The organism is Kitasatospora sp. NPDC001660 (genome assembly GCF_053596725.1).
On the sequence record NZ_JBSFGU010000018.1, the window covers coordinates 57,672 to 113,926 of the forward strand.

54 protein-coding genes, 1 pseudogene and 1 riboswitch (2 of these 56 cut by a window edge) are annotated in these 56,255 nt (G+C 73.1%); of the genes and pseudogenes, 16 read left to right on the forward strand and 39 right to left on the reverse strand.

Going from position 1 to position 56,255, the window contains the following annotated elements:
* On the forward strand, nt 1-127 hold the 3' portion of the coding sequence (locus ACWCXH_RS20750; protein WP_449802899.1) for a serine hydrolase domain-containing protein. The gene continues 1,019 nt to the left of window position 1, outside the view; the window shows 127 of its 1,146 coding nt (coding positions 1,020-1,146); the start codon falls outside the window, past its left edge; its stop codon occupies nt 125-127.
* The gene (locus ACWCXH_RS20755; RefSeq protein WP_449802900.1) at nt 124-672 is read left to right on the forward strand and encodes a hypothetical protein; all 549 of its coding nucleotides are present in this window, start codon (nt 124-126) and stop codon (nt 670-672) included. Before ACWCXH_RS20750 ends, ACWCXH_RS20755 begins: the two co-directional genes overlap by 4 nt.
* Before the next feature lie 142 nt (nt 673-814).
* Here ACWCXH_RS20755 and ACWCXH_RS20760 read toward each other — a convergent pair whose 3' ends face one another.
* Nucleotides 815-2,197 (reverse strand): alpha/beta fold hydrolase, encoded by a 1,383-nt coding sequence (locus ACWCXH_RS20760; protein WP_449802901.1) that lies wholly within the window; start codon nt 2,195-2,197, stop codon nt 815-817.
* A 209-nt stretch (nt 2,198-2,406) separates the two neighbouring features.
* Between ACWCXH_RS20760 and ACWCXH_RS20765 the strand changes: the two genes are divergently transcribed.
* Complete coding sequence (locus tag ACWCXH_RS20765; RefSeq protein ID WP_449802902.1) at nt 2,407-3,396, forward strand: ArsR/SmtB family transcription factor; 990 nt, start codon at nt 2,407-2,409, stop codon at nt 3,394-3,396.
* A gap of 87 nt (nt 3,397-3,483) precedes the next feature.
* Here the strand turns inward: ACWCXH_RS20765 and ACWCXH_RS20770 are convergent, their stop codons facing one another.
* Nucleotides 3,484-4,293: an alpha/beta fold hydrolase gene (locus ACWCXH_RS20770; RefSeq protein ID WP_449802903.1), complete on the reverse strand. Its 810-nt coding sequence runs from the start codon at nt 4,291-4,293 to the stop codon at nt 3,484-3,486.
* Between the two features lie 251 nt (nt 4,294-4,544).
* On the opposite strand from ACWCXH_RS20770, the gene ACWCXH_RS20775 reads away from it, so the two are divergent.
* Nucleotides 4,545-5,291, forward strand: a complete 747-nt coding sequence (locus ACWCXH_RS20775) for a hypothetical protein (RefSeq protein WP_449802904.1) — start codon at nt 4,545-4,547, stop codon at nt 5,289-5,291.
* 57 nt (nt 5,292-5,348) lie between these two features.
* On the opposite strand, the gene ACWCXH_RS20780 is transcribed toward ACWCXH_RS20775, so the two are convergent.
* The gene (locus ACWCXH_RS20780) at nt 5,349-5,942 is read right to left on the reverse strand and encodes a DUF2867 domain-containing protein (protein ID WP_449802905.1); all 594 of its coding nucleotides are present in this window, start codon (nt 5,940-5,942) and stop codon (nt 5,349-5,351) included.
* 149 nt (nt 5,943-6,091) lie between these two features.
* Between ACWCXH_RS20780 and ACWCXH_RS20785 the strand changes: the two genes are divergently transcribed.
* From ACWCXH_RS20785 to ACWCXH_RS20825, 9 genes and pseudogenes are all read left to right on the forward strand, one after another.
* The gene (locus tag ACWCXH_RS20785; protein WP_449802906.1) at nt 6,092-6,649 is read left to right on the forward strand and encodes a TetR/AcrR family transcriptional regulator; all 558 of its coding nucleotides are present in this window, start codon (nt 6,092-6,094) and stop codon (nt 6,647-6,649) included.
* 153 nt (nt 6,650-6,802) lie between these two features.
* A pseudogene (locus ACWCXH_RS20790) lies at nt 6,803-7,695 on the forward strand (aminoglycoside phosphotransferase family protein).
* Between the two features lie 383 nt (nt 7,696-8,078).
* Nucleotides 8,079-8,801, forward strand: a complete 723-nt coding sequence (locus ACWCXH_RS20795) for an alpha/beta hydrolase (RefSeq protein ID WP_449802907.1) — start codon at nt 8,079-8,081, stop codon at nt 8,799-8,801.
* Between the two features lie 219 nt (nt 8,802-9,020).
* The gene (locus ACWCXH_RS20800) at nt 9,021-9,623 is read left to right on the forward strand and encodes a hypothetical protein (protein ID WP_449802908.1); all 603 of its coding nucleotides are present in this window, start codon (nt 9,021-9,023) and stop codon (nt 9,621-9,623) included.
* A 76-nt stretch (nt 9,624-9,699) separates the two neighbouring features.
* The gene (locus ACWCXH_RS20805; protein ID WP_449802909.1) at nt 9,700-10,050 is read left to right on the forward strand and encodes a DUF6204 family protein; all 351 of its coding nucleotides are present in this window, start codon (nt 9,700-9,702) and stop codon (nt 10,048-10,050) included.
* Nucleotides 10,051-10,120: 70 nt separating this feature from the next.
* Nucleotides 10,121-10,576, forward strand: a complete 456-nt coding sequence (locus ACWCXH_RS20810) for a MarR family winged helix-turn-helix transcriptional regulator (protein ID WP_449802910.1) — start codon at nt 10,121-10,123, stop codon at nt 10,574-10,576.
* Nucleotides 10,577-10,667: 91 nt separating this feature from the next.
* Nucleotides 10,668-12,905 carry a hypothetical protein gene (locus tag ACWCXH_RS20815; protein ID WP_449802911.1) on the forward strand — a complete coding sequence of 746 codons (2,238 nt, stop codon included), beginning with the start codon at nt 10,668-10,670 and terminating at the stop codon, nt 12,903-12,905.
* 375 nt (nt 12,906-13,280) lie between these two features.
* Nucleotides 13,281-13,601: a sulfurtransferase TusA family protein gene (locus tag ACWCXH_RS20820; RefSeq protein WP_449802912.1), complete on the forward strand. Its 321-nt coding sequence runs from the start codon at nt 13,281-13,283 to the stop codon at nt 13,599-13,601.
* A 129-nt stretch (nt 13,602-13,730) separates the two neighbouring features.
* A complete protein-coding gene (locus tag ACWCXH_RS20825; RefSeq protein WP_449802913.1) occupies nt 13,731-14,210 on the forward strand; it encodes a hypothetical protein in 480 nt (159 codons plus the stop codon).
* A 174-nt stretch (nt 14,211-14,384) separates the two neighbouring features.
* On the opposite strand, the gene ACWCXH_RS20830 is transcribed toward ACWCXH_RS20825, so the two are convergent.
* From ACWCXH_RS20830 to def, 3 genes are all read right to left on the reverse strand, one after another.
* The gene (locus tag ACWCXH_RS20830) at nt 14,385-15,818 is read right to left on the reverse strand and encodes an RsmB/NOP family class I SAM-dependent RNA methyltransferase (RefSeq protein WP_449802914.1); all 1,434 of its coding nucleotides are present in this window, start codon (nt 15,816-15,818) and stop codon (nt 14,385-14,387) included.
* A 78-nt stretch (nt 15,819-15,896) separates the two neighbouring features.
* Nucleotides 15,897-16,835, reverse strand: a complete 939-nt coding sequence (gene fmt / locus ACWCXH_RS20835) for a methionyl-tRNA formyltransferase (RefSeq protein WP_449802915.1) — start codon at nt 16,833-16,835, stop codon at nt 15,897-15,899.
* Between the two features lie 36 nt (nt 16,836-16,871).
* On the reverse strand, nt 16,872-17,417 hold the full coding sequence (def, locus tag ACWCXH_RS20840; RefSeq protein ID WP_449802916.1) for a peptide deformylase: 546 nt from the start codon (nt 17,415-17,417) through the stop codon (nt 16,872-16,874).
* A gap of 305 nt (nt 17,418-17,722) precedes the next feature.
* On the opposite strand from def, the gene ACWCXH_RS20845 reads away from it, so the two are divergent.
* Nucleotides 17,723-18,337 (forward strand): hypothetical protein, encoded by a 615-nt coding sequence (locus ACWCXH_RS20845; protein ID WP_449802917.1) that lies wholly within the window; start codon nt 17,723-17,725, stop codon nt 18,335-18,337.
* A 138-nt stretch (nt 18,338-18,475) separates the two neighbouring features.
* Here ACWCXH_RS20845 and ACWCXH_RS20850 read toward each other — a convergent pair whose 3' ends face one another.
* The 14 genes from ACWCXH_RS20850 to pyrR form a co-directional block, all read right to left on the reverse strand.
* A complete protein-coding gene (locus ACWCXH_RS20850; RefSeq protein ID WP_449802918.1) occupies nt 18,476-20,560 on the reverse strand; it encodes a primosomal protein N' in 2,085 nt (694 codons plus the stop codon).
* A gap of 150 nt (nt 20,561-20,710) precedes the next feature.
* Nucleotides 20,711-21,919, reverse strand: coding sequence for a methionine adenosyltransferase (metK, locus tag ACWCXH_RS20855; RefSeq protein ID WP_449802919.1), 1,209 nt, complete (start codon nt 21,917-21,919; stop codon nt 20,711-20,713).
* A 172-nt stretch (nt 21,920-22,091) separates the two neighbouring features.
* A complete protein-coding gene (gene coaBC / locus ACWCXH_RS20860) occupies nt 22,092-23,336 on the reverse strand; it encodes a bifunctional phosphopantothenoylcysteine decarboxylase/phosphopantothenate--cysteine ligase CoaBC (protein ID WP_449802920.1) in 1,245 nt (414 codons plus the stop codon).
* 190 nt (nt 23,337-23,526) lie between these two features.
* Nucleotides 23,527-23,793 carry a DNA-directed RNA polymerase subunit omega gene (gene rpoZ, locus ACWCXH_RS20865; RefSeq protein ID WP_030240625.1) on the reverse strand — a complete coding sequence of 89 codons (267 nt, stop codon included), beginning with the start codon at nt 23,791-23,793 and terminating at the stop codon, nt 23,527-23,529.
* Between the two features lie 37 nt (nt 23,794-23,830).
* Nucleotides 23,831-24,388 (reverse strand): guanylate kinase, encoded by a 558-nt coding sequence (gene gmk, locus ACWCXH_RS20870; protein WP_449802921.1) that lies wholly within the window; start codon nt 24,386-24,388, stop codon nt 23,831-23,833.
* A gap of 49 nt (nt 24,389-24,437) precedes the next feature.
* Complete coding sequence (gene mihF / locus ACWCXH_RS20875) at nt 24,438-24,764, reverse strand: integration host factor, actinobacterial type (protein ID WP_030056187.1); 327 nt, start codon at nt 24,762-24,764, stop codon at nt 24,438-24,440.
* 361 nt (nt 24,765-25,125) lie between these two features.
* Nucleotides 25,126-25,959 carry an orotidine-5'-phosphate decarboxylase gene (gene pyrF, locus ACWCXH_RS20880; RefSeq protein ID WP_449802922.1) on the reverse strand — a complete coding sequence of 278 codons (834 nt, stop codon included), beginning with the start codon at nt 25,957-25,959 and terminating at the stop codon, nt 25,126-25,128.
* Nucleotides 25,960-26,002: 43 nt separating this feature from the next.
* On the reverse strand, nt 26,003-27,106 hold the full coding sequence (locus ACWCXH_RS20885; protein WP_449802923.1) for a quinone-dependent dihydroorotate dehydrogenase: 1,104 nt from the start codon (nt 27,104-27,106) through the stop codon (nt 26,003-26,005).
* A gap of 138 nt (nt 27,107-27,244) precedes the next feature.
* Nucleotides 27,245-30,553: a carbamoyl-phosphate synthase large subunit gene (gene carB, locus ACWCXH_RS20890; protein ID WP_449802924.1), complete on the reverse strand. Its 3,309-nt coding sequence runs from the start codon at nt 30,551-30,553 to the stop codon at nt 27,245-27,247.
* A complete protein-coding gene (carA, locus tag ACWCXH_RS20895) occupies nt 30,546-31,703 on the reverse strand; it encodes a glutamine-hydrolyzing carbamoyl-phosphate synthase small subunit (RefSeq protein ID WP_449802925.1) in 1,158 nt (385 codons plus the stop codon). The genes carB and carA overlap by 8 nt, the downstream gene beginning before the upstream one ends.
* Nucleotides 31,700-32,305, reverse strand: coding sequence for a PH-like domain-containing protein (locus tag ACWCXH_RS20900; protein WP_449802926.1), 606 nt, complete (start codon nt 32,303-32,305; stop codon nt 31,700-31,702). The genes carA and ACWCXH_RS20900 overlap by 4 nt, the downstream gene beginning before the upstream one ends.
* Nucleotides 32,302-33,606 (reverse strand): dihydroorotase, encoded by a 1,305-nt coding sequence (locus ACWCXH_RS20905; RefSeq protein ID WP_449802983.1) that lies wholly within the window; start codon nt 33,604-33,606, stop codon nt 32,302-32,304. The genes ACWCXH_RS20900 and ACWCXH_RS20905 overlap by 4 nt, the downstream gene beginning before the upstream one ends.
* A gap of 26 nt (nt 33,607-33,632) precedes the next feature.
* Nucleotides 33,633-34,637, reverse strand: a complete 1,005-nt coding sequence (locus ACWCXH_RS20910; protein ID WP_449802927.1) for an aspartate carbamoyltransferase catalytic subunit — start codon at nt 34,635-34,637, stop codon at nt 33,633-33,635.
* Nucleotides 34,638-34,642: 5 nt separating this feature from the next.
* Nucleotides 34,643-35,266, reverse strand: coding sequence for a bifunctional pyr operon transcriptional regulator/uracil phosphoribosyltransferase PyrR (pyrR, locus tag ACWCXH_RS20915; RefSeq protein ID WP_449802928.1), 624 nt, complete (start codon nt 35,264-35,266; stop codon nt 34,643-34,645).
* A gap of 329 nt (nt 35,267-35,595) precedes the next feature.
* Between pyrR and bldD the strand changes: the two genes are divergently transcribed.
* Nucleotides 35,596-36,099, forward strand: coding sequence for a transcriptional regulator BldD (bldD, locus tag ACWCXH_RS20920; RefSeq protein ID WP_031072501.1), 504 nt, complete (start codon nt 35,596-35,598; stop codon nt 36,097-36,099).
* A gap of 150 nt (nt 36,100-36,249) precedes the next feature.
* On the opposite strand, the gene ACWCXH_RS20925 is transcribed toward bldD, so the two are convergent.
* The 6 genes from ACWCXH_RS20925 to ACWCXH_RS20950 form a co-directional block, all read right to left on the reverse strand.
* Entirely contained in the window at nt 36,250-37,191 is a 942-nt protein-coding gene (locus ACWCXH_RS20925) for a hypothetical protein (protein ID WP_449802929.1), read from the reverse strand.
* Between the two features lie 221 nt (nt 37,192-37,412).
* On the reverse strand, nt 37,413-38,240 hold the full coding sequence (locus tag ACWCXH_RS20930; RefSeq protein WP_449802930.1) for a thioesterase family protein: 828 nt from the start codon (nt 38,238-38,240) through the stop codon (nt 37,413-37,415).
* A gap of 165 nt (nt 38,241-38,405) precedes the next feature.
* On the reverse strand, nt 38,406-38,843 hold the full coding sequence (gene nusB / locus ACWCXH_RS20935; RefSeq protein ID WP_449802931.1) for a transcription antitermination factor NusB: 438 nt from the start codon (nt 38,841-38,843) through the stop codon (nt 38,406-38,408).
* Between the two features lie 4 nt (nt 38,844-38,847).
* A complete protein-coding gene (gene efp / locus ACWCXH_RS20940; RefSeq protein ID WP_045692866.1) occupies nt 38,848-39,411 on the reverse strand; it encodes an elongation factor P in 564 nt (187 codons plus the stop codon).
* A gap of 79 nt (nt 39,412-39,490) precedes the next feature.
* A complete protein-coding gene (locus ACWCXH_RS20945; RefSeq protein WP_449802932.1) occupies nt 39,491-40,597 on the reverse strand; it encodes a M24 family metallopeptidase in 1,107 nt (368 codons plus the stop codon).
* Nucleotides 40,598-40,924: 327 nt separating this feature from the next.
* Nucleotides 40,925-42,034, reverse strand: a complete 1,110-nt coding sequence (locus ACWCXH_RS20950; RefSeq protein WP_449802933.1) for a HoxN/HupN/NixA family nickel/cobalt transporter — start codon at nt 42,032-42,034, stop codon at nt 40,925-40,927.
* A 32-nt stretch (nt 42,035-42,066) separates the two neighbouring features.
* Nucleotides 42,067-42,258: riboswitch (cobalamin riboswitch) on the reverse strand.
* A gap of 81 nt (nt 42,259-42,339) precedes the next feature.
* Between ACWCXH_RS20950 and ACWCXH_RS20955 the strand changes: the two genes are divergently transcribed.
* Nucleotides 42,340-42,723 (forward strand): ArsR/SmtB family transcription factor, encoded by a 384-nt coding sequence (locus tag ACWCXH_RS20955; protein ID WP_449802934.1) that lies wholly within the window; start codon nt 42,340-42,342, stop codon nt 42,721-42,723.
* Nucleotides 42,724-42,884: 161 nt separating this feature from the next.
* Here ACWCXH_RS20955 and ACWCXH_RS20960 read toward each other — a convergent pair whose 3' ends face one another.
* The 13 genes from ACWCXH_RS20960 to ACWCXH_RS21020 form a co-directional block, all read right to left on the reverse strand.
* On the reverse strand, nt 42,885-43,694 hold the full coding sequence (locus tag ACWCXH_RS20960; RefSeq protein WP_449802935.1) for an Fpg/Nei family DNA glycosylase: 810 nt from the start codon (nt 43,692-43,694) through the stop codon (nt 42,885-42,887).
* A gap of 68 nt (nt 43,695-43,762) precedes the next feature.
* Nucleotides 43,763-44,692, reverse strand: coding sequence for an AAA family ATPase (locus ACWCXH_RS20965; RefSeq protein WP_449802936.1), 930 nt, complete (start codon nt 44,690-44,692; stop codon nt 43,763-43,765).
* A gap of 132 nt (nt 44,693-44,824) precedes the next feature.
* The gene (gene aroQ, locus ACWCXH_RS20970; protein ID WP_449802984.1) at nt 44,825-45,253 is read right to left on the reverse strand and encodes a type II 3-dehydroquinate dehydratase; all 429 of its coding nucleotides are present in this window, start codon (nt 45,251-45,253) and stop codon (nt 44,825-44,827) included.
* Nucleotides 45,254-45,261: 8 nt separating this feature from the next.
* Nucleotides 45,262-46,350, reverse strand: coding sequence for a 3-dehydroquinate synthase (gene aroB, locus ACWCXH_RS20975; protein WP_449802937.1), 1,089 nt, complete (start codon nt 46,348-46,350; stop codon nt 45,262-45,264).
* A complete protein-coding gene (locus ACWCXH_RS20980; RefSeq protein ID WP_449802938.1) occupies nt 46,343-46,939 on the reverse strand; it encodes a shikimate kinase in 597 nt (198 codons plus the stop codon). The genes aroB and ACWCXH_RS20980 overlap by 8 nt, the downstream gene beginning before the upstream one ends.
* Nucleotides 46,939-48,123, reverse strand: coding sequence for a chorismate synthase (gene aroC, locus ACWCXH_RS20985; RefSeq protein WP_449802939.1), 1,185 nt, complete (start codon nt 48,121-48,123; stop codon nt 46,939-46,941). Before aroC ends, ACWCXH_RS20980 begins: the two co-directional genes overlap by 1 nt.
* A gap of 197 nt (nt 48,124-48,320) precedes the next feature.
* Nucleotides 48,321-49,151 (reverse strand): shikimate dehydrogenase, encoded by an 831-nt coding sequence (locus ACWCXH_RS20990; protein WP_449802940.1) that lies wholly within the window; start codon nt 49,149-49,151, stop codon nt 48,321-48,323.
* Between the two features lie 34 nt (nt 49,152-49,185).
* Entirely contained in the window at nt 49,186-51,048 is a 1,863-nt protein-coding gene (gene mltG / locus ACWCXH_RS20995; protein WP_449802941.1) for an endolytic transglycosylase MltG, read from the reverse strand.
* Between the two features lie 150 nt (nt 51,049-51,198).
* On the reverse strand, nt 51,199-52,452 hold the full coding sequence (gene mltG, locus ACWCXH_RS21000) for an endolytic transglycosylase MltG (protein ID WP_449802942.1): 1,254 nt from the start codon (nt 52,450-52,452) through the stop codon (nt 51,199-51,201).
* A 95-nt stretch (nt 52,453-52,547) separates the two neighbouring features.
* A complete protein-coding gene (gene ruvX / locus ACWCXH_RS21005; RefSeq protein ID WP_449802943.1) occupies nt 52,548-53,039 on the reverse strand; it encodes a Holliday junction resolvase RuvX in 492 nt (163 codons plus the stop codon).
* Nucleotides 53,039-55,708 (reverse strand): alanine--tRNA ligase, encoded by a 2,670-nt coding sequence (alaS, locus tag ACWCXH_RS21010; RefSeq protein WP_449802944.1) that lies wholly within the window; start codon nt 55,706-55,708, stop codon nt 53,039-53,041. The genes ruvX and alaS overlap by 1 nt, the downstream gene beginning before the upstream one ends.
* Nucleotides 55,708-56,181: a DUF6167 family protein gene (locus tag ACWCXH_RS21015; protein ID WP_449802945.1), complete on the reverse strand. Its 474-nt coding sequence runs from the start codon at nt 56,179-56,181 to the stop codon at nt 55,708-55,710. The genes alaS and ACWCXH_RS21015 overlap by 1 nt, the downstream gene beginning before the upstream one ends.
* 4 nt (nt 56,182-56,185) lie before the next feature.
* Nucleotides 56,186-56,255, reverse strand: partial view of a DUF948 domain-containing protein gene (locus tag ACWCXH_RS21020; protein ID WP_449802946.1) — the final stretch only. The gene runs 410 nt beyond the window's last position; the window shows 70 of its 480 coding nt (coding positions 411-480); the start codon falls outside the window, past its right edge — the gene reads right to left on this strand; the stop codon is at nt 56,186-56,188.

Here is a 56,255-nt window from a genome sequence, read left to right on the forward strand (position 1 = left end):
CGGCCAGTTCGCCTTCGGCGACGACGAGTTCGGCGTCGGCTTCGCGTACGTGGCGAACCGGATGATCGGCCACGGCGACGCCCGCGCCACCCGGCTGATCCAGGCGGTCCGCGGGTGCCTGGGGTGACGGAGTTCCTCGCCCGCCTCACCGAGCTGGCCGCCACCGGCGGCCTGGGCGACCTGCGCTACGACGCCTCGCTGCCCGAACTCGCGGCCCGCTACGGCGATCCGTACGACTGCGGGCCGATCCACAAGGGCACGCGCTGGCCGCACGCCTTCGGCTGGGGCGACGCGTGGACGGTGTTCTGCCGCTGCCGCCGGCTGCGTTCGTTCTCGCTCCCGGCCTGGCACGGCGAGCTCGAACTTCCCTTCCCCGACGGCGGGTTGCGCGCGATCGCCACGCACGTCACGGAATCCGCCCTGGTCGCCGCGCTCACCGCGGCCGGCTGCACGTGGGAGACGGTGACGTACGAGAACATCCCCGGCCAGCGCACCCTGGAGGTGGCGCCGGCCGAGGACGTGCGGGTCGCCTTCGTCCTCACCGACCGCGAGGGCCACGACGAACCGCCGGTCGACGACTGGCTGTTGAACAAGGTCGGCCTGTGGGGCTACGACCACCCCGACTGCCCCGAGCCCGAGCACACCGTGCCGGACGACGGCTGGGGCGCCTAGGGCCTGTCCTCACACTCCCGCCTGCGTGGCGGGAGTGTGAGGACAGGCCCTCGAACGGGGCTCCGGACCGTTCCACCCCCCACGCGGAACGGTCCGGAGGTTCCCAGGCACCCCGGTCACCGGAAGGCGACCGGTGCCGTTCCTAGTCGCCGAGCAGGAAGTCGTACACCGCCTGCCGGCCGATCCCGTTGGCCGCCCGGGTCTGCACCGAGTGCGACGCCCCGGGAACGACCACGACGCGCGGGTGGTGCGCCATCTCCGCCTCCCGGTACAGCCAGGCCAGCGGCGTGGACAGGTCGCGGTCGCCACCGAGCAGCAGCACCGGCACGTCGGGCAGCTTGTGGTGCTCCGACGGGGACGCCGGCACCTGCTCCTGCGGCCAGTCGAGGCACGTGAGCAAGGTGCCCGTCCCGGCCGCGGTGGCGGGGTCGAACGGCCAGGTGTCCGCGGGAGTCAGCTCGTCCCGGGCCTCTTCCAGCGCCGCCGCCCGCCCTTCGACCGGGGTGTCCTCGGTGCCCCACGGGAAGTGCCCGTCGGCGCACAGCGTGCTGGCGTGCAGGCCCTGGCTCAGGTACTCGGCGGACGCCGCGTTGCCCTGGTGCGCCCCGTCGATGTAGCGCTGGAGCAGGTCCGGCCGACCGGCGGCGGCCTCGTGCAGCGCCTCCGGGATCCCGTGGTAGTCCGGGTCGACGAACTCGAAGCTGGTGATCGCGTCGAGCACGTCGGGCCCGTCGTGGTAGCGGCGGACGGTCTCGGCGAGGTCGGCGGCCGGGTCGCTGGTGCACCCGGTGGCCGCGCAGGCGGCGGTGAGCACCCGGGCGGTGGCCTTGAGCGGGACGGGGTCGAGCGGGTCGTACCCCTGCTGCGGCACCACGGAGTCCAGCACCAGGCGGGCGACGTGCGCCGGGTGCGCCATCGCGTACCGCTCGGCGGTGAACGTGCCGTACGAGACGCCGTCCAGGGTGAGCCGCCGGTCGCCGAGGGCGCGGCGCAGCTGGTCGATGTCGGCGACGGTGTCGGCGGTGCTGTAGTACCGCCGGTTCGGGCCGAGGGCGGCCGCGCAGTCGGTGACGGCCTTCGGGGTGGGCGGGGTGAGGTCGGAGGCGCCCATCTGCTGCTGGAGCTCCGGGCATTGCAGGGCGTTGCCGCCGGTGCCGCGCTGGTCGAACATCACCAGGCGGTAGTCCTTGAGGACGGGCGCCAGCTTGGCGGCTATCCGGTCCACCAGCGGGACGCCGGGCTGGCCGGGGCCGCCGGTGAGGAACAGCAGGTCGCCCTTGGGCGCGTCGGTGTTGCCGCCGACGGCGACCCGCAGGTCGAGGGTGCCGGGGGTGTCGCCGCCGTGGTCGAGCGGGACGGTGAGGGTGCCGCAGGTGAAGCCCGGGCTGCCCGCACAGGGCGCCTGCCCGGTGAGCCCGCCGCTCGCCCCGTCCGCGGCGGCGACCGCCGGGGAGCCAAGCGTCGTCCCGGCGACCACCGCGACGGCGCCCAGCAGTGCGGCGACGCGGCCGCGCGTTCTCGTCATGTTCGTCCTTCCCGTGCCGGATGGCCCGCGTGCTCGCACCCACCGGTTCGAACCGACGACTCGTACGGCCGGCTCGTGCTGACGCGGTCGTGGAAAAGCTTGTGCTGCGGGGGCATCGCGGCGCGACGATTCCTGCGAGGATTCGAGCAGGTTCGAAACGTCGGCGCCCTGTACCGGTCACGACGTCGTCCTACGGGGGAAGGACACCGGTGATCACGCTCACCATCGACTCGGCGGGCCTGGCCCGCTCGCGGTTCGTCGTCTCACCGCTGCACGAGGCGGTCAACACGCTGATGTCGTCCGGCCTGACGTCCCGCACCGGCCCGTACGCCTGGGTGAGCCGGACCCGCCGGGTCCTGCGGCGGGAGCGGCTGGAACTGCTCGCCGGGCTGGCCCTGGACAAGGACGGCGGCTACCTGCCCGACTTCCTGTCCCCGCACCCGTCCGGCCCGGCGCCCGAGGTCGCGGAGCAGTTGGCGGCCGTCCGCGCCACGCCGCCCGAGCGCGTCCTCGGCGAGCTGCTGACCGTCCGGTACGGCCGCCCCGAGGCCGGCCTGACGGGCCGTGCGCTGTCGGACGTCGTCGAGCGGGCGCTGGACCGCGGTGCGACGTACTTCGCCCACCGGGCGGCGGACGAGCTGGGCCGCTACTGGGAGCTCGCGATCGCGCCGTACTGGCCGGACGCCCGGGCGGTGATGGACGCGGAGATCGACCGGCGGGGCCGCTTCCTCGCCCGCTACGGCACCGGGGCCCTGATCAACTCCCTTGCTCCGCAGCTCTCCTGGGCGGAGGGGCGGATCGAGCTGGAGAGCCGGTTCACGGTGGCGCTGCCGGCCCGGATGGTGCTGCTGATGCCGACGCTCGTGACGCGCCGGATCCACGTCATCCTGGATACGATCGACGGCGTCCACCGCGCGCCGACGCTGATGTACCCGGTCGCGGAGCGGCGGGTGGCCCGTCTGGAGCCCAGCCCGGCGCTGGCCCAGCTGCTCGGCCCCACCCGGGCGGACCTGCTGGCCGCCCTGGTCGGCCCGGCCACGACGGCGACGCTGGCCGACCGGCACTACCTGAGCGCGGGCACGGTCTCCTACCACCTGGGCGTGCTGCACCGGTCGGGGCTGGTGAGCCGGGTGCGCAGCGGCCGGGAGGTGCTGTACCGGCGGACGCCGCGCGGCGAGGAGCTGGCGGCGACGCGCTGAGGCGCTCGCGTCCCTGCAGCAGTCGTGTCACAGCGCGTGTCACAGCGCGTGTCACAGCGCGTGTCGCAGCGCGTGTCGCAACTCGTGTCACGGCAGGGCGCGCGGGAGTACCACCCGCACCCATTCCTCCGGCTGCGACAGATGCGGAGCGTGACCGGCACCCTTGTACAGGTGGCGCTCCGCCTTGGCCAGGGCGAGGTCGATCATGTCCAGGACCTCCCCGAACATCGGCGCGCTGTCGTCGCTCTGCGTGAGCAGCGCCGGATCGCCGTAGCGAGCGAGCCCGGCGAGGTCGAGGTCCAGGGCGTCCGGGTCACGCAGCTCGTCCAGGAAGGTGGGCGCGTTGCGGACGTAGGTGTGCCGGACGGGCGCCGGCAGCTGCGACCACGCGCCGGGGCCGAAGCCGATGGTGTCCACGTAGAGCTCGGCCGCCGCGGCCGACTCGGCCTGCTCCAGCAGCTCCCGGATGACGGCGATCCGGTCGGCGAAGGCCGTCCCGATCGGGCGCAGGTCCGGGTCGGCGAGCAGGATGCCGCTGCCGGGCGGCTCGTGGACGGCGATGCCGCGCAGGAGGTCGGCACGGGCGGCGGCCAGGCGCAGGGTGACGAGCGCGCCGTAGGAGTCCCCGCAGACGAACGCCGGGGCGAGGCCGAGACCCTGGATCAGGCCGGCCAGGTCGGCCGCGTCCTCGTGCACCGAGCCCTGGGTGAGCAGGTCCTCGCTGCGACTGTGGCCCCGGCGGTCGTAGCTGACGACGGTGGTGGACTCGGCCAGGCCCGGAACCACGTGGGCCCAGGTGTCGCCGTCGCTCCAGGAGCCGTGCACCAGGACGACACCGGGCCCCTCCCCGCGGGCCTCGTAGTGCAGCGAGACCCCGTTCACCCTGATCTCGGCCATCACGAGCCTCCCGGTCTCGGCGGTGCTCCCCCACCAGCCTGACACAACCGGCCTGCGGGGTCAGATCATCGGGCCGCGCGACGTTCGTCACCGAGCGTCACGGCGAGGAGGCCGCGCGCGGGCGTCGCGCTCCGTGACGACGGAGCGTCGATCGTCGTCGACCCGCACTGCCGGAAGATGCGCTACCTTGATCGACTGTCAGTCGGCCGACCGGCCACTCCCTGCACATGCGTATTCGGGGGAATACCACCATGCGTTCTCTGCGCGTCTCCGTCGCCGCCGGCGTCCTCGTGCCGCTCGCCCTGCTCACCGCCGCGTGCGGCCCCAACGACGACAAGTCCGGCGACACGACCGCCACGTCCGCGGCCACCGGGGGCGCGACCGGCGCCGCCACCGGCACCAAGGCCCCGGCGGGCGGCAGGGCCCTGACGCAGGACCAGCTCGTCAAGGCGCTGCTCACCGCCAAGGACCTCCAGGCCGACGAGAAGCGCTCGGCCACCGGCAAGACCGAGCCGCGCTACAAGCTCACCGCCGACAAGCCCGCCTGCCAGCCGCTGCTCGACCTCGCCAACGCCGGCAACGCGGCCACCCCGCCACCCTCCGCCACGGGCTCGTACTACGGGACCAACGGCCGCGAGTACACCCTCATCCAGCTGACCCAGTACGGCGCCGGCCAGGCGGCGAAGGCCCTGTCCTCGGCCGAGTCCGCGCTCGGCGGGTGCGCGTCCTTCAACGCGGCCTTCGGCGGCAAGGCCCCGTTGAGGGTCACCTTCAGCAAGGCCACCGCCCCGGCGGCCGGCGACGGGACCCTCGCCCTCAACGCCAACTTCACCGCCGACGACTGCGACAACGCCCCGTGCGAGGCGCGCAGCTACGTCGCCGTCCGCACCGGGGACGTGCTGACCCTGGTCTCCGACTCCGCGCTCGCCGACCCCGGCATGCCGGAGCAGGCGCTGGTCAAGAAGCAGCTCGACAAGGTGCAGGCCGCCGCCAAGTAGGCGGACGCACGCGCGCAGGAGGTCGGCCCGGTCGACTTCCTGCGCCGCCCTTCCCGCCTACCTCTCCCCCGCCGTCTCCTCCCACCGGCGCCCGATCGCCCGCAGGAGCGCCGGGTACACGCCGACGTACCGGAACGGCTTGATCGCCGCCATGTACGCAGTGCCGAGCAGGCCGTTGGGCTTCACCAGCACGGCCATCTGCCCGCGGTACCCGCCCGCACCGTCCGGGACCCAGCCGAGGTGCAGCACCGCGTGCACCGTCCGATTCGCCAGCTCGGCCGCCCACTCGTCGTGCAGCTGGTAGACCGACCGGAACGGCGCCGAGCCCGACTCGGGACCGCGCGGCGCCGCGCGCAGGTCCGCCGGCAGCCGGTCGCGGAGCGACGGCACCCGGGCACCCACGCCGGTGTCGGCGTCGTCCAGGCGCAGCAGGCGCCCGAGCGTCGACCGGATCGCGAAGAGCGCGCGGTACACGGGCGAGGAGCTGGCCTTCCCGGGCCCCTCACCGTCGATGAACTGGCCCACCAGGTACGGGAGGTCGTCGGGCCCGCCCGGCGTGGGCAGCGCCCACACGTCCTCCACGCGGAAGTCCCGGGTGATCTCGTGGATCCGCCACGGGCGCGAGGCGTGTGCGGTGCTGGGGAGTCTCATGCGTCGGCCCCTCCTCCGGGCGTCCGGCACGGACGCCCTGTCTATACGATGCCGTACAGACACAGGCTAGACTCATTTATACGGCAACGTATAGACAGGGCCCTGTGATCGTCGCGTGAGCCGTGCAAGCCGTGTGATCGGAGACACCCGTGGCCAACCCCCGCACACCGCGCGAGGCGTGGATCGTCGAAGGCCTCCGGGCACTCGCCGCCGGCGGGCCCGACGCCGTGCGCATCGAGGTCCTCGCACAGTCGCTCGGCGTCACCAAGGGCGGCTTCTACGGCTACTTCCGCAACCGGGACGCCCTCCTCGCCGAGATGCTCGACACCTGGGAGCACGCCGTCGCCGGGAACGTGATCGACGAGATCGAGCGCGGCGGCGGCGACGCCAGGGCCAAGCTCACCCGCCTCCACGCGATCGCCTCCACGGGCGGCGACCCGCTGACCGACATCGCCTCCGAACTCGCCGTCCGCGACTGGGCCCGCCGCGACGAGGCCGTCGCCGAGCGCGTCCGGCGCATCGACAACCGGCGCATGGCGTACATGCGCACGCTCTTCCGCGAGTTCTGCCCCGACGAGGACGAGGTCGAGATGCGCTGCCTGGTCAGCCTCTCCACCCGCATCGGCAACCAGTTCGTCGCCGCCGACGAAGGCCCGCGCAGCCGCGAGGAGGTCGTCGCCCTGACCCGGAAGTGGCTCCTGAGCTGAGCGGTCCTACGGCCGGCCCGCCACCCGCCGCCGGCCCGTGGCCTGTTCCGGCTCGACCTCCAGGAGCCGGCGGCCTGGTCGTCCCGCCACACCCCGGACACCCGGCGCGATACCGGATGATCACCGCGGCCGACAGCGAAGCGAGGACAGCCCATGGACGGCCACCCGATCGACGAGCCACTGGTGCGTTCCCTCCTCCAGGCCCAGCACCCGGACCTCGCCGAGCTGCCCCTGCGCCCCGTGCCGGGCGGCTGGAGCAACCAACTGTGGCGCCTCGGCGACGAGCTGGCCGTACGGATGCCGCGCACCCCGGACGCCCCCGCGCTGCTGCGCAAGGAGTGGCAGTGGCTCCCCGCGCTGACCGCCCGGCTGCCGCTGCCCGTACCCCGCCCGGTGCGGGCCGGCGAACCTTCCGACCGCTTCCCGTTCCCCTGGACGGTCGCCGAGTGGGTCCCGGGCGAGCCGCTCGACCGCGCACCGATCGACCGACCGGCCGACGGGCCGGGCGGCTGGCCGGCTTCCTCCGGGCGCTGCACCGGCCCGCGCCCGCCGACGCGCCGGCCAATCCGCTGCGGGGAGTCGACCTCGCCGCGGTGGACGGGCAGTTCGCGGAGCGCCTGCGCGCCATCGCCCCGACCGGCCTGGCCACCGCCGAGGTCCGGGCCGCCTGGGCGGACGCCGTCGCGGCCCCGGCCTGGGACGGCCCGGCCGTGTGGCTGCACGGCGACCTCCACCCGGCGAACGTCGTCACCGCCGACGGCACGCTCGCCGGGGTGGTCGACTTCGGCGACCTGTGCGCCGGCGACCCGGCCACCGACCTCTCCGCCGCCTGGCTCCTGCTGCCCGACGGCGCACTCGCGGACTTCCTCCGCGCCTACCCGGACACCGACCCGGCGACGCTCCGCCGGGCCCGCGGCTGGGCGCTCCTGCGCAGCCTCTCCCTCATCGACATCGGCCGCGCCGGGGAGCGTGGCCTCCCCGGCGGCCAGCCGACGTGGGGGCCCGCCGGCCGGGCCGCCCTCCGCCGCGTCCTCGCGCCCGGATGACCGTCGGTACGCATCCCCGCCAGACCGCCCACGAGCCGTCGAACTTCCTTACCCAGTACGGGGGTTGTTTCGCCCTCCCAAACCGCTACGACACGATCGGCGCCAGCGCGCCCGCGCTCGGGCCGCCCGAGTGAACGCACCCGCCGTACAGGTTCGGCACCGGTGATGGGAGGTCTCCGCGAGCGCCGTGAACGTACGGCTCGACCACTCGGGCGGCGACCCCGTGGTCGGTCTCGCCCGGTAGGGCGACCGTGTCGGCACCTGCCGGGCCGAGGTCGTGGCCGTGCGCACCCGGGCCACCGAGTCCTGTGGTCCCTGCTCACCCACCACGGCCCGCCCGCGGAACCGTAGAATCCGCCGGCAGGCACCAGGAGAGGATTCACGTGTTCCGAGCCCAGCGCAAGCCCCGTTCACCGCAGTTGACGTCGTGGCAGGTCGAGGGCTTCACCACGGACGCGGGCAGGCCCGAGGTCCCGGTGCGCGGGGTCGCGCTGCTGCTGCCGGGCGGGTTCGTCCGCGGGCACGGCGGTCCGCTGCGGATCGCGGAACTCGGCCTGCGCGACCTGGCCACCGATCTCGCCGAGCGTGGACGCGCCGACGGCATCGCCGTGCACCTGCTGCGCTACCGCCACAGCGGCTGGAACGGCACGGACGCCGACACCGCCGTGGACACCCGCTGGGCGCTCGACGAGCTCGCGCGCCGGTACGGCCCGGTGCCGGTGGTCCTGGTCGGCAACTCGCTGGGCGGGCGCGCGGCGTTCTGGTGCGCCGGGCACCCCAACGTCGTCGGCGTGGCCGGCATCGCACCCTGGCTGCCCAGCGGGGACCGGGTCGATCAGCTCGCCGGGCGCCGCGTGCTGATCGTCCACGGCACCGGCGACCACAGCGCGGCGAACGCGGTCCAATCGCTCGAGTACGCCCTTCGGGCCCGCGAGGTGGCACCGGACCTCGCCCGCTACGAGGTCCCGGGCGGCAGCCACTACCTCGTGCGGCAGGCCGCCGACATCAGCGCGCTGACCACGGACTTCACGCTGGCGACCCTCGGCGCCGCACCGTCCGCGCTCGCCACCGGCAGCGTCTGCACCCGGCTGCCCTCACGAACCTGAGACCGCCCCGGAACGGCCCCCGCGCCCCGCTCTCCAACCCTGCCTCCGCCCTCCGCTCCCCCGCCTCCGCCTCCCCCTCCAACCCTGCAGAACGGCAGGGGACATGACGGACAGCCCGCCATGGATGTGCCGATCGGTACATGTCTCACAGGGGGCGCGGCGGCCAGGCTTGGGGACATCGAAACGGCGGCCGCCGGGGCCGTCGGAGAGGAGCCCACCATGTCCCGCACCCGCACCGCGATCGCCGCAGCCGCAGCCGCACTCGCCGTCACCACCATCACCGCCGCGGTCCCCGCCCAGGGCGCCGACGCGCACCCGCACCCCCGCCCGGCGAGCGTCAGCGGATCCGGCCGCATCGTGTTCGACTACGCGCCCGACGACGAGATCCGGTTCACCGTCGACGCCCAGGCCGTCCCGTTCAGCCACCCGTTCCCCGACATCCCCGCCCTGGCGCACGGTCTGCCCACCGACGCCCGGGGCACCGTCACCATCTCCCACCGGATCGCCGCCACCGGCCAGGTCGGCCACGCCGAGGCCGCGGTGGACTGCCTGGTCACCGGCGGCCCCGTCGCCACCCTGACCGCCGTCGTCACCAAGTCGGACGTCAAACCCGTCGGCGAGCGGATCGGCCTGAGCATCTACGACAGCCACGGCCACGGCGAGGACCGCCTCGGCTTCTCATGGGGCGTGGTCAACATGGACCTGGACGCCGCCGGGCAGCCCCGGCCCGGCACAGCCGGCACCTGCATGGCCCCGGCCCCCTTCAACCCGGTCGTCGAGGGCGGCTACCACGTCCACCACACCGAGCTGCCGACCTCGTGACCGGCCCGGAACGCCGCGGTCGGCGGCCACCGGAATCCTGTGGCCACCGACCGCCCGTCCTGCCTATCGTCGGGGGATGACCACTCGAACCTTCCGCATCATGGTGCGCGGCGTCTTCGACGGCCTGAGCCCCGAGCAGCGCGCCCAGCTCCTCGCCGACGCCGCCGAGCACGATGTCCTGCACGCCGCCTTCACCCGCGAGGGCCACCTCGCCTACGACCTGACCGCACGGGCCGCCTTCACCTTCCGCTTCCTGGACTCCGGCGAGGAAGAGGAGGACATCCTCGACGCGACCGAGCGCGCCGAGCAGGCCGCCGCGGCCTGGCTGACCGAGCGCGGCTACGGCTTCAAGAACCTCCGGTCCCAGGCGGAGGACCTCTCCCAGGCCCCGCTCGGCAAGCGCCAACGCCGCGCCGCCGCCAGCTAGCCCCCTCCCCCTCCGCCACCTCCTTGACCGCTCGGCGCCGGCATATACTTGATCGCTCAAGGAGGTGGCAATGACAGCCCCACGGACCGACTCACCGAACACCGACCCCCTGGACACGGCCCTGCGCCTGGTCCGCGCCCAAGCCACCCTGGTCAAGCGCTTCGACGCGAGCCTCAGCGGCCTGCACGGTGTGAGCCTCTCCGACTTCACCATGCTCCTGCGCCTCAGCGAGGCCCCCGGCGGCCGCATGCGCCGCGTCGACCTCGCCGAGGCCCTCGGCCTGACCGCCTCCGGCGTCACCCGCGGCCTCGCCCCGCTCGAACGCATCGGCCTGGTCACCCGCGAGCCGGCGCCCCGCGACGCCCGCGTCGCCTACGCCGCCCTCACCCCGACCGGCCGCGAACGCCTCGCCGAGATGCTGACCACAGCCCGCCAGGTCGCCGCCGACGTCTTCGCCCAGTGGCCCGCCGGCGATCTCACCACCCTCGCCGCCCTCCTCACCCCGCTCACGGGGCCGCTCCGCTGACGGTGCCACCGATGACGGACCCTCCACTGAGGGCGCACCCGCCGCGGAAACCCGAATGCGCCGCCCCGCGCGGCTCTGGGATCATGCCCGGATGGCGCAGCACCTCGAACCCCTCGTCGTCCGGCACACCCACCGGATCCCCCTCCCCGTCGGCACCCCCACCCCCGCCGACGGCCAAGGTGCCGATGCGGCGCGGCAGTTCGACGCCGCGCTGATGTCCGTGGGCTTCAAGCTCTCGGCGGGCCTGCTGGAGCACCTGTCCGAGCTGCCCGCGACCACCGTCGTCGACACCGCCGCCCGCACGCTGGACACCGTCCGTGCGATGGTCGGCGACCACGTCGCGCACAACGCCTACTTCATCGACTTCCCCGCCAACGTCCCGGACACGTTCGACTTCTGGACGCGGTGCATCACCGGGGCGCTCGCCGACGACGGCACCCGCGAGAACACGATCGCCCAGCTGCGCACCGGCGTCGTCGACCTGCTGACCCTCCCGACCTACGGCAACTACCGGCACACGTACGCCGAGTTGCTCGCCGCCCACGACGAACTGATCGCCGCCGCGGGCGACCGCATGACGGTCCTGCACCGGGGCGGCCCCCTGGACGACGAGCTCACCGCCCTCTACCTGGCGCTGGCCGGCAGCGCCACCCCGCTCGGCGAGGAGGCCCTGAACGACCTCCGCGTCCTCGCCGCGCACGGTGTCAACGGCCCCCAGCCCGAGGCGATCCCGGTCCGCGAGAACCGCGCCGTCGTCAACCTCGCCCGCCTCGACGCCGGCGCGGACCTCCTCCTCGACACCGCCACCGACGTGCTGCGCCTCGCCTGCGCGCTCTCCGACGGCGACGTGACGCTCACCGGACCGACCCGCTTCCGCTCGTTCTCCCGGCGCGTCCGCCGCACCCTGCTCACGGGCCTCGACGCGGTCATCGCGGAGAACCCCGCCAAGCTCGCCGATGTCACCGCCCACCGCGAGGCCTTCAAGCGCCTAGGTGAGCGCCTCCACCCCCACGAGTACCCGCGGTTCCCGCACGCCGCCGACGTGTTCGCCGTCGCCCGCGGGGAGTGGGGGGCCCACTCCTTCGACAGCCGCGTCGAGGAGCTCCTCCGCGCCGACGACGTCACCGCGGCCGTGCGGCTGCTCGCGTCCGCCCCCGGCAAGCTCTTCCGCGCCCTGGACCGCCTGCTGCGCGCCTGCCGCACCCAGGACGAGCGCGACGCCGTCGTGTCCGCCGCCGAACAGGCCGCCCCACACGCCGCCGGCCGCGTGCTGCTCTCCGTCCGCGAGCACCTCCACAACCGCACCGACGACGACAGCAGCACCCACGACAGCAGCACCGACACCGCGCCCACCAGCACCTCCAACCCCACGCCCCCTGCCCGCCGGGTCTTCGCCAACCGCCTCGGCCGCGCGTGGGTCGCCGGCGACACCCGCCCGCCCCTGCCCGCCGCCGAGCGCAAGCACCTGATCGACGCCCTCGACGCCGAGATACGCCGGCGCCTCCCCGCCCCCGAGCACCTGCTGATCGACCCGGCCGTCCTCGACGTCGCCCTCCCCCTCAGCGGCAAGGCGACCGCCACCGGCCTCGGCGTGCTCCCGCGCGGTTCCCTGTCCCCCGTCGACGGCGAACTGCTGCGCTTCTTCGTCTACTGGAAGCAGACCAGCCGCACCACCGACTTCGACCTCTCCGCGCTGCTCCTGGACGACGCCTACCAGACGATCACCTGGCTCTCCTACACCCAGCTCAGCCAGCTCGAGGGCGAGCACTCCGGCGACATCACCAACGCCCCGGACGGCGCGTCGGAGTTCATCAACCTGCGCCTGGGCGCGGCCCGCGGCACCTACATCGTCCCGCAGGTCAACATCTTCTCCGGGGAGGGCTTCGAAGAGGTCGAGGAGTCCTTCTTCGGCTACATGCTGCGCGAGGCCGAACAGCGGGGCCGCCCCTTCGAGCCGCGCACCGTCCGGATGAAGTCCGACCTGCGCGGCCCGGGCCGCGTCGCCCTCCCCCTCGCCTTCGTCCGCACCCCGGACGGCCGCTGGCACGCGAAGTGGCTGCACCTGTACCTCCAGGGCAATCCGAACGCCAACCGGGTCGAGGGCAACCGGGTCTCCGTCGCGACCCTCCTGCGCGGCATCGTCGAGCGCGAGTACCTCACCGTCCGCTACCTCACCGACCTCATCGCCGCCCCCGTCACGACCCTCTGGGACGGCACCACGCCCCCGCCCGGCCCGGTCACCTACCTCGGCCTGGAACGCCCCGCGGGCCTGCACCCGGACTCGGTCGTCATCACTCCGGAAAACCTGCGCGACCTGATCCCCGCCTGACTGCTACCGTGGTCCCCGGCGAGGCCATGATCGGACTTCCTTCTCACCTTCCCTGAACTAGTCCCTTCGCTCTCCTCGCCCTCGACCTCACCGCCGATGCCGGGGTGCCCACCACAGCACCCCGGCATCGGCGCGTCTCAACAGCTCGGCCGGGAACGGCCGATCAGAGCCAGCCCCTCCGTCTTCATCCACGGCAACGGCGGCACCTGGTCCTGACACCCCGCGACCGCACGGATTCGCGTGCGCAGCGACACACGGGCGGTGGCCCTCACCAGACAGTGCGGGCCACCGCCCTTCCGCACACCCCCACCACCCCCGCCCGCCGGACGCCCGGCAGCGGCCAACCGCCCCACCCGTCCCCAGGAGACCGCCCCGATGGCCACCGCCCAGCACCCCGCCCCCGACCTGAGCATCGACGGCACCGGCCTGCTCTGCGTGCAGCTCCTGCTGCGCCTGCGCGGTCGGATCTCCGGCCACCCGGCCGGCACGGTGGTCCACATCCACACCACCGACCCGGCCGCCCCGCTCGACCTCCCGGCCTGGTGCCACCTGACCGGCCACGAGTACCTCGGCCCGGTCCCGCACCCGGCCACCGACCACGAGGTGTACGCCATCCGCCTCACCGCCACCGCCCTCCCCACACGCCCCGACCGCCCCTGGCACCCCGCCCCGGCCGACAGCCCGACGGCCGACTGACCACCCGGCCGCCGACCGACGACGCGGCCGAAGACCGACGGTCGCGGCAGGCCGGCAATGTCGCCCACCACACCGGTGTGCCACCATGGGGGAATCGAACGACCAAGCGCCACAGGGAGGTTGACCGCCTTGGACCCGGACCCGATCCTCCACTGCCACTGGCACGATCCCCAGGGCGACTGGCATCTGAGCGTCATCCGCAACGGATCGGCCTGGGAGCTGTTCGCCGCCGCGCCCGTTCACTCCGAAACGATCCCCTTCGACGGCCCCGATGACGTCCGCCGCCTCGCCCAGGCGCTGCTGGACCTGCCGGCCGAGCCCGAGCCGTACGAGTTCGAGTGGCACCTCTCGCGCAACGAGGACTCCCGGCCCGGGGGCGAGCGCACCCACTTCGCGACCTTCACCGTCGGGCTCGACCCGGCCGACGACCACCGCCCCTACCTCGCCTACCAGTCCTACTACCACCGGGGCCACTCGACCGCCCTCGGGCTGGAGGTGATCTGCGAGAACCCGCCGATCGACCACCTGCAGGCCCAGGCGCACGCACTCCTCACGAGCCTCCCGAACCCGCAGGCGTTCCCCCCGCACCACACCCGCCGGACACCCTGAGCGTCCGCGCGAAGCGGTCCGCAAGAAGCCACTGCCAGAGCCCAACTCCCCTGAGCGGACCACCGGTTGGCGAACGCGAGCGCCGCACGCCCGCCGAAGCGGTCGTGCGGCGCCAAAGACCCCCCGGGAACTCCCCGGTCAGCCGGACGAACTCAGGCCAAACTCGGGCCGAGCTCAGGCCGTCCGCCGCAGCAGCGCCAGGTACATCGCGTCCGTCCCGTGCAGGTGCGGCCAGAGCTGCACGTCCGGCCCGTCCCCGAGCGCGGGCACGCCGGGCAGCAGCGGCCGGGCGTCGATCCACTCGACGCGACCGCCCTCCGCGCGCAGCACGTCGTCGACGACGGCCCGGGTCTCCGCGAGGTGCGGCGAGCAGGTCGCGTACCCGACGACGCCGCCCACCCGGGTGGCCTCGATGGCGGATCGCAGCAGGTCCCGCTGGAGCGGCCCGAACGCGGCGATGTCCGCGGGCCGCCGACGCCAGCGCGCCTCCGGCCGGCGGCGCAGCGCGCCGAGCCCGGAGCACGGCACGTCCACGAGCACCCGGTCGAAGCCGCCGGAGCGCCAGGCCGGCCGCGTCCCGTCCGCCGCGATCACGGTGTACGGGCCGGGGTTGCCCTCCAGCGCCCGCGCCACCAGCCGGGCCCGGTGCGGCTGCTTCTCGCTGGCCACGAGGGCCGCGCCGCGCTCGGCGGCGAGGGCGCCGAGCAGCGCGGCCTTGCCGCCGGGGCCGGCGCAGCCGTCGAGCCAGATCCGGTCGGGGCCGTCCAGCGGCGCGGTGGCGAGGGCGAGCGCGACCAGCTGGCTGCCCTCGTCCTGCACACCGGCCCGGTTCTCCCGGACGGCGTCCAGCGAGCCCGGGTCGCCGCCCTCGGCGAGCCGCAGTGCGAACGGGGACCAGCGGCCGGGCTCGGCCTCCGGCAGCACGTCCGCCAGTTCGCCGACGGTGGCCCGCCCGGGCCGGGCGACGAGCGTGACCTCGGGCCGCTCGTTGTCGGCGCGCAGCAGTTCCTCCATCGCGGTGCGCCCGGAGGCGTCCGGCTGCCAGCGGCCGAGGGAGTCCCAGAGCGCGGAGACGACCCAGCGCGGGTGCGAGTGGACGACGGCGAGGTGGTCCTCGGCGTCCTGGTCGTACGGCGGGGCGACCTGCTCGATCCAGGCGTCGAGGTCATGGGCGCTGATCCGGCGCAGGACGGCGTTGACGAACTTCGCCTTGCCGTCGCCGAGCACGACGCGCGCGAGCTCGACGGTCGCCGAGACGGCCGCGTGGCTCGGGATGCGGGTGGCGAGCAGCTGGTGGGCGCCGAGCGAGAGCACGTCGAGCACCGGCGGGTCGACCTTGCTCAGCGGCCGGTCGATGCAGGCGGCGATGATCGCGTCGTAGGTGCCCTGGAGGCGCAGGGTGCCGTAGACGAGCTCGGTGGCGAGGGCGGCATCGCGCCGCTCCATGCCCTTCTGCTCGGCCTCGCGGAGCAGCGAGGGCAGGATCAGGTTGGCGTAGGCGTCGCGCTCGTCGACGGCCCGCAGGGCGCGGAAGGCGACGATCCGGGCCGGGTCCTTCTTGGGCCGGCGGTGCGGACGGGGGGCGCGCTTGGCGCTGGGAGTGGTCACGGGTGCCTCAAGGTGCTGCGGTGGCTATCAAGGTGGTTATCAGACGAACAGTAACGCTAAACGGGCCGAACCGAACGATCAGCCCCCGAACCGCTCCCCGGCCTCCAGCCGCGCCCCGCGCGCCCAGTCCGCGGCCCGCATCTCCTTCTTGCCCTGCGGACGGACCTCCCCGAGCTCGATCTCGTGGCTGCCGGTCCCGACCCGGACGCTGTTCTTGCCGGCCATCGCCACCTCGCCCGGCGCGAGCCCGGTCTCCCCGGGCAGCAGCCTGACCGGCCCGGTCACCTTCAGCCGCTCGCCGCGGAACTCCGTCCACGCGCCCGGCGCCGGGGCGCAGCCGCGCACGACGCGGTCGATCCGCAGGGCGGGGTGGGTCCAGTCGATGCGCGCGTCCTCGACGGTGATCTTCGGTGCGAGCGTGACGCCCTCGGCCGACTGCGGCACGGCGTGCAGGGAGCCGTCCGCGATGCCGTCCATGGTGGCCAGAAGCAGGCGCGCGCCGGACAGGGAGAGCCGGGTGAGCAGTTCGCCGCTGGTGTCGGTCGGGCGGACCTCCTCGGTGATCACGCCGAAGACCGGGCCGGAGTCCAGGCCCTGCTCGATCAGGAAGGTGGACGCGCCGGTGACCTCGTCGCCGGCGAGCACCGCGTGCTGGACCGGGGCGGCGCCGCGCCACGCGGGCAGCAGCGAGAAGTGCAGGTTGACCCACCCGTGCTTGGGGATCTCCAGGGTGCCGGGGCGCAGCAGGGCGCCGTAGGCGACCACCGGGCAGCAGTCGGGGGCGAGTTCGGTGAGCCGGGCGACGAAGTCCGGGTCGCTGGGCTTCACCGGCTTGAGGACCTCGATCCCGGCCTCCTCGGCGCGCTGGGCGACGGGGCTGGCGACCAGCTTGCGGCCGCGCCCGGCGGGGGCGTCGGGGCGGGTGACCACCGCGACGACCTCGTGCCGGTCGGAGGCGAGCAGGGCGTCCAGGGCGGGGACGGCGACCTCGGGGGTGCCGGCGAAGACGAGACGCATCAAGTGCCTTTCTTTAACGATGAGTTGGAACGAGACTCAGCGCGCCGCGCCGAACGTTCCGTGCGGGGAGACCTTGACGACCGGCGCGGGCCCGGCGCCCCACTCCGACTCCCGGATCGCCCTGAGCGCGGCCTTGCGCTGCTCCGCGTCGAGCCGGTCGATGAAGATGATGCCGTCGAGGTGGTCGGTCTCGTGCTGGATGCAGCGGGCGAGCAGCTGGGTGCCCTCCAGCGTGACCGGATCGCCGTACATGTTGAAGCCCTTGGCGACGACGCCGTACGCGCGCTTGGTGTCGTAGCGCAGGCCGGGCAGGGAGAGGCAGCCCTCGGGGCCGTCCTGCTCCTCGTCGCTCAGCGACAGGTCCGGGTTGATCAGGTGTCCGGTGACGCCGTCCACGTGGTAGGTGAACACCCGCAGGGAGACGCCGAGTTGGGGCGCGGCGAGGCCGGCGCCGGGGGCGTCGAGCATGGTGTCGGCGAGGTCCCGGACCAGGTTGCGCAGTTCCTTGTCGAAGGTGGTCACCGGCTGTGCGGTGGCGCGCAGGACGGGGTCTCCGAAGAGACGGATCGGCTGGATCGCCACGGGGTGCGGGCTCCTGTCCGTAGGGGCGCGGGCTGCGGGCAACGACTGGTTCACCGCAAGTCTATGCAACCCGCCGGGCCGCCGATCCGGCCGTCCGCGCCGCCACGCGCGCCGTCCCGCGCCGTCCCGTGCCGTCCCGCACCGTCCCGTGCCCCCCGCACCCGGTTCTGGCATATCCCGACTCCGTCCCACGGCGTTACCCCGGCCCCCGCTTCGGCGTTGGTCAAGTGAGATTGACCGGGGCTGGGGCGCACGGGACACGGCGCTCCGGCCGAGCTGACCGTACGGAAGGTGGCACGTACGCCATGGCCGAGCAGATCAACCACGACGCCCGGGCGCGGGCGAGCCTGCACCTGCTGGTGCGGGACATCGAGCGGGTGAGGCGCCAGGTCGACGCGCTGCGGACGCTCACCGCCCAGCTGGGCAACGTCTACCGTCCGCGCCGCCCCAGCACCTCGGCCGGATTCGTGGTGTACGGGCGGGCGCCCGCGCCGACCGTGCGTCTGGCGCAGGAGCTGCGGGAGAGCGTGGAGACGCTGGTGGCGGCGGCGGTCGAGTTCGACCGTGCCCTCGGCTTCTCCTGGGACTCGGTCGGCTCGGCCCTCGGCGTCACCAAGCAGGCGGTGCACCGGCGGTACGGGATGCGCCGGCCGACCAGCGAACTGCTCGCCGCCAGCGGCGCCGTCCCGGGCCCGAGCCGCCCGGACCGCTCCGAGGACCTCCCCGCCCCCGCCGAGCGCGGCGGCCTGGCCGCCACCGTCCCTGCGGCCCGCCAGGGCGGCCTGGACCGCAGTGCGCTCGACCGCCCGGGCATGGACCGCCCCGCCGTGGACCGCACCCCCATCGACCGCGTCGCCCCCGACCGCTCCCCCGCCGAGCGCTCCCCGATCGACCGCACCGGCATCCCCCTGCGCGGCTGACCCCTCCTTCCCAGGAGGGCCCCGGGGCGGGGTGGCCCACTCACCCCGCCCCCGCACCGCCAAGACCCGCACCGCCAAGACCCGCGCCACCGAGCACCCCACCACCGAGCACCCCACCCGACGGACCCCGTCCGAGCGTCACCCGATGTCCGTCGGATCCACCCGCACCCGCACCGCCTCCGGCGTCCGCAGCGCGATCCTCGCGATCTGCGCCGCCTTGAGCGCCGCCGCCAGCGCCGTCCCCTGCCCGGGCGGCACGCGCAGCAGCGCGCGTTCCTGCTCCTCCCCGCGCAGCGCCGGCACGGGCACCGGGCCGAGCACGTCCGCGCCCTCCGGCAGCCGGATCAGCCCCAGCAGGTCGGCCACCGCCGCCGGGCTCCCCGCGACCGAGGCCATCCGGGAGACCGGCGGGAAGTGCAGCTGGGCCCGCTCGTCCCGCTCCAGCCCGGCGTGCCCGAGCGGGTCCCACCGCACCAGGGCCTGCACCGGCCGCGCGGACGGCTCCGCGACCACGACCACCGTCCCGCCCTCCGTCGACGGCCGGACGAGCGCGGCGGCCGCCAGCCACAGCCGCAGCGTCTCCTCACCGGCCCGCAGGTCCGGCCGGCTCAGCAGCGCCCAGCCGTCCAGCAGCAGCGCGGCCCCGTACCCGGAGCCGCCCTCGACCACCGGCTCGGCGCCGGGCGTGGAGATCACCAGCGAGGGCTCGTCGGGCACGGTGACGAGCACCGCGTCCCGCCCTGAGGTCCGCACCGGGATGCGCGGGAACGCCTTCCCGAGCTCCTCGGCCGTCCGCCGCGCGCCGATCACCTGCGCCCGCAGCCGGAAGGAGCCGCACTCTGCACAGTGCCAGTCGTTCTCCGGCTCCCCGCACCACCCGCAGTGCAGCGCGGCGTCCGCCGACGGCGCCTCCAACGGCCCCTCGCACCGCCGGCAGCGCGCGGGCGTCCGGCAGCGTCCGCAGGCCAGCCGGGGCACGTAGCCCCGCCGGGGCACCTGGATGAGCACCGGGCGCCCGGCCGCGAGCGCGTCCCGCGCGGCCTCCCAGGCCACCGACGGCAGCCGGGCGGCCTGCGCGGCGGCGTCCCGGTGCTGGTCCTGGTCGGTGACGGTCCGCACGCGCGGTGCGACCTGGCGGACGGTCTCCCGGTCCGCGACCAGCGGCCGCGCCCACCCGGTGCTGACCAGCTGCGCGCCCTCGACGGTCACGGCGTGCCCGCCGAGCAGCACGGCCGCGCCCTCCTCGGCCGCACGCAGCAGCGCGACCTCGCGGACGTGCGGGTGCGGGGCGCGCGGATCACTGTGGCTGCTGTCGCCGTCCGACCAGACCACGACCAGCCCGAGGTCGCGCACCGGCGCGAACATCGTGGCGCGCGTGCCGATGGCGGCGTGCACCGAGCCGCGGCTCACCGCGAGCCAGCGCCGGTAGCGCTCCCGAGGGCCGAGCTCCGCCTCCAGGGCCACGTGCATGCCTTCGCCGAGCATCTCGGTGAGCGCCCGGTCCACCCGCGCCACCGACCGCCCGTCCGGCAGGACGACCAGCGCGCCGCGCCCGCTCGCGAGCGTCGCCGCGACGGCCCGGGCGATCTCGTACGGCCAGCCGGGCCCGGGCAATGCCGCCCAGACGGCCCGCGGCGAGCCGCCCTGGGCCAGCGCGGCCAGGAAGTCGGGCCCGGCCGGGTAGCGCTGCCAGCTCCCGGGGGCGGGCGCCGCCGGACGCGGCCGCGGCTCCGGGGAGGACTCGGCCTCGGCCTTGGCGTGCCGGGGCGGGATCGCCAGCTGGAGGACGTCCGCCAGCGTGCCCGCGTACCGGTCGGCGACGGTCCGGCACAGGCGCAGCAACTGCGGGGTGAGGACGGGCTCGGGCGAGAGCACCTGGGCGAGCGGCGCGAGCGGCCCGGGGAAGTCGCTCTTCTCCAGCCGGGCGACGATGAACCCGTCGTGCAGTTCCCCGCCCTCGCGCTGCCCCTTGACCACGCGCGCCCCGAACCGGACCCGGACCCGGACGCCGGGCCTGGCGTCCTCGGCCATCGCGGCCGGCACCTCGTAGTCGAAGAACTTGTCGATGGTCAGCACGCCCTTGTCGACCACGACCCGGGCCACCGGCAGGTGCTCGGCCCGCTTCGCGCCACGCCACGTCCGCGGCTTGGCCCGCCGGACCGTCTCCCGGATGAACGCCAGCTGCTCCGGCTCGGCGGCCCCGTTGTCCCCTGTGCTGCTCATCGCTCCCAGTACTACCAGGTCACACCGACACGAAACGAAAGCGGCCGGCTCCGACCCCGGCTGGCCACTCCCAAGGGCTCGTCCCGCCCGACGCGCAGCGGCGCCCACCCCCCGCCGAGGGGTGGGCGCCGCGTTCGAGACTCGGACGGCTCAGTCGGCGATGGCGGCCTTCAGCTGCTCGACCCGGTCGGTGCGCTCCCAGGTGAAGTCCGGCAGCTCACGGCCGAAGTGGCCGTACGCGGCGGTCTGGGAGTAGATCGGGCGCAGCAGGTCGAGGTCGCGGATGATCGCGGCGGGGCGCAGGTCGAAGACCTCGCTGACGGCCTTCTGGATGTCGAGGACCGGGACGCTCTCGGTGCCGAAGGTCTCGACGAACAGGCCGACCGGCTCGGCCTTGCCGATCGCGTACGCGACCTGGACCTCGGCGCGGCGGGCGAGGCCGGCGGCGACGATGTTCTTCGCCACCCAGCGCATCGCGTACGCGGCCGAGCGGTCCACCTTGGACGGGTCCTTGCCCGAGAAGGCGCCGCCGCCGTGGCGGGCCATGCCGCCGTAGGTGTCGATGATGATCTTGCGGCCGGTCAGACCGGCGTCGCCCATCGGGCCGCCGATCTCGAAGCGGCCGGTCGGGTTGACCAGCAGGCGGTAGCCGTCGGTCACCAGCTTGATGCCCTGCTCGGCGAGCGCCTTGAGCTCCGGCTCGACGACGAACTCGCGGATGTCCGGGGTGAGCAGCGACTCCAGGTCGATGTCCGAGGCGTGCTGCGTGGAGACGACCACGGTGTCGAGGCGGACGGCCTTGTCGCCGTCGTACTCGATGGTGACCTGGGTCTTGCCGTCGGGACGCAGGTACGGGATGGTCCCGTTCTTGCGGACCTCGGTCAGCCGGCGCGACAGGCGGTGCGCCAGGGTGATCGGCAGCGGCATGAGCTCGGGGGTCTCGTCCGACGCGTAGCCGAACATCAGGCCCTGGTCGCCGGCACCCTGCTTGTCCAGGTCGTCGTCATCACCCTCGACACGGGCCTCGTAAGCGCTGTCGACGCCCTGCGCGATGTCGGGCGACTGGGCACCGATGGACACCGAGACACCGCAGGAGGCGCCGTCGAAGCCCTTCTTGGAGCTGTCGTAGCCGATCTCCAGGATCTTGTCCCGGACGAGCTGGGCGATCGGCGCGTACGCCTTCGTCGTCACCTCGCCGGCCACGTGCACCTGGCCGGTGGTGATGAGCGTCTCCACGGCGACCCGGGAGGTCGGGTCCTCCCGGAGGAGAGCGTCGAGGATGGTGTCGCTGATCTGGTCAGCGATCTTGTCGGGGTGCCCCTCGGTCACGGACTCCGAGGTGAACAGGCGGCGAGACACAGCGCTCCCTGGGGTTGCAGCGGCTGCTGACTGAAGGCCCCCGGCGGACCGGGGACATCCGGAAAGACTTGATTCCTGGAGTCTAACGGTCTGGTTCTGCCGAACGTCACCCGCTTCCGGAAATCGAGACCGTTATCCAGCGACTCTCCGACCGGACTCAAGCACCTCCAGATCAGTTACCGACCGTTTTCATCCCCTTCACGACCAGGTCCCAGACCACATCCGCCAACGCCTCCTTGGGACCCACCGGAACGGCCGTCTCACTGCCGTCGGAGCCCAGCACCACGGCCTCGTTGACGTCCGTCCCGAAGGCCTTCCCGTTGCCGACCTCGTTGACGACGAGCAGGTCGCAGCCCTTGCGGGCGAGCTTGGCGCGACCGTACGCGAGCACGTCGTCGGTCTCCGCCGCGAAACCCACGACCAGTTGGCCCGAACGGGGGCGGTGGGCCGACAACTCGGCCAGGACGTCCGGGTTGCGGACCAGCGCGACCGGCGCCGGCTCGACCCCCTCGACCTTCTTGATCTTGCCGGTGACGTACTCGGCGGGCCGGAAGTCGGCCACCGCCGCGGCCATGACCACGGCGTCCGCGTCCGCGGCGGCCTCCAGCGCGGCCTCCCGCAGCTCCAGGGCGGTCGAGACGTGCACCACGTCCACCCCTGCCGGATCCGGCAGTTCCGCGTTGGCCGAGACCAGCGTCACCCGCGCCCCACGGGCCGCCGCCGTCACGGCGAGCGCGTAGCCCTGCTTGCCGGAGGAGCGGTTGCCGAGGAAGCGCACCGGGTCCAGCGGCTCCCGGGTGCCGCCGGCCGAGACCACCACGTGCCGCCCGGCCAGGTCGGCCGGCACGGCGCCGCCGCGGCGCAGCACCGACCGGCAGGCGTCGAAGATCGCGGACGGCTCGGGCAGCCGCCCCTTGCCGGTGTCCTTGCCGGTGAGCCGCCCGACGGCCGGCTCCAGCACGATGACGCCCCGGCGCCGCAGCGTGGCGACGTTCTCCCGGGTGGCCGGGTGCTCCCACATCTCGGTGTGCATGGCGGGCGCGACCACGACCGGACAGCGGGCGGTGAGCAGGGTGTTGGTGAGCAGGTCGTCGGCCAGGCCGTGGGCGGCCTTGGCGATCAGGTCCGCGGTGGCGGGGGCGACGACGACGAGGTCGGCCTGCTGGCCGATCCGCACGTGCGGCACCTCGTGGACGCTCTCCCAGGTCTCGGTGGCGGCCGGGCGGCCGGAGAGGGCGGCCCAGGTGGCCTCGCCGACGAAGTGCAGCGCGGCGGCGGTGGGCACCACGGTGACCTGGTGGCCGGACTCGGTGAACCGGCGGAGCAGCTCGCACGCCTTGTAGGCCGCGATGCCGCCGCTGACGCCGAGGACGACGCGCGGGGCGTCCGCGCCGGTCCGGTCCGAAGTCGCGCTCATACTCCCGCTCTCCTCCACTCCAGGGACGTGCACACCCTACGACCCCTCGGTGATCACCCGCACCGTGGCACCGCGCACACCGGCATCGACGCCCGGCACGCAACACCCGACACCGGCCCCCGACAACGCCGAAGGGCCCGGCGGAAGCGGTTCCGCCAGGCCCTTTCGGAGAGTTGCGAGATCGACCGGCTCAGGCGGCCTCGATCGCCTCCGCGGTCAGCATGCCGGCGTTGATCTCGCGCAGCGCGATCGACAGCGGCTTCTCGTGGACGTGGGTGTCGACCAGCGGGCCGACGTACTCCAGCAGACCCTCACCGAGCTGGGAGTAGTACGCGTTGATCTGGCGCGCACGCTTGGCGGCGTAGATCACCAGGCTGTACTTGGAGTCGGTGGCCTCAAGCAGCTCGTCGATCGGCGGGTTGATGATGCCCTCGGGCGCGGTCATGGAAGAGGACACGCGAAAACCTTCCGAAAGGGTGGAAAAGACAGACAGGTCAGCCTACACCGAGCAAGGCTAGCAGTTCGGCCGCCACCTGCTCGACGGAGGTGTTGACAAGAGTCGTGTCGAACTCCGGCTCCGCCGCGAGCTCGACCTTGGCGGCCTCCAGCCGCTTCTCGATGACGTCCTGCGGCTCGGTGCCCCGGCCGGTCAGCCGGCGGACCAGCTCGTCCCAGCTCGGCGGAGCCAGGAAGACCAGCTGTGCCTCGGGCATCGACTCGCGCACCTGCCGGGCGCCCTGCAGGTCGATCTCCAGCAGGACGGGCTCGCCGCGCTCCAGCTTCTCCAGCACCGCCGAACGCGGGGTGCCGTAGCGGTTGCCGGCGAAGACGGCCCACTCCAGCAGTTCACCGTTGGCGATCAGCTTGTCGAACTCGTCGTTGTCGACGAAGTGGTACTGGACCCCGTTCTGCTCGCCGGGCCTCGGGTGGCGGGTCGTCGCCGACACCGAGAGCCAGACCTCGGGGTGCTGCTTCCTCATATGAGCGACGACCGTGCTCTTGCCGACCCCCGAAGGGCCGGAGAGCACGGTCAGCCGCGGACGCTCACTCATGCACCGATTATCCCGGATCGCGGACGATCCCGGGACCACGGGGGCACGGTCAGGCGGCACCGCCGCCGAACTCCCGCTCCAGGGAGGCGATCTGGTTCGTGCCGAGACCGCGCACGCGCCGGCTCTCGCTGATGCCGAGGCGCTCCATGATCTGCTTGGCCCGGACCTTGCCGACGCCCGGGAGCGACTCCAGCAGGGCGGAGACCTTCATCTTGCCGATGACATCGTTGTCGGCCTTGCCGGCCTTGATCACCTCGTGCAGGGAGGCGCCGGAGTGCTTGAGCCGGTTCTTGACCTCGGCGCGCTCCCGGCGAGCCTCGGCGGCCTTGGCGAGCGCGGCGGTGCGCTGTTCAGGGGTAAGGGGCGGAAGAGCCACGCCGTTCACCTCAGGGTGTGGAAGGAAGGGATTGAGCTATGACTGGGTTGGTTCTCCAGGACACCTCCGCAAGTGGAACCAAAGGGCCCTGACCTGCGGGAGCTACGAGAATCGCAGCTCTTCGATGACCTATCGCCGGACACTACCCGGATTGCGGCGCCGCGTCAGGAAAAGAACACGAAAAGTCCTGGTCAGCCAAGGCCGACCAGGACTTTCCGGGGCAAAATGACCGCGATTGCGAGACTTTGACACCGCCGATGTGACGGCGCTCACGTCGGGCGGAGGCCGGATCGAGCGGCACCGCCCGGCGCTGCACACACTGCGCAGGGTCACCGCACGGCTACCGCCCAACCCCCGAGCGCTACTTCACGGCGTCCGCGAACTCGCCCACGAACCGCTCGGCCGCCTCGCGCAGCGCCGGCACCGACGGGCCGTGCTTGAGGACGTCCCGGCTGACGCTCGGCACGACGTTGCGCACCGAGGCGCCGAACACCCGCGGCAGGTCCGCCATGGTCGCCCCCTGGGCGCCGATGCCGGGGGCCAGCAGCGGGCCGTTGATCGCCAGGTCCACGCCCGCGTCGGCGAGCGTCGCGCCGACCACCGCGCCGAACGGGCCGAGCGGCTCGGCCCCGGCGTTCTCGGCCGCCAACTGCCGCAGCACGGCCGCCGCGACCGGCTCGCCGTCCGCACCGACGGCGCGCTGCACCTCGCCGCCCTCCGGGTTGGAGGTGAGCGCCAGCGCGAAGACGCCGCAGCCGTGCTCCCGTGCGAGGTCGAGCGCCGGGCGCAGCGAGCCGAAGCCGAGGTACGGGCTGACGGTGAGGGCGTCCGAGAACAGCGGGCTGCCGGGCGCGAGGAAGGCCTCGGCGTAGGCGGCCATGGTGGAGCCGATGTCGCCGCGCTTGGCGTCCATCAGGACCAGCGCACCGGCCGCGCGGGCGTCCTCGACGGTCCGCTCCAGCACCGCGACGCCCTTGCTGCCGAAGCGCTCGAAGAAGGCGGCCTGCGGCTTGAGCACGGCGACCCGGTCGGCCAGCGCCTCGACCACGGTGCGGCTGAAGGTCTCCAGGCCGGCGATGTCGTCGCCGAGTCCCCACGCGGCGAGCAGGGAGGCGTGCGGGTCGATGCCGACGCAGAGCTGGCCGCGGGTGTCGAGGGCCTGGCGCAGCCGGGCGCCGAACGGGGCGAGGGTCATGTCGTCCTTTCCGGACTTTCCAGTGGCGGTACGGGGGTTCGGTTCACGAGGAGCGGACGGCGCTGCCGACCGCCGCGGCCAGGTTGCGCAAGCCCGCGTCCCGGACCCGGGCGGAGAGGCCCTTGTGGATGCGCCGGCACCAGAACGGGCCCTCGTAGATGAAGGCGCTGTAGCCCTGGACGAGGTCGGCACCGTGGATGATCCGCTGCCAGGCGTCCTCGGCGCTCTCCACGCCGCCCACCGAGACGAGCGTCAGCCGGCCCTCGGTGCGGGCGCGCAGCCGCTGGAGGACCTCCAGCGCGCGGGCCTTGAGCGGGGCGCCGGACAGGCCGCCCATGCCGATCTCCTCGACCCGCCGGGCGTCGGCCCGCAGGCCCTCGCGGCCGATCGTGGTGTTGGTGGCGATGATGCCGTCCAGGCCCAGCTCCAGGGCGAGGTCGGCGACCTCGTCGATGTCCTCGTCGGCGAGGTCGGGTGCGATCTTCACCAGCAGCGGCACGCGGTGCGCGGTGGTGCGGTCGGCGGCCTCGCGGACGGCGGCGAGCAGCGGGCGCAGGTGGTCGACGGCCTGCAGGTTGCGCAGCCCGGGGGTGTTCGGCGAGCTGACGTTGACGACCAGGTAGTCGGCGTAACGGGCCAGCCGCTCGGTCGACTTGACGTAGTCGGCGACGGCGTCGGCCTCCTCGACCACCTTGGTCTTGCCGATGTTGACGCCGATCACCGGGGTGGAGCTGGTGTGCGGGCGGGCGGCGAGGCGGGCGGCGACCCGGGCCGAGCCCTGGTTGTTGAAGCCCATCCGGTTGATCAGCGCGCGGTCCTCGACGAGGCGGAACAGCCGGGGCGCCGGGTTGCCGGGCTGGGGCTCGCCGGTGACGGTGCCGATCTCGACGTAGTCGAAGCCGAGCATCGCCAGGCCGTCGATGCCGACGCCGTTCTTGTCGAAGCCGGCCGCGAGCCCGAACGGGCCGGGCAGGTCGAGGCCGAGGGCCTTGGTGTGCAGCGCCCGGTCGCGCGGGGCGAGGACCAGCCGCACCAGGGTGCGCAGGCCGGGCACCGAGGAGGCGAGGCGGATCCAGAAGAAGGCGAGGTGGTGGGCCTTCTCGGGGTCCATCTTCTTGAAGACGAGGTCGAACAGAAGCTTGTACAAGGGTGGTCAACTCCCGGGGCGAATAGCGGAGTTCAAGGCGCGGGCGCAGCCCGTCGAGAGAAGGGCGGTGGCGGGCGACGGGCGGGCATGGAAGCGGGGGGCACCAATCCGACTCCGGTGCCCCCCGCTGCGGTGGTGCTACTTGCGGCCGGCGTTGATCAGCTCGGCGTGCTCCTGGAGCGACATCACCCCGACTTCGTCGCGCAGCAGCGCGTCCATGCCCTGGACCGCGGCGCCCATCGCCTGGACGGTGGTCAGGCACGGCACACCGCGGGAGACCGCCGCGGTGCGGATCTCGTAGCCGTCGAGGCGCCCGCCGGTGCCGTACGGCGTGTTGATGATGAGGTCGACCTCGCCGTCGTTGATCAGCTGGACGATGGTCTTCTCGCCGTTCGGCCCCTCGCCCTCGCTGTGCTTGCGCACCAGCGTGGACGGGATGCCGCCGCGCTGCAGCACCTCGGCGGTGCCGGCGGTGGCGAGCACCTCGAAGCCGAGGCCGACCAGCGCCCGGGCCGGGAAGACCAGGTTGCGCTTGTCCCGGTTGGCGACGGAGACGAAGACCTTGCCCTTGGTCGGCAGCGCGCCGTACGCGCCGGACTGCGCCTTGGCGTAGGCGGTGCCGAAGACCTTGTCGATGCCCATGACCTCACCGGTCGAGCGCATCTCCGGGCCGAGCACGGTGTCCACGCCGCGGCCGTGGATGTCGCGGAAGCGGCTCCACGGCATCACGGCCTCCTTGACCGCGATCGGCGCGTCGGCCGGCAGCGTGCCGCCGTCGCCCTCGGCCGGGAGCAGGCCCTCGGCGCGCAGCTCGGCGATGGTGGCGCCGAGCGAGACCCGGGCGGCCGCCTTGGCCAGCGGCACCGCGGTGGCCTTGGACGTGAACGGCACCGTCCGGGAGGCGCGCGGGTTGGCCTCCAGGACGTAGAGGATGTCCCCGGCCAGCGCGAACTGGATGTTGATCAGGCCGCGGACACCGACACCGCGCGCGATGGCCTCCGTGGAGGTGCGCAGGCGCTTGATGTCGAAGCCGCCGAGGGTGATCGGGGGCAGCGCGCAGGCGGAGTCGCCGGAGTGGATGCCGGCCTCCTCGATGTGCTCCATGACGCCGCCGAGGTAGAGCTCGGTGCCGTCGTAGAGCGCGTCGACGTCGATCTCCACCGCGTCGTCGAGGAAGCGGTCGATGAGCACCGGGTGCTCGGAGATCAGGCCTGCGTGCCGCTCCAGGTAGGAGGCGAGCGAGGCCTCGTCGTAGACGATCTCCATGCCGCGGCCGCCGAGCACGTAGGACGGGCGGGCGAGCACCGGGTAGCCGATCTCGTCGGCGATCGCCTTGGCCTCCTCGAAGGAGAAGGCGGTGCCGTGCTTGGGCGCCGGCAGGCCGGCGTCACGCAGGACGCGGCCGAAGGCGCCGCGCTCCTCGGCGAGGTCGATCGCCTCGGGCTGGGTGCCGACGATCGGCACGCCGTTGTCCTTGAGCGCCTGGGCGAGGCCGAGCGGGGTCTGGCCGCCGAGCTGGACGATGACGCCGGCCAGCGGACCGGCCTGCTGCTCGGCGTGGACGATCTCCAGGACGTCCTCCAGGGTGAGCGGCTCGAAGTAGAGCCGGTCGGAGGTGTCGTAGTCGGTGGAGACGGTCTCCGGGTTGCAGTTGACCATGACGGTCTCGTACCCGGCCTCGGCCAGCGCGAAGGAGGCGTGGACGCAGGAGTAGTCGAACTCGATGCCCTGGCCGATGCGGTTCGGGCCGGAACCGAGGATGATCACCGCGGGCTTGGTGCGCGGGGCGACCTCGCTCTCCTCGTCGTAGGACGAGTAGAAGTACGGGGTCTTGGCGGCGAACTCGGCGGCGCAGGTGTCGACGGTCTTGAACACCGGGCGGATGCCGAGCGCGTGCCGCACCTCGCGGACGACGTCCGGCTTGAGGCCGCGGATCTCGCCGATCTGCTGGTCGGAGAAGCCGTGCCGCTTGGCGTGGCGCAGCAGTTCGGGGGTGAGCTCGGCGGCCTCGACCAGCTCGCCGGCGATCTCGTCGAGCAGGAAGAGCTGGTCGACGAACCACGGGTCGATCCTGGTGGACTCGAACACCTCCTCCGGGGTGGCGCCGGCCCGGATGGCGTCCATCACGGTGTTGATCCGGCCGTCGGTCGGCACGGCGGCCTTGACCAGCAGCTCGGCCTTGTCCCCCACCGGGCTGGTCCAGGTGAACTGGGAGCCCTTCTTCTCCAGCGAGCGCAGCGCCTTCTGCAGCGCCTCGGGGAAGTTGCGGCCGAGGGCCATGGCCTCGCCGACGGACTTCATGGTGGTGGTCAGGGTGGCGTCGGCGCTCGGGAACTTCTCGAACGCGAACCGCGGCACCTTGACGACGACGTAGTCGAGGGTCGGCTCGAAGGAGGCCGGGGTCTCCTCGGTGATGTCGTTCGGGATCTCGTCGAGCGTGTAGCCGACGGCCAGCTTGGCGGCGATCTTGGCGATCGGGAAGCCGGTGGCCTTGGAGGCGAGCGCCGAGGAGCGGGACACGCGCGGGTTCATCTCGATGACGATGACCCGGCCGTCGACGGGGTTGACGGCGAACTGGATGTTGCAGCCGCCGGTGTCGACGCCGACCTCGCGGATGACCGCGATGCCGATGTCGCGCAGGATCTGGTACTCGCGGTCGGTGAGCGTCATCGCCGGGGCGACGGTGATCGAGTCACCGGTGTGCACGCCCATCGGGTCGAAGTTCTCGATGGAGCAGACGACCACGACGTTGTCGTTCTTGTCGCGCATCAGCTCCAGCTCGTACTCCTTCCAGCCGAGGATGGACTCCTCCAGGAGCACCTCGGTGGTCGGCGAGAGGGCCAGGCCCTGACCGGCGATGCGGCGCAGGTCCTCCTCGTTGTACGCGAAGCCGGAGCCGGCGCCGCCCATGGTGAAGGAGGGGCGGACGACGACCGGGTAGCCGCCGAGCGTGTCGACGCCGGCGAGCACCTCGTCCATGGTGTGGCAGATGACCGAGCGGGCGGACTCGCCGTGGCCGATCTTGGCGTTGACGGCTTCGACGACGCCCTTGAACAGGTCGCGGTCCTCGCCCTTGTTGATCGCCACGACGTCGGCGCCGATCAGCTCGACGCCGTACTTCTCCAGCGTGCCGGCCTCGTGCAGGGAGATCGCGGTGTTGAGGGCGGTCTGCCCGCCGAGGGTCGGCAGCAGCGCGTCGGGGCGCTCCTTGGCGATGATCTTCTCGACGAACTCCGGGGTGATCGGCTCGACGTAGGTGGCGTCGGCGATCTCCGGGTCGGTCATGATCGTGGCCGGGTTGGAGTTGACCAGCACGACCCGCAGGCCCTCGGCCTTGAGGACGCGGCAGGCCTGCGTGCCCGAGTAGTCGAACTCGGCGGCCTGGCCGATCACGATCGGGCCGGACCCGATCACCAGGACGGACTTGATGTCAGTGCGCTTAGGCACGCTGGCCCTCCATGAGCTTCACGAAGCGGTCGAACAGGTAGGCGGCGTCGTGCGGGCCGGCGGCCGCTTCGGGGTGGTACTGCACGCTGAAGGCGGGCACGTCGAGCGCCTGCAGGCCCTCGACCACGTCGTCGTTGAGGCAGACGTGGGAGACCTCGACCCGCCCGTAGGGGGTGTCGCTCACCTTGTCCAGCGGCGCGTTCACGGCGAAGCCGTGGTTGTGGGCGGTCACCTCGACCTTGCCGGTGGTGCGGTCCTGCACCGGCTGGTTGATGCCGCGGTGGCCGTACTTGAGCTTGTAGGTGCCGAAGCCGAGGGCGCGGCCGAGGATCTGGTTGCCGAAGCAGATCCCGAAGAACGGGGTCCCCCGCTCCAGCACGCCCTGCGCGACGGCGACCTGGTGGTCGGCGGTGGCCGGGTCGCCCGGGCCGTTCGAGAAGAAGACGCCGTCCGGGTTGACCGCGTAGACGTCCTCCAGGGTGGCGTTGGCCGGCAGCACGTGCACCTCGATGCCGCGCTCGGCCATCCGCTGCGGGGTCATCGCCTTGATGCCGAGGTCCAGCGCGGCGACGGTGAACTTCTTCGCACCGATGGCGGGGACGATGTACGGCTCGGTGGTGGCGACCTCGGCGCACAGGTCGGCGCCCTTCATCTCGGGCGACTGCTGCACCCGGGCGAGCAGGGCGGCCGGGTCGGCCAGCGCCTCGCCGGAGAAGATGCCGCAGCGCATCGCGCCGCGCTCGCGCAGGTGCCGGGTGAGCGCGCGGGTGTCGATGCCGCTGATGCCGACGACGCCCTGACGGACCAGCTCCTCGTCCAGCGAGCGGCGGGAGCGCCAGTTGGACGCGACCCGGGCGGGGTCGCGCACGACGTAGCCGGCGACCCAGATCTGCTTGGACTCGTCGTCCTCGTCGTTCCAGCCGGTGTTGCCGATCTGGGGGGCGGTCATCGCGACCACCTGGCGGTGGTACGACGGGTCGGTCAGGGTCTCCTGGTAGCCGGACATGCCGGTGTTGAAGACCGCTTCGCCGAAGGTCTCGCCGATCGCGCCGTAGGCCTGGCCGCGGAAGGTCCGGCCGTCCTCCAGGACGAGCACGGCAGGGACTCGTTCCCGCCGTTGGCGCTGCGTGGTGGGGGCAGGTGCGGTCATTGCGCGGCCTCTTCCGTCTTCGTCTTCGTACGTGTTGCGAGTTGAGCGACCGCCTCGACCCAGGCGGCGTGCTCGTCGGGGTGGTCGGCCCGGAAGCCGGAGTCCAGTTCGGTCCCCTCGTGCGTCCAGGTGACGACGAGGATCCCGGCCGGGACGACCTTGCCGGCGATCCCGGAGTCCGTGCGGGCACCGGTCAGGTGCCCGGCGGGGATCCAGAGGTCGATGTCACCGGGGCGCCGCACCAGCAGGCCGTCCTCGCCGAGCGTGAGATCGGCGTGGCTGCGGGTGCCCAGGCCGTGTGCGACGACCCGGTCGAGCCAGTTCCCGGCGGTGGTGGTGCCGTGGTACCGGCCGCTGCTCTCCAGGATGGTCCGGCCGGCGTCGGCCGGCACGGCGGGCAGCGGCGGGATGCCGGACTGCAGGGTGCGCCGCCAGTTCCAGCCCTGGCGCATCAGCCAGTAGACGAGGCCGATCACGATCAGCAGGCCGACGGCCCAGCCGATGTACCCGGGCCAGTTGTGGACCTTGGCCTGCTCCTGGGCGAGCGGGGTGAGCGTGCCGTGGGAGACCCCACCGATCGTTCGCTCGGCAAGCGCGCTCATGCCTCGGCGCCCTGTTCGACGAGTTCGCCGGCCAGGACGGTGGCCCGTCCGCGCAGGAAGGTGGCGTGCACCCGTCCGGGCAGGTCGAGGCCCTTGTAGGGGGTGTTGCGGCTGCGGGTGGCGAAGCTGTCCGGGTTCACGGCACCACGGTACGCGGGATCGAACAGCACCAGATTGGCCGGCTCACCGACCGAGACGGACCGGCCCTGGCCCGCGAGACGGCCGATCCGGGCCGGGCGGTGCGACATGCGGTCGGCGACGCCCTCCCAGTTCAGCAGGCCGGTGTCGACCATGGTCTGCTGCACGACCGACAGCGCGGTCTCCAGGCCGACCATGCCCATCGCGGCGACCGCCCACTCGCAGTCCTTGTCCTCGGCCGGGTGCGGCGCGTGGTCGGTGGCGACGGCGTCGATGGTGCCGTCGGCGAGCGCCTTGCGCAGTGCCTGGACGTCCTCGGCGGTGCGCAGCGGCGGGTTCACCTTGTAGACCGGGTCGTAGGAGCGGACCAGCTCGTCGGTGAGCAGCAGGTGGTGCGGGGTGACCTCGGCGGTCACGTCCCAGCCCTTGGCCTTGGCCCAGCGGATGATCTCGACCGAGCCGGCGGTGGAGACGTGGCAGACGTGCAGCCGGGAGCCGACGTGCGCGGCGAGCAGCACGTCGCGGGCGATGATCGACTCCTCGGCGACGGCCGGCCAGCCGCCGAGCCCGAGCTCGCCGGAGACCTGGCCCTCGTTCATCTGGGCGCCCTCGGTGAGCCGCGGCTCCTGGGCGTGCTGGGCGACGACGCCGTCGAAGGCCTTGACGTACTCCAGGGCGCGGCGCATCAGCACGGCGTCGTCGACGCACTTGCCGTCGTCGGAGAAGACCCGGACGTTCGCGGCGGACTCGTGCATGGCGCCCAGCTCGGCGAGCTTCTTGCCCTCCAGGCCGACGGTGACGGCGCCGACCGGCTGCACGTCGCAGTAGCCGGCCTCCTGGCCGAGCCGCCAGACCTGCTCGACGACACCGGCGGTGTCGGCCACCGGGGTGGTGTTGGCCATCGCGTGCACGGCGGTGAAGCCGCCCCTCGCGGCGGCCCGCGTGCCGGTGAGCACGGTCTCGGCGTCCTCGCGGCCGGGCTCGCGCAGGTGGGTGTGCAGGTCGACCAGGCCGGGCAGCACGATCATGCCGGTGGCGTCGATCTCGATGTCGGCCTCGACGGCCAGGCCGGTGCCGATCGCCTCGATCACACCGCCGGCGAGGTGGAGGTCCTGCGGGGCGCCGCCGACGATCTGGGCGTTGCGGATCAGGTAGGTGACCATGTTGTCGGTTCGCTCGCTTCGCTCGTTCACTGGGCGGTCTCCACGGATTCGGTGCGGGCGGCGTCGTTCGGGCCATCGGCGAAGACGGCCCCGCCGAGGAGCAGGTACAGCACGGCCATGCGCACCGACACGCCGTTGGCGACCTGCTCGACCACGGTGCAGCGCGGCGAGTCGGCGACCTCGGCGGTGATCTCCATGCCGCGGACCATCGGGCCGGGGTGCATGACGATCGCGTGCTCGGGCAGCTGGGCCATCCGGAGGCCGTTCATGCCGTAGCGGCGGCTGTACTCGCGCTCGGTCGGGAAGAACGCGGCGTTCATCCGCTCGCGCTGCACCCGGAGCATCATCAGCGCGTCCGTCTTGGGGAGCACGCTCTCCAGGTCGTAGCTGATCTCGCAGGGCCAGTTCTCGATGCCGATCGGCAGCAGCGTCGGCGGGGCGACGAAGGTGACCTGGGCGCCGAGGGTGGTCAGCAGGTGGACGTTGGAGCGGGCGACCCGGCTGTGCAGGACGTCGCCGACGATCGTCACCCGGCGCCCCTCCAGCCCCCGCCCAAGGCCGTTCGCCGCCGGTCCCGGGTTGAGGTGGCGCCGCATCGTGAAGGCGTCGAGCAGCGCCTGGGTGGGGTGCTCGTGGGTGCCGTCACCGGCGTTGATGACGCTGCCGTGCAGCCAGTCGGACTGCGCCAGGCGGGCCGGCGCGCCGGAGGCGTGGTGGCGGATGACGACCGCGTCGGCGCCCATGGCCTGCAGGGTCAGCGCGGTGTCCTTGAGGCTCTCGCCCTTGGAGACGGAGGAGCCCTTGGCGGAGAAGTTGATGACGTCCGCGGAGAGCCGCTTCTCGGCGACCTCGAAGGAGGTCTTGGTGCGGGTCGAGTCCTCGAAGAAGAGGTTGACGACGGTCCGGCCGCGCAGCGTGGGCAGCTTCTTGACGGCCCGCCCGGAGAGCTGGGCCAGCTCCTCGGCGGTGTCCAGGATCAGCAGCGCGTCGTCGCGGCTGAGATCGGCGGCGGAGACGAGGTGGCGCTTCACGCGGGCTACTCCGGGAGGTGCGGTTCGGACGGCTGGGCGGCCAGGGCCTGGGACGAGCGCGCGGTGTGGTCCCGGTCGCCGACCAGGACGGCGTCCACGCCGTCGGTGTCGGCGAGGCGCACCTGCACGGCCTCGCGCAGCGAGGTGGGGAGGTTCTTGCCCACGTAGTCGGCGCGGATCGGCAGCTCGCGGTGGCCCCGGTCGACCAGGACGGCCAGCTGGACGGCGCGCGGACGGCCGATGTCGCTGAGCGCGTCGAGCGCGGCCCGGACGGTGCGGCCGGAGAACAGCACGTCGTCGACGAGGATCACGAGCTTGCCGTCGATGCCGCCGGCCGGGATCTCGGTGTGCTCCAGGGCGCGGGCGGGCTTGAGCCGCAGGTCGTCCCGGTACATCGTGATGTCCAGGGTGCCGAGCGGGATCTCGCGGCCGGTGATCCGGGCGAGCCGGTCGTGCAGGCGGCGGGAGAGGTGGACGCCGCGGGTGTGGATGCCGAGCAGCACGACGTCCTCCGCGCCCTTGGCGCGCTCGACGATCTCGTGCGCTATCCGGGTGATGACCCGGGCGATGTCCGTGCCGTCCAGCACCTGGTGCGGTGCGCGGGGTGACGGATCCTGGTGTGTGGTCATGCCGAAGCGGACCTCCTTCCCCGCCTCACGGGACGGGCCTTAAAGGATGTCTGGGATGGCCCCCGCCGACCGGGCGTGGGCTTCGGGCAATCCTATCAGCGCGCAAGCGGGCAAACGGACCTCCACCATTCCGCTTCACGGGGTTAACGCGCTCGACGCACCCCGGACGCAGGCCATTCGCACGACTGCCCCATTCGGCTTGACGCGACACCTTACTCTACGTAACCTCACAGTGAGTTACGAGACGGACGTCGAACCCACCGGTAACGACGTCGGCAATCGCCCGTGACCCACCACTGAACGCGAAGCAATCTCGTCCGGGGAGATCAATGTCCAGCGACTACGCGAAGCAACTCGGAGGCAAGCTCCGAGCGATCCGCACTCAGCAGGGGCTCTCCCTGCACGGTGTCGAGGAGAAGTCCCAGGGGCGCTGGAAGGCAGTCGTCGTCGGCTCGTACGAGCGCGGCGACCGTGCGGTCACCGTGCAGCGGCTGGCCGAGCTGGCGGAGTTCTACGGCGTCCCGGTGCAGGAGCTGCTGCCCGGCGGCACCCCCGGTGGCGCGGCCGAGCCGCCGCCGCGGCTGGTCCTCGACCTGGAGAGACTGACCCAGGTCCCGTCCGAGAAGGCCGGCCCGCTGCAGCGCTACGCGGCGACCATCCAGAGCCAGCGCGGCGACTACAACGGCAAGGTGCTGTCGATCCGCCAGGACGACCTGCGCACCCTGGCCGTCATCTACGACCAGTCGCCGTCGATCCTCACCGAGCAGCTCATCTCGTGGGGCGTGCTCAACCCCGACGCGCGCCGGGCGGTGCGCGAGGAGGAGGCGAGCTGACGCTCGCCGCACCGGCTCCCGCCAGCGGAAACGAGGCTCGCATCACCCTTGCGGGCACGCAGAAACGTCACGGCGCGGCACCTCGGGCATCGAGGGCCGCGCCGTGGCGTGTCCGAGCACTGCGTCGCGCCCGAAGACACACCCGAGGCCTCAGCAGACCGCGCCCAGGCTGTAGCCGGGCTGCGCCGCCACGCCGTCCAGCCGCACCGGCCGGGCCGCCGGCGCCCAGTCCGGCCCTCCGCTCGACCAGGCCCACGCGGTCGGCCGGAAGTGCTCATCCGCGGCTCCGCCCCCGGCCTCGCAGGACGCCGCCGACCCCTGCGAACCGTGCAGCACCGCCACCCCCGGCAGCTCCAGGGCCAGCCCGGCGCACAGCACCGCGCAGACCAGCTCCAGGTCCTCGTCGTTGATCCGCACGACGCCGTCCTCCCACTGGAGGATCCGCGCCGCCGCGCTCAGCTTCCCGCCGGGCGCGTTCAGCCGCAGCCGCAGCTCGTACACCCCGGCGCCCGCGCCGACCAGCATCCGGCGGAACACCTCGGCGCCGCGCTGGTGGGCGGCGCGCACCCAGCGGCCGTGCTCCTCGTCCGCCTCGCCGGTGCCCCCGTACAGCCCGCCGTCGAGGAGCAGGTCGGCGTGGCAGAGCGTCAGCCCGTTCTCACGGGCGCGGACCAGGCGCGGCACGAAGTCGCCGGCCAGTTCCTCGCCCTGGTAGGCGAGCAGCTGGGGCTGCAGCGGCGGGTTGACCAGGTAGCGGTCGCGGGCGGCGGGCTCGGCCGGGTCCAGCCCGTGCAGGACGCAGAACTCGGCGAAGTCCTGCGGGTGGAACATCCGCGCCCGGACGGTGTCGAAGCGCCGCAGCGCCTCGGCGAGCAGGTCCGCGGTGTCGGCCAGGTACCGCTCGTAGTCGGGGGCGTCGGTCACCCGCCAGGCGCGGGCCCGCTCGAAGTCCGCGGCGCTGGTCAGCACGCCGATGACGAAGGCCTGGTCGGCGCCCTCGCCCCGGTGCCGCCGGTGCGCAGCGCGGGCGTTCGGGCGGAGGCCGCCGGCGGTGCAGTCGGAGATGCGGCGGGCGCGGCCGTTGCGGCTCATGCGCCCACCTCGCTGAGCTCGGCAGGGGCCTTCGCCCACACGCACCTCTCGATGGCTCGCTCGCTTCGCTCGCTCACGTGGAAGCTCCTGGCGTCGGCGGGCACCGTCGGAAGGCCGACGGTCAGCGGCGGGGCCGCCGCTGACCGTGTTACTCCCCAGTCCCGCGCGCCGCACACGTACGGCGTGTCACAGGAATGTAACCACCGGTAATGCGCCGGTTCTCACGCCGGGCGCGGCACCCGGGCCAGCTGGCGCGACTGCGCGACCAGGCGGCCGGCCTCGTCCCAGACCTCGGCGTCCTCCTCGAAGTAGCCGCCGGCCAGGTTCCGGGTGGCGTGGGTGACCCGCAGCCAGCCGGGCGCCGGCCTGGCCCGCAGGTGGACGGTGAGTTCGACGGTCGGCGCCCAGCCGGGCATCCCCAGGTCGAAGGTGACCGGCGGCAGCGCGTCGGCGACCAGCAGGAGCAGCAGCGGGTCGGGCTCGCGGCCGTCGGCGAGACGGAACCAGCCCTGGATCCGCCCGTTGCCGGAGGGCTGCCCGAGCGCCCAGCCGATCGTGGCCGGGTCGAGCCGCAGGTCGAAGCGCTCCAACAGCGCGGCCTGGGCGATGAGCTCCTTGGGCGCGTGCTCGACGCCGATGCACTGGTCCGGCGGCGGCAGCTGCGGCGGCTGTGCGCTCGTGCGCACCTCGCCCTCGGCGGCGCAGAGGTCCCCGTGGCTGGCGACGACGCGCAGCCGCTCGACACCGTCCTGGCTGAGCGAGGCGGTGCCGGTGGACAGGCCGCGGCCCGAGCGCAGCACCTCGGTGCGGACGGTGGCCGGGCCCGGCACCGACGCGGACAGGTAGTAACCGCTGATCGACACCGGGTCGGGGTGGTCGCCGTGCTCCAGCGACAGCGCGTGCCCGGCGACGGCGAGCAGCAGCCCGCCGTTGACGCCGCCGCCGATCTGCCAGCCCGCGCCGAGCTCGCCGTCGTAGCGCCCCGGCTCCTCGGGGTGTCTGCTCAGCGCGATGCCCTGGTCGAACTCGCTGCGGATCGCCGTGGTCATGGGGTTGGCCTGCCCTTCACTGCGGACGTGCGTCGGGAACACCTGGGGATCTCGAACGGTAAGTTACCGGCGAGTAGGGTCCCAACATACGCCACCCGGGTGAAACGCGCGACGGCCGCCGGACCCTTGATCGGGTCCGGCGGCCGTTCACGGGATCTGCCGTTGTTACCGGCGGATGCTCGGCTTCAGCTCCAGGAAGCGGGCGAGCAGGCCGTTGACGAAGGCCGGGGAGTCGTCCGTGGAGAACTCCTTGGCGATCTCGACGGCCTCGTCCAGGACGACGGCGTCCGGGACGCCGTCCTCCCAGATCAGCTCGTAGGCGCCGAGCCGCAGGACGTTGCGGTCCACGATCGGCATCCGGTCGAGCGTCCACCCCACCGCGTACTGCGAGATCAGCTCGTCGATCCGGCGGGCGTGCCGGACGTATCCCTCGATCAGCTCCATCGTGTACTCGCCGACCTGCGGGGTGCCCTCGTCGGGCTTGGGCTCGCGGGCGCGGGCCACCCAGTCGGCGAGGACCTGCTGCGGGTCGACCCCGCGGTGGTCGGCCTCGAAGAGGATCTGGAAGGCCCGGGTGCGGGCCTTGCTGCGTGCGGCCGACACGGACTTACTTCACCCGGCCGAGGTAGCTGCCGTCGCGGGTGTCGACCTTGACCTTCTCGCCGGTGACGACGAACAGCGGGACCTGGATCTCGGCACCGGTCTCCAGGGTGGCCGGCTTGGTGCCACCGGTGGAGCGGTCGCCCTGGACGCCCGGCTCGGTGTGCTCGATGGTCAGCTCGACGGCGGCCGGGAGCTCGATGTACAGCACCGCGCCCTCGTTGGTGGCGACCAGGGCCTCGAAGCCCTCCAGCAGGTACTTGGCGGCGTCGCCGACCACGGCCGGCTCGACGGTCAGCTGGTCGTAGGTGTCCATGTCCATGAACACGAAGTTCTCGCCGTCCTTGTACGAGAACTGCATGCCGCGCTTGTCGACGTTGGCGGTCTCGACCTTGGTGCCCGCGTTGAAGGTCTTGTCGACGACCTTGCCGGTCAGGACCTCCTTGAGCTTGGTACGCACGAAGGCCGGGCCCTTACCGGGCTTGACGTGCTGGAACTCGACGACGGACCAGAGCTTGCCGCCCTCCAGCTTGAGGACCATGCCGTTCTTGAGATCGTTCGTGGAAGCCACGGGCGCACTTACTCCTGGATATAGCTGTCAAGGAACCAAGGGGTCGCGTCCTGCCGTCGGTGGCCGTCAGGGGCCGCCGTCACAGGGCGAGGAGCTCCTTGGTGGTGATGGTGAGCAGCTCGGGCCCGCCCTCTTCGAGGGGGCGCACGACGAGCGTGTCCTCGATCCGGACCCCGCCCTTGCCCGGGATGTGTACCCCCGGGCCGACGGTGACCGGTACGCGGCTGTCCAGTTTACCCATGTCCGCGGGACCGAGGCGCGGCGCCTCCCGGATCTCCAGCCCGATGCCGTGGCCCACCGGGTGCGGGGAGGCCTCGGGGTGGCCGGCCGCGTCCAGGATCTGCCGGGCGGCCCGGTCGGGTACGCACTGCTCGACGCCCGGTCCGAGCGCCTCCCGGCCGGCCCGCTGCGCCCGGAACACCAGCCGGTGCAGCTCGACCTGCCAGGGCGCGGGCGCGGCGCCGATCACGAAGGTCCGGGCGGTCGACACGCCGTACCCGCGGTACTGCGCGCCGAGCACGACGGTCAGGAAGTCGCCCTCCTCGACGCGGCGGTCGGTCGGCTGGTGGGCGGGCTGGCCGGAGTGGCTGCCGGTGCCGACCGAGACCGGGAAGGCCGCCCGGTCGGCGCCGTGGTCGATCATCCGGCGCTCCAGCTCCATCGCCAGGTGCCGCTCGGTGCGGCCGACCAGGATCGACTCCAGCAGCTCGCCGAGCGCCTGGTCGGCGATCTCGGCGGCGATGCGCAGGTCGGCGATCTCGTGCTCGTCCTTGATCACCCGCAGCCGCTCCACGACCTGCCCCAGCTCGGTCAGCCGGACCCCCTCGGCCATGCTCGCCACCGCGCGGTGACGCAGGACGGTCAGGTCGTGCTCCTCCACCGCCAGGGCCTGCACCCGCAGCCGGGAGGCCTCGACCGCGGCGGCCAGCGCGGTGTCCGCCCCGGTCGGCACCGGCACCTGGGTGACATCGGCGGCGATCAGGTGTTCCCCGGTGTCGTCCGGCGGCAGGTCGTCCGGCAGCGACAGCAGCGCCCGCTCCCTGGTGAGCAGCAGGGTCGCACCGCAGGGGGCGCAGCCGGTCAGGTACCGCACGTTGGCCGGCCGGGTGATCAGCGCCGCATCGGCCCCGGCCGCACTGCAGTGCTCCCGCAGCCGCTCCCGTCGACCCGCGTACGCATCAGACATGCGTCGAGCCTACGAACCCCCACCCGGATCCGCCCGCCGAGCACCCCCGACGGGGGCGTGACCTTTACCCGCCCACGCCCCCACCGGCGCCGTCGCACCACTTCCGGGTCGATGAGCCCCCGCCGCAGGGGCCGCCTCATCCACCGTCGACCGGGCGTCGCCCGATCGAGCCGGCGAGCGCTCCCTGCACGTCCGCAGAGATGGTTCACAACCCTGTGGTCACCGCGCTGCCGGCGTGCGGGGTGCCGAAGGAACGGCTGCGCCCGGTGCAGGTGCTCCGCGCCGGGCTCGCGGTCGCGGGGACGCTGCCGATCGCGGCGGCGTACCTCACGAGCCGTCGCCGCCCCAGCGCTTCTCGACCCCGGCCAGCTTCCAGTACCCGATCGCCACGGCCCAGACGACGACGAACAGAGCGGCGATGGCGTACCCGACGTTGTCCAGCGAGATGTCCGCGATCCAGCCGGTGACCGGGTCGGTCAGGTCCAGCTTCTCGTGCAGCACGCCGACCAGTTCGATCGTGCCGATGATGAACGCCACCGCGATCGACAGCCCAGTGATCGTCAGGTTGTAGTACACCTTGCGCACCGGGTTGGAGAACGCCCACTGGTACGCGAAGTTCATGAACGTCCCGTCCAGCGTGTCGAACAGGCTCATCCCCGCCGCGAACAGCAGCGGCAGGCAGACGATCGCGTACCAGGGCAGCCCGGCCGCCGCGCCCGAACCGGCCATCACCATCAGAGTGACCTCGGTCGCGGTGTCGAAGCCGAGGCCGAGCACCATGCCCACCGGGAACATCTGGCCGGGCCGGGTGATCGAGCGGGTCGCCCGGTTGAGCACCCGGGCCAGGAAGCCGCGCGAGTTGAGGTGCTCCTCCAGCTCAGCCTCGTCGTACTGTCCGGCGCGCATCGCCCGGAACACCTTCAGGATGCCGAGCAGCGCCGCCAGGTTGAGCGCGCCGATCAGGTAGAGGAAGGCGCCGGAGGCCGTCGTGCCGACCATGCCCAGCCACTGGTGGGTGGTCGACTCGTCGTCCATCAGCGTGTTCGCCAGCTGCGCGCCGCCCGCGACCAGGGCGGCCATGATGACCACCATCGACGAGTGCCCGAGGGCGAACCAGAAGCCCACCGAGACCGGCCGCTTGCCGTCGGCCATCAGCTTGCGGGTGGTGTTGTCGATCACCGCGATGTGGTCGGCGTCGAAGGCGTGCCGCATGCCGAGCGTGTACGCCGTGATGCCGAGGCCCACCCCGAAGACCTGGGTGCCGACGGCGTAGTTGTGGGGCGCCACCAGGAAGATCAGGGTCCCGAACGCCACCACGTGCATGGCCAGGATCACCCCGATCAGCCCGGCGGTGCGGACGGTGTCCTCTCGCTTCCACCGGAAGGTGGGCAGCACGGCGGGCGCGGCCTCGGGGGCGGCGGTTTCGGGCAGGGTCATCTTCGGATCACGCTCCAGCACCTCGTGGAAACACTTCGTGAGATGCCGTGGCCGGTCTCCTGGCTGACGGGGCTCCCGTACCCGCCTTCCCAGGCGCGCGAAGCGCCCAGTGGCGTGTGGGTACGAGCGAACTCCCCCGATCACAGTGGCGAGGGCCGCTCCGGACTGGGACCCCTGAGGGTCCGTCACCGGTCTTCCCGAGCACCACGGCGGGGAACACCGTAGGGGCCCGGTCCCACCCATGCAAGGCTGCGCACCTGCGCAGGTGTCCAGGATCACAGGTCGTGAGCTGCCAGAATGTCCGCATGCATCTCGTACCGGCCGACCGCGCGGGCCACCGCACCATCGACGGGCACCGGGTCTGCGAGGCCATCGCCGCGATCGGCGACGCCGCGCACGTCCGCTCGTGGTCCGAGCGGTTCTCCCTGCTCGCGGACCCCGGCCGGCTGGCCCTCCTGCTCGCCCTCCACCGCGCCGGCCCGCTCGCCGTCACCGACCTCGCCGTCGCCACCGGCATGCGCGACCCGGCCGTCTCCCAGGCCCTGCGGCTGCTCCGTACGGCCGGCGTGGTCACCGGCGACAAGGACGGACGCGTCGTGCGCTACCGGCTCGTGGACGACAGCATGCGCCCCCTCCTCGACGAGTGCGCCGCAGCCGATCACCACGAGCCCACCGCCGCGGCGGGCTGACCGGCCCCCGGAAACACCACGGGGAGCGGGCCGGACGAGTACGATCACGGCGTGCCGGCCCACCCCCATGCCTGGCGCGCCGACCGCTGGAACACCCGGCCGGTCAGGGCCTGCGGGCACCGGCCGCACCGCCGGCCCGGGCCCAGCCACCTGAATCCCGCTCAGGCCGCCTGGCAGGTCGGACACCAGAACAGGTTGCGCGCCGCGTGCGACTCCGTCCGCACGTCCGTGCCGCAGACCAGGCAGGGCATCGCGGCACGACGGTAGACGTAGACCTCGCCGCCGTGGTCGTCGACGCGCGGCGGGCGGCCCATCGCCTCGGGGGTGTGTTCGGGGCGGACGGTGTCGATGCGGCCCGCGCCGACGCCCTCGCGCATCAGCGCGACGAGGTCCGCCCAGATCGTGTCCCACTCGGCCCGGGTGAGGTCCCGGCCCGCGCGGTGCGGGTTGATGCCGTGCCGGAAGAGCACCTCGGCGCGGTAGACGTTGCCCACCCCGGCCAGCACCTTCTGGTCCATCAGCAGGGCCGCGACGGTCGTCCGGCTGGCCGATATCCGGCGCCACGCGGCGTCCGGGTCGGCGTCGGCGCGCAGCGGGTCGGGCCCGAGGCGTGCGGCGACGGCGGCTTTCTCGGCGCCGGTGATCAGCGCGCAGGTGTTGGGACCGCGCAGGTCGGCGTGGGCGTCGTCGTTCTCCAGGCGCAGCCGGATCAGCCCGACGGGCTCCGGGGCGGGCCCGGCGGCGAAGGTGAAGCCGCCGTAGAGGCCGAGGTGGACGTGGACCCAGGCGCCCTCCTCGAAGCCGAGGAAGAGGTGCTTGCCGGTGGCCTCCGCCCCGACCAGCACCTGCCCGTCGATCAGCTTGGCGCCGTCGGCGAACCGGCCCTGCGGGCTGGACACCCGGACGGGCCGGCCGCCGAAGACCTTGGTGTTCTCGGCCGCGAGGCGGTGGATGATGTGGCCTTCCGGCACGGGCTCGGCTCCCCTGGGACGGATCAACTCGACCCGTCCATTCTCCCAGCCGGCTCCGACAGCCCGGCTCAGCGGACCGGCATCCCCATCAGCCGGGCCAGGATCACCCGGTCCAGCTCGGCCGCCGTCGCGGCGACGTCCAGGTGCGAGTTGTCGATGATCGGCAGCCCGGAGTTGTACCAGCCGGCCATCCGCCCGTGGATGCGGGCGACCTCCTCGTCGCTCAGCCGCCGGTTGCCGCTGCGCCGGGCGTTGCGCACGAGCACCGAGTCGAGGCTGGGCAGCAGCACGACGGGCAGCATGCCGGGGCCGATGTGCCGTTTCCAACCGCCGAGGCCGATGGCCGGGCGGTCGGGGAAGACGGCGTCGTCGATGATGCAGGAGATGCCGTTGGCGAGGTAGTTGCGGCAGGCGAAGCCGCAGGTTCGGCGGGCCAGCCGGTACTGGGCCTCGGAGGCGTTGTTCCAGCCGGACTGCGGGTTGGCGAAGCCGGACTGCACCCACTCGCGGACGTCGTCCAGGCTGATGTGTGCGGTCGGGGTGCGCCGCCGCTCGGCCCAGTGCCGGGCGACGGTGGTCTTGCCGGCGCCTGCGGGCCCGATCAGCAGGACGGCGATCGGCCCGGCGGGCGCGTGCCGCTGCGACGGGTGGGCCGGGAGCTGGACGGGCGCGCCGGAGGGCAGGACGAAGTGCCCGGTGGCCCCGGCCGGCATCGGCGCGGTGGGCCCGGTCGGCGCGACGGGGGGAGGCGCGACGGGAGCGGGCGCGACGGGCGCGGCCGGAACCGGCGCGGGCGGGATGGGAGCGGGCGGGACGGGAGCGGGCGCGACGGGAGCGGCCGGAACCGGCGCGGGCGGGACGGGCGGCGGCACGCGCCCGCCGAACGGCGGCGGCCCGGGGGCCGTGGCGGCCGTGGCGGCCCCGGCGGCCGGCCGGACCGGCGGAGCGACGGGACGAGGGGGCACCTGCCCACCCCCGGCGTACTGCGTCACGGTCACCTCCCGACTTCTCCCAGCGGGGACACTACACGGCGGCCCGGCGACGGGCACAGTCCGCCGCCGGGCCGCCGCCCGTCCGAGCCCTCCGACCGGCCGGAACGCACCGCCGCGCCCCGGTCCGCCGACCGTCCGTCAGCGTGTGGTGAGCTGCTCCGCCAGGGCGCGCAGGGCGAGTTCGTACGAGCCGAGCCCGAACCCGGCGATGGTGCCGGAGGCGACGGCGGCGATGACCGAGGTGTGCCGGAAGGTCTCGCGCGCGTACGGGTTGGAGATGTGCACCTCGATGAGCGGCGCGGTGCGCTGCGCCGCGGCGTCCCGCATGGCGTACGAGTAGTGCGTGAACGCGCCCGGGTTGATCACCACGGGCACCTTCCCGTCGGCCGCCTCGTGCAGCCACTCGACCATCCGCTGCTCGGAGTTGGTCTCGTGCACCTCGACCTCGAAGCCGAACTCCTTGCCGAGCGCCGTGCAGCGCTCGACCAGCCCGGCGTACGAGGTGGCGCCGTAGACGTCCGGCTCGCGGCTGCCGAGCCGCCCGAGGTTGGGGCCGTTGAGCACCATCACCCTGGTCACGCCGAGACCTCCGCGTAGGCGGCGACGAGCAGGGACGGGTCGGGGCCCTCCAGGACGGAGGTCTTGCCGAGGCCGTCCAGGACGACGAAGCGGATCAGGTCGCCGCGCGACTTCTTGTCGATCTTCATCGCGTCCAGCAGCTTCGGCCAGGCGTCCGCCCGGTAGGTCAGCGGCAGGCCGACGGAGGCCAGCACGGTGCGGTGCCGGTCGGCCGTCCCGTCGTCCAGCCGCCCGGCGAGGCGGCCGAGTTCGGCGGCGTAGACCATGCCGATGGAGATCGCGGCGCCGTGCCGCCACTTGTACCGCTCGTTGCGCTCGATGGCGTGGCCGAGGGTGTGCCCGTAGTTGAGGATCTCGCGCTGCCCGGCCTCCTTGAGGTCCCCCGAGACCACGTCGGCCTTGACCTGGATGGCGCGCCGGATCAGCTCGACGGTGTGCGGGCCGGCCGGGGTCCTGGCGCCCTCGGGGTCGGCCTCGATCAGGTCGAGGATCGCCGGGTCGGCGATGAAGCCGCACTTGATGACCTCGGCGAGGCCGGAGACGTAGTCGTGCTTCGGCACGGTCTCCAGCGTGCCGAGGTCGGCCAGCACGCCCACCGGCGGGTGGAAGGCGCCGACCATGTTCTTGCCCTCGGCGATGTTGATGCCGGTCTTGCCGCCGACGGCCGCGTCGACCATGCCGAGCAGCGTGGTGGGCATCGCCACCCAGCGCACCCCGCGCAGCCAGGTCGCGGCGACGAAGCCGGCCAGGTCGGTGGTGGCACCGCCGCCGAGGCCGACGATGACGTCGCTGCGGGTGAACCCGGTCTGCCCGAGCACCGACCAGCAGTACGCGGCGACCTCGGCGCTCTTCGCCTCCTCGGCGTTGGGCACCTGGAGCGCGATCGCCTCGTAGCCCTCGCCGAGCAGGTCCTCGCGGACGGCGTCGGCGGTGGCGGCCAGCGCCTCCGGGTGGATGATCGCGACCCGCTTGGCGCGCGTGCCGATCAGCGGCGTCAGCTCGCCCAGCAGCTGGTGCCCGATCAGCACGTCGTACGGGTCGTGGCCGGCGCTGCCGCCGACGTGAATCCTGACGATGTCAGTCATGGGGGGTCTTCAGCTCCAGTGCTTCCAGTACGGCGTCCGCGACCTGCTCGGGGGTGCGGCCCGCGGTGTCGACGACGGCGGTGGCCACCTCCAGGTAGAGGGGGCGGCGGGCCTCCATCAGCTCGCGCCAACGGGCCCGCGGGTTGACGGCCAGCAGCGGTCGCGGCGCGTCCAGGCCGACCCGCTTGACCGCGTCGGCCAGCGGGACCTCCAGGAAGACCACGGGCAGCTCGCGCAGCAGCGCGCGGGTGGCCTCGGCCATCACCGCGCCGCCGCCGAGCGCGAGCACCCCGTCGTGTCCCTCGGCGGCCGCGCGCACCGCGCCGACCTCCAGCTCGCGGAAGTGCGGCTCGCCCTCGTCGATGAAGATCTCGGGGATCGGCTTGCCGGCCAGCGTCTCGATGTCGGCGTCGGTGTCCCGGAAGCCCACGCCGAGGCGCTCGGCCAGGGCGCGCCCGACCGTGGACTTGCCACTGCCCGGCGGACCGACCAGCACCAGGACGGGCGAACTGCTCCCGGCCCTCGTCCCGCTCGGCCGGTCGCTTCGCGAGGACGCCCTTTCTTCCGGTCGCTCGCTTCGCTCGCTCATTATCGGACGATCAGGTGGTCGAGGTAGCTCTGCACGTTGCGCCGGGTCTCGGAGACGTGGTCGCCGCCGAACTTCTCGTTCACCGCGTCGGCCAGCACCAGGGCGACCATCGCCTCTGCGACGATGCCCGCGGCGGGCACCGCGCAGACGTCGGAGCGCTGGTGGTGCGCCTTGGCCGGTTCGCCGGTGCGCACGTCCAGGGTCTGCAGGGCCCGCGGCACGGTCGCGATCGGCTTCATCGCGGCCCGCACGCGCAGCAGCTCACCGGTGGACAGGCCGCCCTCGGTGCCGCCGGAACGGCCGGAGGTGCGCTTGACGCCCCCGGCGGTCGGGACGATCTCGTCGTGCGCCTTCGAGCCCGGCACCCGGGCCAGCTCGAAGCCGTCGCCGACCTCGACGCCCTTGATCGCCTGGATGCCCATCAGCGCGGCGGCCAGCCGGGCGTCCAGGCGGCGGTCCCAGTGCACGTGCGAGCCCAGGCCCACCGGCACCCCGTACGCCAGCACCTCCACGACGCCGCCGAGCGTGTCGCCGTCCTTGTGGGCCTGGTCGATCTCGGCGACCATCGCCTTCGACGCGTCGGCGTCCAGGCAGCGCACCGGGTCCGCGTCCAGCCGCGCCTCGTCCGAGGGCAGCGGCAGCACGCCGGCCGGCGCCTTGGCCGCGGCCAGCTCCACGACGTGGCTGACGATCTCGATCCCGCAGGTCTCCTTCAGGTACGAGCGGGCGACGGCGCCCAGCGCGACCCGGGCGGCCGTCTCGCGGGCGCTCGCGCGCTCCAGGATCGGGCGGGCCTCGTCGATCGAGTACTTCTGCATGCCGGCCAGGTCGGCGTGGCCCGGACGGGGGCGGGTCAGCGCCTCGTTGCGGGCCAGGCCCGCCAGCACCTCGGGGTCGACCGGGTCGGCCGACATGACCTGCTCCCACTTCGGCCACTCGGTGTTGCCGACCATGACCGCCACCGGGCTGCCCATGGTCAGGCCGTGCCGGACGCCGCCGAGGAAGGTCACCTCGTCCTGCTCGAACTTCATCCGCGCGCCACGGCCGTACCCGAGCCGGCGGCGCGCCAGCGCGTCGGCCACCACGGCGGTGGTGACCGGTACACCAGCGGGCAGGCCCTCCAGCGTCGCGACCAGTGCGGGGCCGTGCGACTCCCCCGCCGTCAGCCAGCGCAACGTACCCAACGGAGCTCCTTCATCAGCGGTCCGGCCGACGGGCCGGCCCGGGCGTGCCTTCCGCCCGAATCCTTTCACGTCCCGGCGGCGCCCCGCGGCGCAGTCCGCGTGACGGACGGCAACCGGCCAGTCGGCGGGACGGTCGGGACCAGGCGGGACAGCCGGGACAAGCCGGACAGCCGGACCACGAACGGGGACGGAGGTCCTCAGCGCCCGGCCAGCGCCTTCTCCCCCGCCTCGCGCATGGCCGCGAGCGGCCCCGGCGTCCGCCCGGTGAACGCCTCGCTCTGCAGGACCGCCTGGTGCACCAGCAGGTCGAGCCCGCCCAGGACGGTCGCCCCGCGCTCGGCGCAGGCGGCGGCCAGCGCCGTCGGCCAGGGGTGGTAGAGCACGTCGAACAGCGCCCCGGGCGCGGCGGGAAGGGCGGCCGCGAAGCCGTCCGTCGCGCCGACCGGCGTCGTGGAGACGGTCAGCGGCTGCGCCAGCGCCTCGGCGCCGCGCTCCCAGTCGGCGGTCCGGACGGGGACACCGAGCCGCTCGCCGAGCTCGGCCATCTCCCGGGCCCGTTCGGCGCTGCGCACGTAGACCGTCACCTCGCCGGTGCAGATCCGGGCCAGCGCCGCCAACGCCGAGGACGCGGTGGCCCCCGCGCCCAGCACCGCCGCGCCCGGCACCTCGGTGATGCCGCGCTCTCGCAGCGCGTTCACCAGCCCGGGGACGTCGGTGTTGTCGCCGATGCGCCGCCCGTCGGCGGTGAACACCACGGTGTTCACCGCGTCCACCGAGCGGGCCGTCGCACTGACCTCGTCGAGCAGCGGGATCACCGCCCGCTTCAGCGGCATGGTCAGCGACAGCCCGGCCCACTCGGCCTCGTCCAGCCCGGCGACGAAGCCCGGCAGGCCCGCCTCGTCCACCTCGAACCGGTCGTAGCGCCAGCCGTCCAGCCCGAGCGCCGCGAAGGCGGCCCGGTGCAGGTCCGGCGAGAGCGAGTGGGCGATCGGCGAGCCGAGTACGGCGGCCCGGTGTTTGCTGGTCAACGCTGCCTCTCCGTGAACTACCGTCTGGCCAGGGCTACTTGGTGCAGTGCACGCCTTCCTTGTCGAGCTTCAGGCCCTGCTGGGTGCAGTAGGCCTCGACGTTCTTCTTGTGCTCCTCGCCGGTCTCGGCGAAGAGCGTCGTGGTCGGGGACATCGCGATGAAGTACAGCCACTTGCCGTCCGCCGGGTTGAGCACCGCGTTGATGGCGGCGTCGCCGGGGTTGGAGATCGGCGTCGGCGGCAGGCCCTGGTTGATGTAGGTGTTGTACTTGTTGGAGCCGTCGTTGATGTCCTTCGACGAGAGCTCCGTACGGCCCAGCGAGTACTGCAGCGTGGTGTCCATACCGAGCTTGTGGTGCGTCTCGGTGTCGTTGGCGAGGCGGTTCTGGATGGTCCGCGCCATCTTCGCGAAGTCCGGGACGTTGTTGCCCTCGCGCTGCAGGATGCTCGCCTCGATGACCACCTCGTAGGCGTTCTTGAGGCCGACCTTGGAGGCCTGGGCGTCCAGGTTCGCGTACTTGTCGGTGGCGGCCTTCACCATCTGCTTGAGCAGGTCCTCGGGCTTCATGCCGTCGGCGACGTTGTAGCGGGTCGGCCAGAGGAAGCCCTCGATGTTGCCGTTCGCGTACGCGGGCAGGCCGAGGCTCGCGACCTGCGCCTTGGCGACGCCCGCCGTCGTGCCGGCCGTCAGCTTCAGCTTGTTGTCGATCATGCCGTAGATGTCGGCGGCCGTCTTGCCCTCGGGGATGACGAGCCCGTCGCCGCCGGCCCCGGCGAGCAGCGCCTTCAGCGCGTCGGCGGCCGGCATCTCCTTCTTCAGCGTGTAGAAGCCGGGCTGGACGGTGTTGCACTTCGGCTCGGCGTCGCAGGCCTTGCTGAAGGCGTCGACGCTCTTGACCACACCGGCGTTCTTCAGCGCGAGGCCGACCTGCGCGCCGACCGCGCCCTGCTTGACCTCGACCTGGACGGACCCGGTGCCGTCGCCCGTGAAGTCCGGCGGCGGGCCGAAGTGGTCCTTGTAGAAGCCGTAACCCCACCAGCCGGCCCCGCCCATGGCGCCGAGCAGCACCAGCGCGACCAGGAGGCAGGCGCCGCTGTTGCGGCGGCCCGACTTCTTGCCCTTCTCCTTGCGCTTCTTCTGCGCCTCGCGGGAGCCGTCCTCCTCGCCGAGGAAGCCGGCCTCCCCGTGCTCGCCGTCCTCCTCAAGGTACCCGTCGTCCCCGTGGTGGCCGTCCTCGTGGCGATCGTCCTCGAAGTGGTCGTCCCACTCCTCCTCGGCGGGCTCGTGCCCCGCCACCGGATCGGCGCCGGCCTCCAGCGCGGCGGCCTCCGCCTCCCAGTCGATCCCGTCCGGCCCGGGCCCCGACGCGGGCTCCGCCTGCTGCGGTACTTGCTGCGCGGCCTGCCGGGGCGTCTGCTGCTGCTGCATCTGCGGCGGCATCTGCTGCTGAGGAACCGGGGCCTGCTGCACGGGGGGCTGCTGCATCTGCTGCTGCGGGTAACCCTGCTGCTGGAATCCCTGCTGGCCCATCTGCTGCTGCGGGTACTGCCCCTGCTGCGGGAAGCCCTGCTGGCCCATCTGCTGCTGGGGCATCTGCTGGTACTGCCCCTGCTGGGGGAACTGACCCTGCTGGGCGTACTGGCCCTGCTGCGGGTACTGCCCCTGACCGCCCGGGAAGCCCTGCTGCCCGTACCCCTGCTGGTCGAAGCCCTGATCCTGGAATCCCTGATGGCCCATCTGCTGCTGGGCCATCTGCTGCTGGTACTGCTCCTGCTGCGGGTAGCCCTGCTGCGGGTACTGCTGCCACTGGCCGTCCTGCTGGCCGCCGTACGCGGGATCACCGGGGTGCCACGGCTCGGCGCCCTGGGGGCCGTAGCCCCGACCCAGATCGGTCATTGATCCCCTTACCCGACGGAGACGACCGGCGGATCGGACCGGCCGCGCGGGACGGCGTCCCGGCTGATTCTCGAACCGGCGTGCTAGCGCAGCGCCTGGGAGGAGACGTTACCGTACCGCAGACATACCGCCGTAAAGGCGAAACCTCCGTCAGTGCCCGCCCTCACCTGCCGGGGCTCCTCCCGGCTGGGCCGCCTCCGCCGGGGAGGGCGTGCCGGAGGCCGAGGCCGACGCGCTCGCCTGCGCCGCCCGGTAGGCGTTGAACTCCGCCACGTTGTGCTGGTGCACGTCGAAGCTGTCGGTGAAACGGGTGTCGCCCGGCTTCACGGTGACGAAGTACAGCCAGTCGCCCGGCGCCGGGTCCAGCGCGGCCATGATCGCCTGCCGCCCGGGGTTCGAGATCGGCGACGGCGGCAGCCCGGCGCGCAGGTAGGTGTTGTAGGGCGAGTCCAGCCTGGTGTCGGTCACCGTGGTGTTCAGGGTGGACCGGCCGAGCGCGTAGTTGATCGTGGAGTCCAGCTGGAGCGGCATGTTCTTGGCCAGCCGGTTGTAGATCACCCGCGCGACCTTGCTCATGTCCCCGGCGTTGTCGGCCTCGCCCTGGACCATGCTCGCCACCGTGACCAGCCCGTACAGGCTCTGCCCGAGGGTCTGCGCGACGACGTTCGCGTCGTCCCGGGTGAACTCCTTGCCGGCCCGGTCGACCATCTGCTTCAGCAGGTCGATCGCGGTGGTCCCGTCCGTGACGCTGTACGTCGCGGGGAAGAGGTAGCCCTCGGGGCTGCCGTTGGCGAAGTCCGGCAGGCCCAGTTCGGCGGCCCGCCCCTGCGCGGTGCGCTGGGTGGTGCCGGCCGGGAGGTTCAGCTTCCTGTCGATCGCCGCGAAGACCTGGCTGCCGCGCCAGCCCTCGGGAATGGTGAGGCCGTTGGCGTTGGCCGGGTCGACCAGGACGGCCAGCGCCGCCGCGGCCGACATCTTCAGCTTCAGCGTGTACGTGCCGGGCTGGATCCGCCCGGCCGCCGCCTCACTGCCCCTGGCCGCCCGGGTGAAGGCGAGCGAGCTGGCCACCACGCCGTTGCGCACCAGCGCGGACGCGATCTGGGACAGGCCCGCACCCTCGGGCACCGAGACCTGGACGTTCCCGGTGCCCTGCCCCGCGTAGTCGGCGGCCGCCGGCGGCTTGCGCTGGCCCTGCACCCAGGTCCACCCGGCCAGTCCGGCCCCGCCGAAGACGGCCACCAGGGCCAGCGCGGTGAGCCCGCAGGCCAGTCCGTTACGCCGTCCGTGCGGATCGGGTGCATCGGGGCGTTTCCGGGGCGCGCCCGGTGGCGGGCCCTCCGGTTCCAGCACCGGCGCACCGAGGTGGCCGGGCGTGAGCCCCGGGAGGAAGTCCTGGTCGGTCATGGCGCGCGTCCCTCGGCGGTCCCGGAAGAAACGAAGGGGGTCCGTGCGGACGCGTCCGCACGGACCCCTCTCTCCGGGACGTTAGAGCAGGCCGGTCAGCCCGCCGCCTCGACGCTCTCACCGGGCGGGCGCCCGCTCACCCGTTCGGACTCAAGGGCGGACTGGAGGATCACCACCGCGGCGGCCTGGTCGACCACCGAGCGCCCCTTCTTCGCCTTGACGCCCGAGGCCCGCAGCCCGTGGGTCGCGGTGACGGTGGACATCCGCTCGTCGACCAGCCGGACGGGCACCGGGTAGACCCGGTTGGCCAGCCGCGCCGCGTACGCGCGGACCTTCTCCGCCGCCGGGCCCTCCTTGCCGCTGAGCGAGCGCGGCAGCCCGACGATCACCTCGATCGCACCGTACTCGTCCACGATGGCGGCGATCCTGGCCTGCGACTTCACGCCGGCCGGGACGGTCTCCACCGGGGTGGCGAGCACCCCGTCGGGGTCGCAGGACGCGACCCCGATCCGGGCGTCGCCGACGTCGACGGCGATCCGCCGCCCGCGTCGGAAGGGGGGCCTCCAGGGCCTCTCCTCGAACTCCATCAGGAGGCGCGCTCCGCGACCAGGCCGCGCACCGCGGCGATGGCCTCGCCGACCGCGGCCGGGTTGGACCCGCCGCCCTGGGCGACATCGTCCTTGCCGCCACCGCCGCCGCCGAGGGTCTTGGCGGCGACCCGGACCAGCTCGCCGGCCTTGATGCCGCGGCCGCGGGCGTCCTCGTTGGTGGCGATCACGGTCAGCGGGCGGTCGTTCGCCACGGTGAAGGCCGCGACCACGGCCGGGCGCGCGCCGAGCCGGCCGCGCACGTCCAGGACCAGCTTGCGCAGCTCGTCCGCGCCGACCCCGTCGGCGACCTGGGCGGCCACCACGGAGATGCCGTGCACGTCCTCGGCCGAGTCGGCCAGGCCCGCCGCGGCGGCCAGCACCTTCTCGGCGCGGAAGCGCTCGATCTCCTTCTCGGCGTCCTTGAGCTTGGTGAGCATGCCCGAGATCTTCTCCGGCAGCTCCTCCGGGCGGCCCTTGACCAGCTCGGTGAGCTGGGAGACCACGGTGTGCTCGCGGGCCAGGAACCGGTACGCGTCGACGCCGACCAGCGCCTCGACACGGCGCACGCCGGAGCCGATCGAGGACTCGCCGAGCAGCTTCACCAGGCCCAGCTGGGCGGTGTTGCCGATGTGGGTGCCACCGCACAGCTCCTTGGAGAAGTCGCCGATGGTGACGACCCGGACCTCGTCGCCGTACTTCTCGCCGAACATCGCGATGGCGCCGGCCTTGCGGGCCTGGTCCATCGTCATGATCTCGGCGGTGACCTCCAGCTCGCGGGTCAGCACGTCGTTGATCTTCTGCTCGACGTCGGTCAGCACGCTGCCGGGCACCGCCGACGGCGAGCCGAAGTCGAAGCGGAAGCGGCCCGGGGCGTTCTCGGAGCCGGCCTGGGCGGCCGTCGGGCCGAGCGCGTCGCGCAGCGCCTGGTGGGTCAGGTGGGTGGCCGAGTGGGCACGGGCGATCGCCCGGCGGCGGTCGACGTCGATCGTGGCGTACGCGGACGCGCCGAGCACGACCTCGCCGAACAGCACCCCGCCGGAGTGGACGATCACGCCGGGGACGGGCTGCTGCACGTCGCGGATCTCGACGACCGCGCCGGACTCCAGCCGGATCCGGCCGTGGTCGGCGAGCTGACCGCCGCCCTCGGCGTAGAACGGGGTGCGGTCGAGGATGATCTCGACCTCGTCGCCCTCGGAGGCGACCGGCGCCGGAACGCCGTCCACCAGCAGGCCGACCACGGTGGCCTCGCCCTCGGTGAGGGTGTAGCCGGTGAACAGGCTCGCCCCGGCCTGGTCGGCGACCTCGCGGTACGCGGCGACGTCGGCGTGGCCCATCTTCTTGGCCTTGGCGTCCGCCTTGGCGCGGTCCCGCTGCTCCTGCATCAGGCGGCGGAAGCCGGCCTCGTCGACCTGGAGGCCCTGCTCCTCGGCCATCTCCAGGGTCAGGTCGATCGGGAAGCCGTAGGTGTCGTGCAGCTTGAACGCCTGGTCGCCGGAGAGGACGGCGCCGCCGGCCTGCCTGGTCTCGGTGACCGCGGCGTCCAGCAGGTTGGTGCCGGCCTTCAGGGTCTGCAGGAAGGCCGCCTCCTCGCCGACGACGACCGTCTCGATGCGCTTGCGGTCGGTCTCCAGCTCCGGGTACTGCGGGGCCATCGCCTTGATGGCGACGTCGATCAGGTCCTTGGCGACCGGACCGGTGGCACCCAGCAGGCGCATGTTGCGGATGGCGCGGCGCAGGATGCGGCGCAGCACGTAGCCGCGGCCCTCGTTGCCGGGGGTGACGCCGTCGCCGACCAGCATCAGGCCGGTGCGGATGTGGTCGGTGACCACGCGCAGCGACACGTCCGACCGGTGGTCGGCGCCGTAGGTGTGGCCGGTGAGCTCGGCGGCGCGGTCGAGGATCATCCGGCTGGTGTCGATCTCGAAGAGGTTGTCGACGCCCTGCAGGATGGCGGCGAGGCGCTCCAGGCCGAGGCCGGTGTCGATGTTCTTGCTCGGCAGGTCGCCGAGGATCTCGAAGCCGTCCTTGCCGTCGCCGTGGCCGCGCTCGTACTGCATGAAGACCAGGTTCCAGATCTCCAGGTAACGCTCGCCGTTGACGGCCGGGCCGCCCTCCTCGCCGTAGGCGGGGCCGCGGTCGTAGTTGATCTCCGAGCACGGGCCGCACGGGCCGGGGACGCCCATCGACCAGAAGTTGTCCTTCATGCCGAGGCGCTGGATCCGCTCGGCCGGCACGCCGATGACGTCCCGCCAGATCTGCTCGGCCTCGTCGTCGTCCTTGTAGACGGTGATCCAGAGGCGGTCCTTCTCCAGGCCGTAGCCGCCGTCCGCGACGGGAGTGGTGAGCAGCTCCCAGGCGAACTTGATGGCGCCTTCCTTGAAGTAGTCGCCGAAGGAGAAGTTGCCGCACATCTGGAAGAAGGAGCCGTGCCGGGTGGTCTTCCCGACCTCCTCGATGTCCAGCGTGCGCACGCACTTCTGCACGCTGGTGGCGCGCGAGAACTGCGGCTTGACCTCGCCCAGGAAGTAGGGCTTGAACGGCACCATGCCGGCGTTGACCAGCAGCAGGGTGGGGTCGTCGGCGACCAGGGACGCCGACGGAACGACGGTGTGGCCGCGCTCCTCGAAGAAGCGCAGCCAGCGGCGGCGGATCTCAGCCGACTCCATTAGTGGTCCTTCCGGTTCGGGGTGCCACCCCGCGGCGGCAGGGCGCGGCGGGGTGTTTCTTCAATGGCTCGGGGGGTCTTGCGGGCACTGCTGGACGAAGGCAGGGCGGCGGCCGGGCTGCCGGGCGCCGCCGAGATAGCTCGGTACGGCGGCTCGTTTGAGGGGGGTAGCGCGGAACGCTTCCCCGGAAGGGTGGTGGCGGGCGACGGGCGGGACCGGCGCTCGCGCCGGGGCTCGACGACGGCGGTGCCGTGCAGTCCGAGGTCGTCGCGCAGCTGGTCCTCGCGCTCGGCCATGCCGGCCTTCACGTCCTCGGCGAACCGCTTGGCCAGGTCGCCCAGGTGCAGCGCACCGCGCGCGGCGGTGCCGGAGAGGCTGTCCGGGGTGAGCCGGTGCACGGCCTCGTTGGCCTTGTTCATGGCCCAGACGGTGGCGCCGGCGCCGACCGCCATCCAGAAGATGCGTCGCACCATGGCGTCAGCCCCTCACCGCGCGCCGGACCCGGGACAGCAGGCCGCCCCGCGGAGCGGTCGCGGCGCGCACCTCG

Excerpts from the sequence above, each read along its gene's own strand:
- ACWCXH_RS20760 (WP_449802901.1), bottom strand. The coding sequence starts at position 2,197 with ATGACGAGAACGCGCGGCCGCGTCGCCGCACTGCTGGGCGCCGTCGCG.
- ACWCXH_RS20770 (WP_449802903.1), bottom strand. The coding sequence starts at position 4,293 with ATGGCCGAGATCAGGGTGAACGGGGTCTCGCTGCACTACGAGGCCCGC.
- ACWCXH_RS20775 (WP_449802904.1), top strand. The coding sequence starts at position 4,545 with ATGCGTTCTCTGCGCGTCTCCGTCGCCGCCGGCGTCCTCGTGCCGCTC.
- ACWCXH_RS20780 (WP_449802905.1), bottom strand. The coding sequence starts at position 5,942 with ATGAGACTCCCCAGCACCGCACACGCCTCGCGCCCGTGGCGGATCCAC.
- ACWCXH_RS20800 (WP_449802908.1), top strand. The coding sequence starts at position 9,021 with ATGTCCCGCACCCGCACCGCGATCGCCGCAGCCGCAGCCGCACTCGCC.
- ACWCXH_RS20805 (WP_449802909.1), top strand. The coding sequence starts at position 9,700 with ATGACCACTCGAACCTTCCGCATCATGGTGCGCGGCGTCTTCGACGGC.
- ACWCXH_RS20810 (WP_449802910.1), top strand. The coding sequence starts at position 10,121 with ATGACAGCCCCACGGACCGACTCACCGAACACCGACCCCCTGGACACG.
- ACWCXH_RS20815 (WP_449802911.1), top strand. The coding sequence starts at position 10,668 with ATGGCGCAGCACCTCGAACCCCTCGTCGTCCGGCACACCCACCGGATC.
- ACWCXH_RS20820 (WP_449802912.1), top strand. The coding sequence starts at position 13,281 with ATGGCCACCGCCCAGCACCCCGCCCCCGACCTGAGCATCGACGGCACC.
- fmt (WP_449802915.1), bottom strand. The coding sequence starts at position 16,835 with ATGCGTCTCGTCTTCGCCGGCACCCCCGAGGTCGCCGTCCCCGCCCTG.
- ACWCXH_RS20845 (WP_449802917.1), top strand. The coding sequence starts at position 17,723 with ATGGCCGAGCAGATCAACCACGACGCCCGGGCGCGGGCGAGCCTGCAC.
- ACWCXH_RS20850 (WP_449802918.1), bottom strand. The coding sequence starts at position 20,560 with ATGAGCAGCACAGGGGACAACGGGGCCGCCGAGCCGGAGCAGCTGGCG.
- coaBC (WP_449802920.1), bottom strand. The coding sequence starts at position 23,336 with ATGAGCGCGACTTCGGACCGGACCGGCGCGGACGCCCCGCGCGTCGTC.
- gmk (WP_449802921.1), bottom strand. The coding sequence starts at position 24,388 with ATGAGTGAGCGTCCGCGGCTGACCGTGCTCTCCGGCCCTTCGGGGGTC.
- pyrF (WP_449802922.1), bottom strand. The coding sequence starts at position 25,959 with ATGACCCTCGCCCCGTTCGGCGCCCGGCTGCGCCAGGCCCTCGACACC.
- carA (WP_449802925.1), bottom strand. The coding sequence starts at position 31,703 with ATGACCGCACCTGCCCCCACCACGCAGCGCCAACGGCGGGAACGAGTC.
- ACWCXH_RS20900 (WP_449802926.1), bottom strand. The coding sequence starts at position 32,305 with ATGAGCGCGCTTGCCGAGCGAACGATCGGTGGGGTCTCCCACGGCACG.
- ACWCXH_RS20905 (WP_449802983.1), bottom strand. The coding sequence starts at position 33,606 with ATGGTCACCTACCTGATCCGCAACGCCCAGATCGTCGGCGGCGCCCCG.
- pyrR (WP_449802928.1), bottom strand. The coding sequence starts at position 35,266 with ATGACCACACACCAGGATCCGTCACCCCGCGCACCGCACCAGGTGCTG.
- bldD (WP_031072501.1), top strand. The coding sequence starts at position 35,596 with ATGTCCAGCGACTACGCGAAGCAACTCGGAGGCAAGCTCCGAGCGATC.
- ACWCXH_RS20925 (WP_449802929.1), bottom strand. The coding sequence starts at position 37,191 with ATGAGCCGCAACGGCCGCGCCCGCCGCATCTCCGACTGCACCGCCGGC.
- ACWCXH_RS20930 (WP_449802930.1), bottom strand. The coding sequence starts at position 38,240 with ATGACCACGGCGATCCGCAGCGAGTTCGACCAGGGCATCGCGCTGAGC.
- ACWCXH_RS20945 (WP_449802932.1), bottom strand. The coding sequence starts at position 40,597 with ATGTCTGATGCGTACGCGGGTCGACGGGAGCGGCTGCGGGAGCACTGC.
- ACWCXH_RS20950 (WP_449802933.1), bottom strand. The coding sequence starts at position 42,034 with ATGACCCTGCCCGAAACCGCCGCCCCCGAGGCCGCGCCCGCCGTGCTG.
- ACWCXH_RS20955 (WP_449802934.1), top strand. The coding sequence starts at position 42,340 with ATGCATCTCGTACCGGCCGACCGCGCGGGCCACCGCACCATCGACGGG.
- aroQ (WP_449802984.1), bottom strand. The coding sequence starts at position 45,253 with ATGGTGCTCAACGGCCCCAACCTCGGGCGGCTCGGCAGCCGCGAGCCG.
- aroB (WP_449802937.1), bottom strand. The coding sequence starts at position 46,350 with ATGACTGACATCGTCAGGATTCACGTCGGCGGCAGCGCCGGCCACGAC.
- ACWCXH_RS20980 (WP_449802938.1), bottom strand. The coding sequence starts at position 46,939 with ATGAGCGAGCGAAGCGAGCGACCGGAAGAAAGGGCGTCCTCGCGAAGC.
- mltG (WP_449802941.1), bottom strand. The coding sequence starts at position 51,048 with ATGACCGATCTGGGTCGGGGCTACGGCCCCCAGGGCGCCGAGCCGTGG.
- mltG (WP_449802942.1), bottom strand. The coding sequence starts at position 52,452 with ATGACCGACCAGGACTTCCTCCCGGGGCTCACGCCCGGCCACCTCGGT.
- ruvX (WP_449802943.1), bottom strand. The coding sequence starts at position 53,039 with ATGGAGTTCGAGGAGAGGCCCTGGAGGCCCCCCTTCCGACGCGGGCGG.
- alaS (WP_449802944.1), bottom strand. The coding sequence starts at position 55,708 with ATGGAGTCGGCTGAGATCCGCCGCCGCTGGCTGCGCTTCTTCGAGGAG.
- ACWCXH_RS21015 (WP_449802945.1), bottom strand. The coding sequence starts at position 56,181 with ATGGTGCGACGCATCTTCTGGATGGCGGTCGGCGCCGGCGCCACCGTC.